The 56,489-nt window shown below is 33.4% G+C and carries 63 protein-coding genes and 1 pseudogene (1 of these 64 running past the window's edge); 20 read left to right on the top strand and 44 right to left on the bottom strand.

Features of this window, described 5'->3' with window-relative positions; all coding sequences use genetic code 11:
• The first annotated feature begins 581 nt into the window (after positions 1–581).
• Complete coding sequence (locus GKG01_RS05055; RefSeq protein ID WP_094209116.1) at positions 582–1,745, top strand: DUF819 family protein; 1,164 nt, start codon at positions 582–584, stop codon at positions 1,743–1,745.
• Positions 1,746–1,909: 164 nt separating this feature from the next.
• On the opposite strand, the pseudogene GKG01_RS09020 reads toward GKG01_RS05055, so the two are convergent.
• A pseudogene (locus GKG01_RS09020) lies at positions 1,910–2,053 on the bottom strand (IS481 family transposase); the annotation flags it as partial.
• 535 nt (positions 2,054–2,588) lie between these two features.
• Between GKG01_RS09020 and GKG01_RS05060 the strand changes: the two are divergent.
• Genes GKG01_RS05060 through GKG01_RS05080 form a run of 5 tightly spaced genes read left to right on the top strand, consistent with a single transcriptional unit; the run spans position 2,589 to position 7,927 of the window.
• On the top strand, positions 2,589–4,193 hold the full coding sequence (locus GKG01_RS05060; RefSeq protein WP_094209118.1) for an ABC transporter substrate-binding protein: 1,605 nt from the start codon (positions 2,589–2,591) through the stop codon (positions 4,191–4,193).
• Positions 4,194–4,247: 54 nt separating this feature from the next.
• Positions 4,248–5,198 (top strand): ABC transporter permease, encoded by a 951-nt coding sequence (locus tag GKG01_RS05065; protein ID WP_094209119.1) that lies wholly within the window; start codon positions 4,248–4,250, stop codon positions 5,196–5,198.
• On the top strand, positions 5,198–6,013 hold the full coding sequence (locus tag GKG01_RS05070; RefSeq protein WP_094209120.1) for an ABC transporter permease: 816 nt from the start codon (positions 5,198–5,200) through the stop codon (positions 6,011–6,013). The genes GKG01_RS05065 and GKG01_RS05070 overlap by 1 nt, the downstream gene beginning before the upstream one ends.
• Positions 6,010–6,969, top strand: coding sequence for an ABC transporter ATP-binding protein (locus tag GKG01_RS05075; RefSeq protein WP_154271703.1), 960 nt, complete (start codon positions 6,010–6,012; stop codon positions 6,967–6,969). Before GKG01_RS05070 ends, GKG01_RS05075 begins: the two co-directional genes overlap by 4 nt.
• 1 nt (position 6,970) lies before the next feature.
• Positions 6,971–7,927 (top strand): ABC transporter ATP-binding protein, encoded by a 957-nt coding sequence (locus GKG01_RS05080; RefSeq protein ID WP_154271704.1) that lies wholly within the window; start codon positions 6,971–6,973, stop codon positions 7,925–7,927.
• 241 nt (positions 7,928–8,168) lie between these two features.
• On the opposite strand, the gene GKG01_RS05085 is transcribed toward GKG01_RS05080, so the two are convergent.
• Both GKG01_RS05085 and GKG01_RS05090 read right to left on the bottom strand, forming a co-directional pair.
• The gene (locus GKG01_RS05085) at positions 8,169–10,856 is read right to left on the bottom strand and encodes a calcium-translocating P-type ATPase, SERCA-type (RefSeq protein ID WP_154271783.1); all 2,688 of its coding nucleotides are present in this window, start codon (positions 10,854–10,856) and stop codon (positions 8,169–8,171) included.
• A 169-nt stretch (positions 10,857–11,025) separates the two neighbouring features.
• Positions 11,026–11,784, bottom strand: coding sequence for an MBL fold metallo-hydrolase (locus tag GKG01_RS05090; RefSeq protein ID WP_094204480.1), 759 nt, complete (start codon positions 11,782–11,784; stop codon positions 11,026–11,028).
• Between the two features lie 125 nt (positions 11,785–11,909).
• Between GKG01_RS05090 and ybaK the strand changes: the two genes are divergently transcribed.
• Genes ybaK through GKG01_RS05105 form a run of 3 tightly spaced genes read left to right on the top strand, consistent with a single transcriptional unit; the run spans position 11,910 to position 14,990 of the window.
• Positions 11,910–12,380, top strand: coding sequence for a Cys-tRNA(Pro) deacylase (ybaK, locus tag GKG01_RS05095; protein ID WP_154271705.1), 471 nt, complete (start codon positions 11,910–11,912; stop codon positions 12,378–12,380).
• Between the two features lie 2 nt (positions 12,381–12,382).
• Positions 12,383–13,687: a glutamate-cysteine ligase family protein gene (locus tag GKG01_RS05100; RefSeq protein ID WP_154271706.1), complete on the top strand. Its 1,305-nt coding sequence runs from the start codon at positions 12,383–12,385 to the stop codon at positions 13,685–13,687.
• Entirely contained in the window at positions 13,680–14,990 is a 1,311-nt protein-coding gene (locus GKG01_RS05105; protein ID WP_154254723.1) for a glutathionylspermidine synthase family protein, read from the top strand. Before GKG01_RS05100 ends, GKG01_RS05105 begins: the two co-directional genes overlap by 8 nt.
• A gap of 104 nt (positions 14,991–15,094) precedes the next feature.
• Here the strand turns inward: GKG01_RS05105 and GKG01_RS05110 are convergent, their stop codons facing one another.
• The 3 genes from GKG01_RS05110 to GKG01_RS05120 all read right to left on the bottom strand — a co-directional run bounded on the left by GKG01_RS05110 (position 15,095) and on the right by GKG01_RS05120 (position 15,942).
• Positions 15,095–15,355, bottom strand: coding sequence for a type II toxin-antitoxin system RelE/ParE family toxin (locus GKG01_RS05110; RefSeq protein WP_002838725.1), 261 nt, complete (start codon positions 15,353–15,355; stop codon positions 15,095–15,097).
• Entirely contained in the window at positions 15,352–15,570 is a 219-nt protein-coding gene (locus tag GKG01_RS05115; RefSeq protein ID WP_002838701.1) for a DUF6290 family protein, read from the bottom strand. The genes GKG01_RS05110 and GKG01_RS05115 overlap by 4 nt, the downstream gene beginning before the upstream one ends.
• 114 nt (positions 15,571–15,684) lie before the next feature.
• Positions 15,685–15,942: a type II toxin-antitoxin system Phd/YefM family antitoxin gene (locus GKG01_RS05120; RefSeq protein WP_154254722.1), complete on the bottom strand. Its 258-nt coding sequence runs from the start codon at positions 15,940–15,942 to the stop codon at positions 15,685–15,687.
• Between the two features lie 102 nt (positions 15,943–16,044).
• On the opposite strand from GKG01_RS05120, the gene GKG01_RS05125 reads away from it, so the two are divergent.
• The 3 genes from GKG01_RS05125 (at position 16,045) to GKG01_RS05135 (ending at position 20,415) form a co-directional block, all read left to right on the top strand.
• Positions 16,045–16,422: a type II toxin-antitoxin system HicB family antitoxin gene (locus GKG01_RS05125; RefSeq protein ID WP_154254720.1), complete on the top strand. Its 378-nt coding sequence runs from the start codon at positions 16,045–16,047 to the stop codon at positions 16,420–16,422.
• 142 nt (positions 16,423–16,564) lie between these two features.
• On the top strand, positions 16,565–16,984 hold the full coding sequence (locus GKG01_RS05130) for a cytidine/deoxycytidylate deaminase family protein (RefSeq protein WP_094206434.1): 420 nt from the start codon (positions 16,565–16,567) through the stop codon (positions 16,982–16,984).
• A gap of 11 nt (positions 16,985–16,995) precedes the next feature.
• A complete protein-coding gene (locus tag GKG01_RS05135; protein WP_154271707.1) occupies positions 16,996–20,415 on the top strand; it encodes a pyruvate carboxylase in 3,420 nt (1,139 codons plus the stop codon).
• A gap of 63 nt (positions 20,416–20,478) precedes the next feature.
• Here the strand turns inward: GKG01_RS05135 and dltC are convergent, their stop codons facing one another.
• The 4 genes from dltC to dltD form a co-directional block, all read right to left on the bottom strand.
• Positions 20,479–20,709, bottom strand: coding sequence for a D-alanine--poly(phosphoribitol) ligase subunit DltC (gene dltC / locus GKG01_RS05140; protein WP_002840398.1), 231 nt, complete (start codon positions 20,707–20,709; stop codon positions 20,479–20,481).
• Positions 20,710–20,732: 23 nt separating this feature from the next.
• Positions 20,733–21,875 carry a D-alanyl-lipoteichoic acid biosynthesis protein DltB gene (gene dltB, locus GKG01_RS05145; RefSeq protein WP_154271708.1) on the bottom strand — a complete coding sequence of 381 codons (1,143 nt, stop codon included), beginning with the start codon at positions 21,873–21,875 and terminating at the stop codon, positions 20,733–20,735.
• Positions 21,875–23,365 carry a D-alanine--poly(phosphoribitol) ligase subunit DltA gene (dltA, locus tag GKG01_RS05150; RefSeq protein WP_154271709.1) on the bottom strand — a complete coding sequence of 497 codons (1,491 nt, stop codon included), beginning with the start codon at positions 23,363–23,365 and terminating at the stop codon, positions 21,875–21,877. The genes dltB and dltA overlap by 1 nt, the downstream gene beginning before the upstream one ends.
• 135 nt (positions 23,366–23,500) lie before the next feature.
• The gene (dltD, locus tag GKG01_RS05155) at positions 23,501–24,688 is read right to left on the bottom strand and encodes a D-alanyl-lipoteichoic acid biosynthesis protein DltD (protein ID WP_172975096.1); all 1,188 of its coding nucleotides are present in this window, start codon (positions 24,686–24,688) and stop codon (positions 23,501–23,503) included.
• Positions 24,689–24,894: 206 nt separating this feature from the next.
• Between dltD and GKG01_RS05160 the strand changes: the two genes are divergently transcribed.
• Complete coding sequence (locus tag GKG01_RS05160; RefSeq protein ID WP_154271711.1) at positions 24,895–25,137, top strand: cell division protein FtsW; 243 nt, start codon at positions 24,895–24,897, stop codon at positions 25,135–25,137.
• A gap of 50 nt (positions 25,138–25,187) precedes the next feature.
• Here the strand turns inward: GKG01_RS05160 and GKG01_RS05165 are convergent, their stop codons facing one another.
• From GKG01_RS05165 to GKG01_RS05190, 6 genes are all read right to left on the bottom strand, one after another.
• Positions 25,188–25,694: a DUF6568 family protein gene (locus GKG01_RS05165; protein WP_154271712.1), complete on the bottom strand. Its 507-nt coding sequence runs from the start codon at positions 25,692–25,694 to the stop codon at positions 25,188–25,190.
• Positions 25,695–25,769: 75 nt separating this feature from the next.
• Positions 25,770–26,243 carry a thioredoxin family protein gene (locus GKG01_RS05170; RefSeq protein ID WP_154271713.1) on the bottom strand — a complete coding sequence of 158 codons (474 nt, stop codon included), beginning with the start codon at positions 26,241–26,243 and terminating at the stop codon, positions 25,770–25,772.
• The gene (locus tag GKG01_RS05175) at positions 26,227–26,544 is read right to left on the bottom strand and encodes a hypothetical protein (protein ID WP_154271714.1); all 318 of its coding nucleotides are present in this window, start codon (positions 26,542–26,544) and stop codon (positions 26,227–26,229) included. Before GKG01_RS05175 ends, GKG01_RS05170 begins: the two co-directional genes overlap by 17 nt.
• Before the next feature lie 11 nt (positions 26,545–26,555).
• Positions 26,556–27,119 carry a DUF2599 domain-containing protein gene (locus GKG01_RS05180; protein ID WP_154271715.1) on the bottom strand — a complete coding sequence of 188 codons (564 nt, stop codon included), beginning with the start codon at positions 27,117–27,119 and terminating at the stop codon, positions 26,556–26,558.
• A gap of 157 nt (positions 27,120–27,276) precedes the next feature.
• The gene (locus GKG01_RS05185; protein ID WP_154271716.1) at positions 27,277–28,230 is read right to left on the bottom strand and encodes a 2-dehydropantoate 2-reductase; all 954 of its coding nucleotides are present in this window, start codon (positions 28,228–28,230) and stop codon (positions 27,277–27,279) included.
• A gap of 19 nt (positions 28,231–28,249) precedes the next feature.
• Entirely contained in the window at positions 28,250–29,899 is a 1,650-nt protein-coding gene (locus GKG01_RS05190) for a putative manganese-dependent inorganic diphosphatase (RefSeq protein WP_094207789.1), read from the bottom strand.
• A gap of 164 nt (positions 29,900–30,063) precedes the next feature.
• Here GKG01_RS05190 and GKG01_RS05195 point away from each other — a divergent pair, with 164 nt between their 5' ends.
• Positions 30,064–30,585, top strand: a complete 522-nt coding sequence (locus GKG01_RS05195; protein WP_154271717.1) for an isochorismatase family cysteine hydrolase — start codon at positions 30,064–30,066, stop codon at positions 30,583–30,585.
• Positions 30,586–30,615: 30 nt separating this feature from the next.
• On the opposite strand, the gene GKG01_RS05200 is transcribed toward GKG01_RS05195, so the two are convergent.
• From GKG01_RS05200 to GKG01_RS05245, 10 genes are all read right to left on the bottom strand, one after another.
• Positions 30,616–30,972 (bottom strand): hypothetical protein, encoded by a 357-nt coding sequence (locus GKG01_RS05200; protein ID WP_154271718.1) that lies wholly within the window; start codon positions 30,970–30,972, stop codon positions 30,616–30,618.
• A 167-nt stretch (positions 30,973–31,139) separates the two neighbouring features.
• Positions 31,140–31,562: a hypothetical protein gene (locus tag GKG01_RS05205; RefSeq protein ID WP_154271719.1), complete on the bottom strand. Its 423-nt coding sequence runs from the start codon at positions 31,560–31,562 to the stop codon at positions 31,140–31,142.
• An 81-nt stretch (positions 31,563–31,643) separates the two neighbouring features.
• The gene (locus GKG01_RS05210; RefSeq protein ID WP_154271720.1) at positions 31,644–31,907 is read right to left on the bottom strand and encodes a Txe/YoeB family addiction module toxin; all 264 of its coding nucleotides are present in this window, start codon (positions 31,905–31,907) and stop codon (positions 31,644–31,646) included.
• Positions 31,900–32,163, bottom strand: a complete 264-nt coding sequence (locus GKG01_RS05215; protein ID WP_002835989.1) for a type II toxin-antitoxin system RelB/DinJ family antitoxin — start codon at positions 32,161–32,163, stop codon at positions 31,900–31,902. The genes GKG01_RS05210 and GKG01_RS05215 overlap by 8 nt, the downstream gene beginning before the upstream one ends.
• Positions 32,164–32,273: 110 nt before the next feature.
• Positions 32,274–33,374, bottom strand: coding sequence for a tRNA 2-thiouridine(34) synthase MnmA (gene mnmA / locus GKG01_RS05220; RefSeq protein ID WP_154271721.1), 1,101 nt, complete (start codon positions 33,372–33,374; stop codon positions 32,274–32,276).
• Positions 33,367–34,455, bottom strand: a complete 1,089-nt coding sequence (locus tag GKG01_RS05225; RefSeq protein ID WP_154271722.1) for a cysteine desulfurase family protein — start codon at positions 34,453–34,455, stop codon at positions 33,367–33,369. Before GKG01_RS05225 ends, mnmA begins: the two co-directional genes overlap by 8 nt.
• 122 nt (positions 34,456–34,577) lie before the next feature.
• Complete coding sequence (locus GKG01_RS05230; RefSeq protein WP_154271723.1) at positions 34,578–35,456, bottom strand: CPBP family intramembrane glutamic endopeptidase; 879 nt, start codon at positions 35,454–35,456, stop codon at positions 34,578–34,580.
• A gap of 73 nt (positions 35,457–35,529) precedes the next feature.
• On the bottom strand, positions 35,530–36,216 hold the full coding sequence (locus tag GKG01_RS05235) for an ATP-binding cassette domain-containing protein (protein WP_154254701.1): 687 nt from the start codon (positions 36,214–36,216) through the stop codon (positions 35,530–35,532).
• 2 nt (positions 36,217–36,218) lie between these two features.
• Positions 36,219–37,259 carry a hypothetical protein gene (locus GKG01_RS05240; protein WP_154254699.1) on the bottom strand — a complete coding sequence of 347 codons (1,041 nt, stop codon included), beginning with the start codon at positions 37,257–37,259 and terminating at the stop codon, positions 36,219–36,221.
• Positions 37,246–38,274 carry an FtsX-like permease family protein gene (locus GKG01_RS05245; RefSeq protein WP_154254697.1) on the bottom strand — a complete coding sequence of 343 codons (1,029 nt, stop codon included), beginning with the start codon at positions 38,272–38,274 and terminating at the stop codon, positions 37,246–37,248. Before GKG01_RS05245 ends, GKG01_RS05240 begins: the two co-directional genes overlap by 14 nt.
• Positions 38,275–38,414: 140 nt before the next feature.
• Between GKG01_RS05245 and GKG01_RS05250 the strand changes: the two genes are divergently transcribed.
• Entirely contained in the window at positions 38,415–38,606 is a 192-nt protein-coding gene (locus GKG01_RS05250) for a DUF4177 domain-containing protein (RefSeq protein ID WP_094204511.1), read from the top strand.
• Positions 38,607–38,633: 27 nt separating this feature from the next.
• Here the strand turns inward: GKG01_RS05250 and GKG01_RS05255 are convergent, their stop codons facing one another.
• Positions 38,634–39,287, bottom strand: a complete 654-nt coding sequence (locus GKG01_RS05255; protein WP_154271725.1) for a YitT family protein — start codon at positions 39,285–39,287, stop codon at positions 38,634–38,636.
• Between the two features lie 408 nt (positions 39,288–39,695).
• On the opposite strand from GKG01_RS05255, the gene GKG01_RS05260 reads away from it, so the two are divergent.
• Positions 39,696–40,283, top strand: coding sequence for a type IV toxin-antitoxin system AbiEi family antitoxin domain-containing protein (locus GKG01_RS05260; RefSeq protein ID WP_110058659.1), 588 nt, complete (start codon positions 39,696–39,698; stop codon positions 40,281–40,283).
• Positions 40,280–41,122, top strand: coding sequence for a nucleotidyl transferase AbiEii/AbiGii toxin family protein (locus GKG01_RS05265; protein ID WP_172975097.1), 843 nt, complete (start codon positions 40,280–40,282; stop codon positions 41,120–41,122). Before GKG01_RS05260 ends, GKG01_RS05265 begins: the two co-directional genes overlap by 4 nt.
• A 106-nt stretch (positions 41,123–41,228) precedes the next feature.
• On the opposite strand, the gene rbr is transcribed toward GKG01_RS05265, so the two are convergent.
• Together rbr and GKG01_RS05275 are read right to left on the bottom strand one after the other, a co-directional pair.
• Positions 41,229–41,813, bottom strand: a complete 585-nt coding sequence (gene rbr / locus GKG01_RS05270) for a rubrerythrin (RefSeq protein ID WP_094225241.1) — start codon at positions 41,811–41,813, stop codon at positions 41,229–41,231.
• Positions 41,814–41,895: 82 nt separating this feature from the next.
• On the bottom strand, positions 41,896–42,156 hold the full coding sequence (locus GKG01_RS05275) for a G5 domain-containing protein (protein ID WP_172975098.1): 261 nt from the start codon (positions 42,154–42,156) through the stop codon (positions 41,896–41,898).
• Positions 42,157–42,334: 178 nt separating this feature from the next.
• Between GKG01_RS05275 and GKG01_RS05280 the strand changes: the two genes are divergently transcribed.
• Positions 42,335–43,063, top strand: a complete 729-nt coding sequence (locus GKG01_RS05280; protein ID WP_241684744.1) for a YdjY domain-containing protein — start codon at positions 42,335–42,337, stop codon at positions 43,061–43,063.
• A gap of 110 nt (positions 43,064–43,173) precedes the next feature.
• Here GKG01_RS05280 and GKG01_RS05285 read toward each other — a convergent pair whose 3' ends face one another.
• From GKG01_RS05285 to GKG01_RS05340, 12 genes are all read right to left on the bottom strand, one after another.
• Entirely contained in the window at positions 43,174–43,791 is a 618-nt protein-coding gene (locus GKG01_RS05285) for a hypothetical protein (protein WP_154271727.1), read from the bottom strand.
• A gap of 77 nt (positions 43,792–43,868) precedes the next feature.
• Complete coding sequence (locus tag GKG01_RS05290; RefSeq protein ID WP_154271728.1) at positions 43,869–44,849, bottom strand: hypothetical protein; 981 nt, start codon at positions 44,847–44,849, stop codon at positions 43,869–43,871.
• Positions 44,846–45,379 carry a prepilin-type N-terminal cleavage/methylation domain-containing protein gene (locus GKG01_RS05295; protein WP_256369389.1) on the bottom strand — a complete coding sequence of 178 codons (534 nt, stop codon included), beginning with the start codon at positions 45,377–45,379 and terminating at the stop codon, positions 44,846–44,848. The genes GKG01_RS05290 and GKG01_RS05295 overlap by 4 nt, the downstream gene beginning before the upstream one ends.
• A complete protein-coding gene (locus GKG01_RS05300; RefSeq protein ID WP_094225270.1) occupies positions 45,336–45,659 on the bottom strand; it encodes a prepilin-type N-terminal cleavage/methylation domain-containing protein in 324 nt (107 codons plus the stop codon). Before GKG01_RS05300 ends, GKG01_RS05295 begins: the two co-directional genes overlap by 44 nt.
• On the bottom strand, positions 45,643–46,113 hold the full coding sequence (locus GKG01_RS05305; RefSeq protein ID WP_154271730.1) for a prepilin-type N-terminal cleavage/methylation domain-containing protein: 471 nt from the start codon (positions 46,111–46,113) through the stop codon (positions 45,643–45,645). Before GKG01_RS05305 ends, GKG01_RS05300 begins: the two co-directional genes overlap by 17 nt.
• Entirely contained in the window at positions 46,103–46,654 is a 552-nt protein-coding gene (locus GKG01_RS05310) for a hypothetical protein (RefSeq protein ID WP_154271731.1), read from the bottom strand. The genes GKG01_RS05305 and GKG01_RS05310 overlap by 11 nt, the downstream gene beginning before the upstream one ends.
• An 86-nt stretch (positions 46,655–46,740) precedes the next feature.
• Complete coding sequence (locus GKG01_RS05315) at positions 46,741–47,391, bottom strand: Crp/Fnr family transcriptional regulator (RefSeq protein ID WP_154271732.1); 651 nt, start codon at positions 47,389–47,391, stop codon at positions 46,741–46,743.
• Positions 47,392–47,534: 143 nt separating this feature from the next.
• Positions 47,535–48,878, bottom strand: a complete 1,344-nt coding sequence (locus GKG01_RS05320; RefSeq protein ID WP_154271733.1) for a sodium-dependent transporter — start codon at positions 48,876–48,878, stop codon at positions 47,535–47,537.
• A 13-nt stretch (positions 48,879–48,891) separates the two neighbouring features.
• The gene (locus GKG01_RS05325) at positions 48,892–50,181 is read right to left on the bottom strand and encodes a glycine/betaine/sarcosine/D-proline family reductase selenoprotein B (protein WP_154271734.1); all 1,290 of its coding nucleotides are present in this window, start codon (positions 50,179–50,181) and stop codon (positions 48,892–48,894) included.
• Between the two features lie 9 nt (positions 50,182–50,190).
• Positions 50,191–51,477, bottom strand: a complete 1,287-nt coding sequence (locus tag GKG01_RS05330) for a glycine/sarcosine/betaine reductase component B subunit (RefSeq protein ID WP_094206557.1) — start codon at positions 51,475–51,477, stop codon at positions 50,191–50,193.
• 16 nt (positions 51,478–51,493) lie between these two features.
• Positions 51,494–51,844 (bottom strand): GrdX family protein, encoded by a 351-nt coding sequence (locus GKG01_RS05335; protein ID WP_094206558.1) that lies wholly within the window; start codon positions 51,842–51,844, stop codon positions 51,494–51,496.
• Between the two features lie 194 nt (positions 51,845–52,038).
• Entirely contained in the window at positions 52,039–52,797 is a 759-nt protein-coding gene (locus tag GKG01_RS05340; protein ID WP_154271735.1) for a YoaP domain-containing protein, read from the bottom strand.
• Positions 52,798–52,970: 173 nt separating this feature from the next.
• Here GKG01_RS05340 and GKG01_RS05345 point away from each other — a divergent pair, with 173 nt between their 5' ends.
• Together GKG01_RS05345 and mnmH are read left to right on the top strand one after the other, a co-directional pair.
• Positions 52,971–53,702: a TraX family protein gene (locus GKG01_RS05345; RefSeq protein ID WP_154271736.1), complete on the top strand. Its 732-nt coding sequence runs from the start codon at positions 52,971–52,973 to the stop codon at positions 53,700–53,702.
• Positions 53,703–53,794: 92 nt separating this feature from the next.
• Complete coding sequence (gene mnmH, locus GKG01_RS05350) at positions 53,795–54,814, top strand: tRNA 2-selenouridine(34) synthase MnmH (RefSeq protein ID WP_154271737.1); 1,020 nt, start codon at positions 53,795–53,797, stop codon at positions 54,812–54,814.
• 64 nt (positions 54,815–54,878) lie between these two features.
• Here the strand turns inward: mnmH and GKG01_RS05355 are convergent, their stop codons facing one another.
• The 3 genes in view from GKG01_RS05355 to pta are tightly spaced (at most 33 nt apart) and all read right to left on the bottom strand, a layout consistent with a single transcriptional unit that may run on beyond the window.
• Positions 54,879–55,787, bottom strand: coding sequence for a hypothetical protein (locus GKG01_RS05355; RefSeq protein WP_154271738.1), 909 nt, complete (start codon positions 55,785–55,787; stop codon positions 54,879–54,881).
• 33 nt (positions 55,788–55,820) lie between these two features.
• Positions 55,821–56,177 carry a hypothetical protein gene (locus GKG01_RS05360; RefSeq protein ID WP_316522077.1) on the bottom strand — a complete coding sequence of 119 codons (357 nt, stop codon included), beginning with the start codon at positions 56,175–56,177 and terminating at the stop codon, positions 55,821–55,823.
• 1 nt (position 56,178) lies between these two features.
• Positions 56,179–56,489: the 3' end of a phosphate acetyltransferase gene (gene pta / locus GKG01_RS05365; RefSeq protein WP_154271739.1), read on the bottom strand. 661 nt of this gene lie beyond the right edge of the window; 311 of the gene's 972 nt are visible here — the last part of the coding sequence; its start codon lies beyond the right edge, outside the window; its stop codon occupies positions 56,179–56,181.

Here is a 56,489-nt window from a genome sequence, read left to right on the forward strand (position 1 = left end):
ACTAATTTAATTACTCAAATAATCAAATAACCTGAAATTAATTTCAGGTTATGCTTGACTTTTGTTAGCAGGTTTTTGTGCCCATTTTGTGTGAGATGTGTAGTTAAACCCGTGTCTTGCAACTGTAATTCTCACGAAACCTTCAAGCAAACAATCGAGCTGTATATTATGAAATAATGTAAACAGTCAAGCCTTTTTGCTAAGAATATCATACGGAAGAAATTTAATTGATTTCAAATCGAAAAAATCCGTCAGAAATCGCACCGCTTGAGCGTTAGCGAGCTTGCGATTTCAGGATTTTGAGGTTCGGGTCATTATTCTAGTTTTTTTGTTCACCTTAAGTTAAGCATTTTTTCCTCTTTTAAAACCTAAAAGATATTTATATGGCACTGAAACTTTACTTTCTACAAAACTTTTTCTTTTTCCCCAAGTTATATTTTCTGAAATAGATCTTGATTCTTCTTGAGCATGTACATTTGTAAATGATGTAACGCAAAAAATTATAAAAAAATATATTGACATTTTAAATGCATTTATTGTACTATTGATATGCAACATTATTTTTAAAGGAGGAAAATTCGTTGAATGCTTTGATTACAAGAAACGAAGGTTTACTTTTCATCATATTATTGATGGTTTCATTATCATTATGGGTTCAAAAATATAAAGTTTTTAAATCTTTAGGACCTGTTCTTACAGTTGTAGTAATGGGGATTATTTTATCAAATACCCATGTTGTTCCTATTTCTCATGATTTATATGGACAAATTTCTACTTATTTAGTACCAGTTGCAATTTCAGTTTGTATGCTTAGTATGAATTTTAAAGAGCTAAAAAAGCTTACTAAAGAGCCTCTATTGGCTTTGATTTCTGCTATCTTTTCTGTCTGTATAGTTGCTATAGTATTGGGGATTTGTTTTGCACCGAAAATAACTGAAGGTTGGAAATGTGCAGGTATGTTTGTAGGAACTTATACAGGAGGAACTCCTAACTTAACAGCTATAGCTACAGGGCTTGATTGTTCAAGAGAAACTCTTGCTGCGGCAAATGCAGCAGATTATGTTGTTTCAACACCACTTATGGTATTTTTATTTGCATCTCCTATGATTCTTAAAGCATCAAAAAGATGGAATAAATTTTGGCCATATCAACTTAGTGATGAAGAATTAGAAGATGGTGAACAAGAAACACTTATGTCCGATAAAAAATGGTCAATAAAAGATATAACTTGGTTACTTACTATAGGTTTTGCTGTAACATTTATAACTACAATTATTGCTCAAAAAATATTTCCTGCAGATTTTTGGAAATCAGGAAGATTATTGATGCTTACAACTGTTTCTATAATCATTTCTCAATTGAAACCTGTAAAAAAATTAAGAGGAAATTTAGATTTAGGATTGTTTTTATCTTTAATTTTCCTTTCAACAATCGGATTTGCAGTTGATTTAAAACAATTTATCGGTTCAGCATTTATTATGACTTTGTATGTATTACTAATGTTGATATTCTGTATATTAGTACATTTGATAATATGTAGATTATTAAAAATTAAATATGAATATGTAATTTTATCAATGGTAGGATGCATTGTAGATGGACCAACATCTGCTCTTACAGCGGGAGGAGCTAATTGGAAATCTCTTATAAATGTAGGATTGATAATGGGTATAATAGCAGGTGCTTTAGGAAATTATGTCGGAATATTTGTAGCCTATACAGTTAAATTTATATGTGGTCTATAGGTTATTGATTATGTAATATTAAAAAATTTAGGAAGTGATAAAGTAAAATTCACTTCCTTTTTTAATACAAATATTTATTTAAACAAATAAATACTTTAATGTACATTTGTAAATGATGTGAGACCAAAAATTATAAAAAATATAACCTGTATGATAGAATTAGAAACATATTTAACATCAAGTCGCATTTTAACACCAATTTTAGTAGGAGTATGATAAGGTTTGGGAACATAGGGTTTGGAAGGTTGTTTAATATCTTTAAAAAAGCCAAGTTTTCTAAGAAATCTAAAGAGAGAGCAGGGGTGTCTAATTCTTTTAATTTCATCTGGAAATCTCATTATGCATCTCATTGCGTAAATGTTTCAATAATATAGCGTTACTATACCATGTAATCATAATTTTTTCTATCTCCCAAGGCTACATAGTAGTGCGGACTGCAACCATCCCTGTGTCTGTTAAAGCAAACAATCGAGCTGTATATTGTGAAATTATGTAAACAGATCAAGCCTTTTTGCTAAGAATATCATACGGAAAAAATTTCGTTGATTTCAAATCGAAAAAATCCGTCAGAAATCACACCGCTTGAGCGTTAGCGAGCTTGCGAATTCAGGATTTTGAGATTTAGAAATCACAAATTTTTGTAGTCTAGATATTCGCGCAAAATGCTTGATCTGTGTTGTTTTGCGAATAAGATTATTAAATTTTCACCTAGATTATAGACTTGATAAAAATTTTTTAGAAAGCATTAAGTTCTTATTAAATAATATAATTCAGAAATTGTATTGCCCTATGGCAACAAGTATGTTAAATTATATAATGTAAAAATACTTTCAGGAGGCAAAAATGAAAAAATTAAAATTACTTGCATTTTTAATGGCTTTTGCATTCATATTAACTGCATGTGGAAAGCCTGCAGACAACAAAGGAACCGATGCTCCTAACGCACCGGCTGTTGAAGGAACTGAAAAAGGTTCTTCTAAAAAAGGTGGACTTATGATCCTAGGTGTTGGATCTGATCCTACATCTGTTAACCCTCTATTTGCAAACGACAGAGTTTCATTAACTATTACAAATGTATTGTATGACAAGTTATACAATGTTAAGTCAGGGAAAGTTGTTTATGACGGCTTAGCAGAATCAATGACTCCATCTGAAGACCACTTAACTTATACTTTAAAGTTAAAAAATGGTATAAAGTGGCATGATGGTAAGGACATAACAGCAGATGATATTATCTTTACCTATGACAGCATATTAGATGATAAGCAAAATGCTAAGGGACAAAATGTTCTAAAGTCAGAAGCTGGTGTTGTTGAGTACAAAAAAGTTGATGACAAGACAATTGAATACAAATTACCTAAAGTAGATATGACTTTCTTAAATGGTATAGCTGGTATCTCCCCTATTCCGAAACATGTATTCGAAGGAGAAGCAGAAATTGCTAAGAGTCCAAAGAATGCAGAACCAATAGGAAGTGGTCCATTTAAATTCAAAGAACATAAGACTGGTGAACTATACCAAGTTGAAAGATTTGAAGACTACCATGGTGATGTTGCTAAACTTGATGGTATAGCTTACAAAGTTATTCCTGATGCAAACGCATCAATGGTTGCACTTGAAAATGGAGAAATTTCTGTTTCATATATTAAACCTAAAGACGTAGCTAAGTATAAAAAGAATGACAACTTTGAAATTGTTACATTCTCTGAAGGAATGGTTGACAACCTATTTTTCAGAGTAAACTCTGAAAAATTAAATGACGTAAAAGTTCGTCAAGCTATTTCATATGCAATTGACAAAACTAAACTAATTCAAGGAACTTATTTAAGTGAAGACTATGCAGACCCTGCATATTCAGCATTCTCAACAAACACAGGTTTCTTTAGTGATGACGTTGAAAAGTATGATCACAATGTAGAAAAGGCAAAAAAACTTTTAAAAGAAGCTGGTAAGGAAAACTTAGAACTTAAGTTAATGTACACTTCAGGAAGTCCTGCTCAAGAAAAAGAGAGTCTATTAATTCAAGAAATGCTTAAGGAAGTTGGAATAAATGTAGAACTTCTTCCAATGGAAAGAGCAACTTTCATTGAAAAATTATTAGACCCATCAAACCACGACTTTGACATGGCTATAAACGGATATGTAATGGGAGACAACCCTGACTCATATTCGTCAATCTTTAAGAGTAATTCATCAGAAAACTTCAGTAACTACAAAAACCCAAAAATAGATGAGCTATTCGAACAAGCTAAGACAGAAACTGACGAAGCTAAGCGTGGAGAAATATATAAAGAAATCCAACAAATACTTGCTGATGACGCAGTAGAATATCCTGTTGCAAATGTAAAATCAATTCTTGCAGTTCGTAAAGAGTTTAAAAACTTAGATGCAGCAAACCCTGCACCTATTCACATGTTTGATTACTTCAACAAGATTGAATCAAAATAATTAACTAATGAACAGTCCCTTTTTAGGGATTGTTCATTTATTTTAGGAGATATTATGACAAGACTTATACTTAGACGACTTTTACAAACGATACCTATGATAATAACTATTTCCATCGTTTCCTTTTTGCTTGTAAGAATCGCACCATCTGACCCAGTTAGGGCAATGATAACACCTGAGTCTACAGTGGAAGACATAGAAAGAGTCAGAGAGAACATGGGCCTTAATGACAGTTACTTTGTTCAGTATAAAAGATGGGCAGGAGATATTTTAAAAGGCGACTTTGGCTACTCATTTTCAAATCACAGACCTGTGCTGGATCAGGTTACCGAAAGACTACCGGCAACTTTAGGACTTATGGGAAGTGCGTTTTTAATTTCAATTATAGTCGGTACAATTATTGGTATTATTTCAGGAATGAACAAAGGAGGTATAGTAGATAAGATTTTTACACTGCTTTCCTACATAGGAATATCCATACCTTCATTCTGGTTTGCAATGATGCTTGTGCATCTTTTTTCATTAAAATTAGGGCTTCTTCCATCAATTGGAATGAGAACTCTTGGTGTTGAAACAACAGCAGACCTAATAAAGCACTCTATCCTACCAGTACTTACTTTAAGCATTGGTGATACAGCTGTAATTAGTAGATATGTAAGAGCAAGGGTGATGGATCAACTAAAAGAGGATTATGTAATGACAGAAATTGCCCAAGGTAGTTCAAAGAAAGAGCTTTTCTTTAAAAGTATTCTTAAAAACTCTCTCCTTCCACTTATCACGCTAGTTGGAATGAGCTTACCGAGACTTGTTTCAGGTGCCTTTATAACTGAAAGCATCTTTGGATGGCCAGGCCTTGGACAACTCGGTATGAATGCCATCTTTACAGCAGACTACCCTCTAATAATGGCAACTACTATGTTTGCATCTGTATTATTAATCCTTGGAAACTTAATCTCAGATATCCTTTACGGAATTGTAGACCCTAGAATAAAGGAGATGAACTAATGAAAAATCTTTTTAAAAAATTAAAACAGAGTCCCCTTAGGGTCAAACTTTCCGTAGTAGTGTTACTAATCTTTATTTTGTCGGCAATCCTTGCTGACTTGTATCCTAAAAATGGCATTGATACGGAAATAACCAATGCACTGGTTCCACCAAATAGCGAAAATCTTTTTGGAACTGACGACTTAGGTAGAGATTACTTTGCTAGGGCATTACATGGCGCAAGGGCCTCCCTTACAGTTGGTGTGCTATCGGTTGTTATTTCAACCATATTAGGATCATTCGTTGGAATCATTTCAGGATATTTCGGCGGTAAAGTAGATATGATAATTATGAGAATTGTTGACATACTAATGAGTATTCCATCATTCTTTTTAATACTAATCTTAAACGCTGCACTTAAACCAGGAATTCAAAATATTATTATTATCATAGGACTATTTAGCTGGATGGGCATTGCAAGACTAGTTCGTGCAGAAACTTTAACAGTTAAAGAAAGAGACTATGTAACATATTCAAAATTAATTGGAGTTAGCCACCAAAAGATAATGACAAAACACATTCTTAGAAACATAGTTCCTACTCTTACAGTTGCGGCTACAGTTAATGTAGCTTCTGCAATACTAACAGAGTCTTCCCTATCCTTCCTTGGACTTGGGGTAAGACAACCAAACTCCTCATGGGGTTCAATGTTAAAAGATGCCCAACAATATCTAGGAACTTCACCATACTTGGCGCTGTTCCCAGGGCTTTTAATCCTTTTAACAGTACTTTGCTTTAACGTAATCGGAGACTATTATAGACAGGAGATACAATGAAATTAGTAGAAATAAAGAACTTAAATGTAGAATTTCCAGGAAAGGAATACACAACATATGCTGTTAACAATGTAAGTTTTGATATATATGAAAATGAAACCCTTGGAATTGTTGGAGAGTCGGGTTCAGGTAAATCTGTAACTGCAAAGTCCATATTAAATTTATTGAAGGACAAATCAAAATATAGCGGCGAAATAATTTATGATGGTGTAAACATGCTCGAGGCTGACGAAAAAACTCTAAGGCGCATAAGAGGCGACGAAATATCCATGGTGTTTCAAGATCCAATGACCTCTGTAAATCCACTTTTCACAATTGAAAAGCAAATGCATAGACTTATAAAGAGACATAGAAAAAACTTAAGCGCAAAGGAAATAAGAGATATTTCCATAAAATATTTAGACCTAGTTGGCATTCCCGACGCTAAAAATAGAATAAAATCATATCCCCATGAGTTTTCAGGCGGAATAAAACAAAGAGTTATGATAGCTATGAGCCTTTGCCTAGAACCAAAACTTATTATTGCAGACGAACCTACTACCGCCTTAGACGTTACAATTCAAGCACAAGTACTAACACTTTTAAACAATATAAACGAAAACTCTAAACAGTCAACTTTACTTATAACCCATGATCTAGGCGTTGTAGCAAATACATGTGATAGAGTTGTGGTGTTATATGGCGGAAAAATTATGGAAGAGGCAACAACAAAAGAACTATTTACAAAAGGACTTCACCCATATACGAAGGGACTTTTAGCATCGCTTCCAAGAATTGGCGAAAAAGAAAGACTGGTTCCAATACCAGGAAACCCACCTGTAATAACAGAAAAACCAAAGGGCTGTCCATTTTATGATAGATGTAGTTTAAGACAAGATATATGTAAAAATAAAGAGTTACCAAAAAAAGAGATATCCCCTACCCATAGGGTTTACTGTCATATGATTGAGGTGTAATATGGAAAAGATTTTTGAAATTAAAAACTTAAAAAAGTACTTTCCTGTAAAAAAAGAAAAGGTGTTTGAAGAACAAAAACATTTAAAGGCATTAGACGGAATAGACCTAGAAATATACAAAGGAGAGACCTTTGGCCTAGTTGGAGAATCTGGATCAGGTAAGTCAACATTAGGTAAGTGCATTACAGGTATTCACGATATAACCGAAGGCGATGTAAATTATAAAGGCAAAAACATAAAGGATAAAAGTACAAAAAAGATTATGCAAAATGAAATCCAGGCAATTTTTCAAGACCCATACTCTTCACTTAATCCAACCCTAACAGTTTATGAGATAATTGCAGAGCCAATAATGACAAGACTTCAACTAAGTAACGAAGAAACAAAAAATAAAGTTATAAAACTCTTAGAAAAAGTAGGACTATCAAAAGAGATTATGTATAAAAAGCCGGGACAATTTAGTGGTGGACAAAGACAGAGAATCGGAATAGCAAGAGCAATATCCACCGACCCGGAGTTTATACTATGCGATGAGCCAATATCGGCGCTGGACGTTTCAATTCAAGCGCAAATTGTAAACTTGCTAGAAGATTTACAAAAAGAACTAGGGCTAACATACCTTTTTATTGCCCACGACCTTGCAATGGTACAGCATATCTCCCATAGAATTGGAGTTTTGTATCTTGGTAATATGGTAGAAGTAGGAAGCGGAAAAGATATATATGAAAATCCTCTTCACCCATATACAAAAGAACTTTTAAATTCAGTTTTAATACCAGAAGTTACTGGAGAAAAAATATTAAGCCATGGCAATAGAGAAATTCCTAGTCCAATAAACCTTCCAGAAGGATGTGTATTCCAAGGACGATGCCCATATAAAACAGAAATCTGTTCAAAACAATGTCCTAAACTGGTTGAAATAAGCCCCGGCCATAAAGTGGCATGCCATAATATATAGTGAGAAGTTAAAAGTGAGATGCTAGAATTAGAATATGTAAAATAATTTACATGATGACCTTAACCCGTAAACACGGAATAATTTAATAATATCTTAAGCGGAATGTAATCTGTACATAACAGGGGACATTCCGTTTAATTTTGTTTTAAATTCTTTTGTGTGTTTTGGCATACAAAAACCCCTCCATCCGTATTCCGGATTTTGGGGTTCAGATCCCACGATACGCCTTTATTGTTGTCTATTATTTTTTGCTTTTTACTGCTTTTAATATTTCTCCTGCTGCGAATGGCAATAATGCGCATGGCAAGATTACTTTGTAGTGTTCAAGGTGAAGTGGTATTGTTTCGAATACATCATTTACTCCAGGAATGTAGATTACTGCTAGCATCAATAATAATGAAAGTGATGTTCCCATTACTAATGCTTTGTTTGAGAAAAATCCTATTTGGAATACTGATTTGTGTTCACTTCTTACTGAATAACTTCTTAGTAATTCTGATAGAATCAATGTTGCAAATGCAACTGTTCTTGCAGATTCAATATGACCATCGAAGTGGTTCAATCCATAGTTATATGCAAATAATGTTGCAACTGTGATTGCCAATGATTGAACGATGATACTTAGTCTCATGTTCTTGTCGATGATTGGTTCTTTTGGTGAACGAGGAGCTCTGTTCATAATGTCAGCTTCTCCTTTTTCAACTCCAAGCGCCATTGCTGGGAATGAGTCTGTCACTAAGTTTAACCATAATAATTGAATTGGGATAAATGGTGTGTCCCATTTGAACATTATCGCCAAGAATACGATAAGAATTTCTGCGATGTTACAGCTTAGTAGGAATGATACGAATTTTTTGATGTTGGAGTAAATTATTCTTCCTTCTTCTACTGCGTTGACAATTGTTGCAAAGTTGTCGTCTGTAAGGATAACTTCTGATGTGTTCTTGGCAACGTCTGTTCCAGTGATTCCCATCGCAATTCCGATGTCTGCTTTTTTGATTGCAGGTGCATCGTTGACTCCGTCACCTGTCATGGCTGCGATGTGTCCGTTTTCTTTTAATGCTTTAACGATTTGTACTTTGTTTTGTGGAGAAACTCTCGCATAAACTCTCTTTTCTTTGACGATTTCACGGATTTGTTCGTCTGACATATTGTTAAGTTCAGCTCCCATGATTGCTTGTGAATCGTCCGTACAAATTCCCAAATCTTTTGCGATTGCAACTGCTGTTTCCAAGTAGTCTCCAGTAATCATAACTGGTGTGATTCCCGCTGTTTTACATTCTTTGATTGCATCTTTTACTTCTAGTCTTGGTGGATCTATCATTCCAGATAATCCTACAAATACCATGTCTTTTTCGATGTTTTCAGATGTAATTTCATTTGGTAATTCTTCGTGTTCACGAAGTGCATAAGCTAGTACACGAAGTGCTTGCTTAGCGTATTCGCTGTTTTTCGCCAATAATTTTTGTTTTAATTCTTCTGTTAGTGGTTTGATTTCGTTGTCGATTAAAATTTTGCTACATTTTTCGATAACTATATCTGGTGCACCTTTTGTGAAGGATACAACTTTGTCAGATAAGAATTTGTCGTGGAATGTAGTCATCATTTTTCTTTCTGAATCGAATGGAATTTCTTCTATTCTAGGATAGTTTTGATTGGATTCATCTTTTGTGATGTCTTGTTTTCCTGCTGCTGTGTGAAGTGCTCCTTCAGTAGGATCCCCAACGATTTTGTAAGTTCCGTCTTCTTCGATTAATTTCGAATCATTAGTAAGACTCATTATGTGAAGTAAAGTGTTAAGAGATTTGATGTCATCTTCTTGCATTTTACGGTCTTCAATCAAATAATCTCCAACAGGTTTGTAGCCTGTTCCTGTGACATCGACATCAGTTCCATCGACGTAAATTTTCTTCACAGTCATTTCGTTTTGAGTCAATGTACCAGTTTTGTCGGAGCAAATTACAGTAGTTGTTCCCAATGTTTCAACTGCCAAAAGTTTCTTGACGATGGCGTTTTTTTCTGCCATTCTTCCCATTCCCAAACTAAGCACGATTGTAACTATAGCTGGAAGTCCTTCTGGAATCGCTGCAACGGCAAGTGATACCGCAGTCATAAGCATATTCAATGCATCAAAATCATACACGAAATATCCAACTGCAAACACAATCGCGCATACAACAACAGTTACGATACCCAATTGCTTAGACAATTGTGCAAGCTTTCTTTGAAGAGGAGTTTCTTCGTCTTCAACCTGTGATAAACTCGTTGCGATTTTACCGATTTCTGTGTTTTGTGCAGTTTCTACAACGACACCCTTCGCTCTACCGTAACTTACGATAGAAGAACTGTACGCCATGTTTGTTCTGTCGCCAATTCCTGCATCTGTCGTAATCTCATCCTTAGCGTTCTTTTCAACAGCAACAGATTCACCAGTCAACGATGATTCGTCGATTTTCAAGTTAGTAGATTCCAATAATTTCAAATCGGCAGGGATAATATCTCCCGTTTCCAATTCAACGATATCTCCTGGAACCAAATTTTGTGAATCCACTTCCATAATCTTGCCGTTTCTTATAACCTTGGCTTTAGGACTTGCCATTTTTTGCAAAGCTTCTATTGCTTGTTCAGCCTTACCTTCTTGATAAATCGAAAGCACCGCATTCACAATAACGATAGCGATGATAATAATACTATCTGTAATTTCTCCAATAGCCATCGATAAAATAGATGCCAATAGCAAAATAATTATCATCGGATCCAAAAATTGATCCTTTAATTTGGCTGCCATGGACTTTTTCTTCTTTTCTTTTAATACGTTCTTGCCGTATTTTTCTAACAAACTCGTTACCTTACTGTCGGATAGACCATTGTTTTCGTCCGTGTCCAAACTTTTGATAACACTCTCATTAGATTCCTTGTACCAATCCAATCTCTTACCTCCTGTTAATTTCATAATAAAAAAAACTTTCACCATTTCTGGCAAAAGTCTTGCTAACCAAAGTGGCTTTGTGCCGGGTTTTAACCGTAATGACGACACAATATTTTTAAGCTACTCCCTCTTGTATATTAATTTTACCAAAAATATTATATTAAATCAATTATTTTATTATAACTTGAAAAGTATCGTGTTCCTTTTTCATATTCACAACTTTGCAACCCTCGTAATCGTGCGTGTCGATGAATGTGTCCACGATTGTTGGATCTTTTGTAAAATGCATTGGGAACAAAACTTTTGGATTGCATTTGTCGACAAATTCATTCACACCCAAATCATATCTTTCCTTTAATCTAGGATCAACTGGGAAAAACCCAATGTCAACATGCCCAATCTTGTCGATTTCCTTGGAGAAATCTTGTTGCATCTTTTGTTTTTCTTCTTCGGTGTCCTCTTCCCACACCCAATTGTTCAAATCACCAGCGAAGAAAAATTTCAAATGATTCGCTTCAAAATACACGCTAATTCCCATATCAGTAGAACCAAGCGCTGTAAAATCTGCACCGTACACAGAAGTCGATTCACCAACTTCAAGTTTTATAACCTTCTTGTCGAAATGCTTCTTCAAATCCTCAATATTATCTTGTCCCAAAAACACAACATTGTCCTTCGTATCATAATCAAAAACCTCTTCGTACACATCCTCTGAGACAATGTATGTAATATCACTGGCATTTTCATAATCAAAAATACTCTCGTTGTAGTGATCCGCGTGTGAATGAGTCACCACGAAAATCACCTTCTTGTCGTTCACATTTTTTGGCAAAGTTCCTTGAAAATAATCGAAAATAATTATCTTGTCTTCAAACTCCAAAGAAAATGAACTGTGGTATATATATCTAATGTTTAAACTTTGTTCCATTAAAATTCCTCCTCGTATATATTTACCCATAAATAGACAATTTACGCAAGTAAACGCATCAAATATTTTATAAATCCACAAAATTTTTACTTGTAGTATAATATTAATAATGAAAGGATGTTTTTATGAAAAAAACTAACGCAATGAGAATGCTCGACAAAGAAAAAATTGGGTATAAATATATAGAATACTCTGTAGGAGACGATGTGAGCGGCGAAAACGTCGCACAGAAATTGAACCAAGACGAAGCTTACGTGTTCAAAACACTTGTCACAGTTTCCAACACGAACGAAAATTTCGTGTTCGTTGTAGCTGTAAAAGACGAGCTTGACCTAAAAAAGTGTGCGAAAATAGCCGGAGTGAAAAAGCTTGAAATGATTCACGTAAAGGATTTGTTGAAAACTACGGGCTACATAAGAGGCGGTTGCTCTCCTATCGGTATGAAAACAAAATTTAAGACTTTTATCGACGAAAGTTGTGAAAATAAAGAATATATTTACGTGTCTGGAGGCAAAATTGGTGCGCAAATCAAAATTGCTCCCGAAGATTTGATAAAAATTTGTGATATTACTGTAGCAGACATTAAAAAGGAGTAAAAATGGATTACGAAAAACAGCTTGAAGCTGTAATTAACTACATTAAAAACGGAGAAAAATTAAAGGAAGATTTCACTGTCGGAATGGAGATGGAACATTTCATAATCGACAAAGATACTTTGAAGACTGTGTCGTATTTTGGTGAAAACGGAGTCGGAGAAACTCTAAGAGAACTTCACGAAGGAGGATGTGTCGCTTACAAGGAAGGAGAATACATTCTTGGACTTGAAAATGATGATTTGGCAGTGTCGACAGAACCTGGAAGCCAATTCGAAGTTGCTTTGTCATCAAAGTGGAACATCGACGAATTGAAGGATATTTACATCAAAAATATGAGAAAACTTGTTGAAGTTTTCGATAAGAAAAACCAAGCTATGGTGACTTTGGGCTATCATCCTGTGACTAAAATCGACGAGATTAAAATCTTGCCTAAAAAAAGATACGATTTTATGTACAAATATTTCAACGAAAGAGGAGATATGGCTCACAATATGATGAAGGGGACTTGCTCTTTGCAATGCAGCATCGACTACTCATCCGAAGAAGATTTCGTTAAGAAATACAAAATTGCAAACTGTTTGTCTCCAGTATTCTACACATTATTCGACAACGCATACATTTTCGAAGGAAATCCTGCAAAAAGTCGTAACATGAGAGAAATTATCTGGGAAAACACAGACACTGACAGATCCGGCATGTATAAGTTTAGTTTCGATGATGATTTGAGCTACAAAAAATACGCCGAAAATATTTTGAACACACCGTTGATTTTCTCAATTGATGAAAACCACGAATCTTATTATGTCGGAGGGACAACTTTTAAGGAAGTATTCAAAGACGTTAGGGATACTGATATGATTTTCCACGCATTATCAATAGTATTTCCAGATGTAAGGGCGAAACGATACATTGAAATCAGAATGATGGATGAAATCAAATATCCACTTAATTTCTCAGCAGTCGCTCTAATCAAAGGATTGTTCTACGACGATACTAATTTGGACAAATTATCAGAGCTTTTCAAAAATATGACATACGATAATTGCATGAAAGCAAAACTAGACGCGCGTGAAAAAGGACTGGATGCTACATTTATGAATGTTAACATGTTAGAGTTTTGCAAAATGCTTGTGGATATGGCAAAAAACGGCCTTCCAGCAAATGAAATCGGATATCTCATTCCACTAGAAGAAATGTTAGAAAACGGAATAAATCCAAGAGACATGTTCGAGAAAACTTACAAGGAAAAAGGACTTCGTGAAGCTGTGATTGAAAGCGAAATAAAATTGGAGGATTTAGATGTTTAATGACGAATATTCATTAGAATTATATAAAATAGTACGAGAAGACGAAGATATGTATTACAGGGATTTCGTGGATTTTATCGCCAAAACAAAAGTTTCTAAGGCCATTTATCACGGAGAACCAATCCCTATGACCTACCAAGGACTTTTCTACAACAAAAAGAACCGCTCAGATTTTGTATATATTTCAAATGTTTTGATGAGCATGACTGACAAAATCACCAAAGAATTTGTGGAAAATCCCGAATATCGTAAAATATTCCAATTGGATCCAGCAATCGAAGAACTAGTGCTTCACGATCCAGGCTACGATGTTCCCGTTCCAATCTGTCGCTACGACGTGTTCTACGACGGAGTAAACTACATGCTTTGTGAACTTAACACAGACGGATCATCTGCGATGAACGAAGACAACACACTAGGACAACTTCTCCTTCAAACAAAAGCTATGCAAAAATTCATGGAGAAACACAACGTTGAAAATGTCGATATGTTCACTCCATGGGTTTGGGAAACAGCTGATATGTACAAAAAATACGTATCCGATAAGAAACCAAATGTCGCTATCGTGGATAATTTAGAAGTGGGAACTCCAAACGAATTTGACGAATTCAAAAGAGTCTACGAAGAAAATGGATTCAACTGCGAAATCATCGACATCAGAGATTTGGAATACAAAGACGGCAAATTGTGCCACGGAGATTACGTGATAGATTTGGTTTACAGAAGAATAGTAACATTAGAATTGTTGAAAATAAAAGATCAAATCAAGCCATTCTTGGATGCGTACATGGACAACGCATTCTTCATGGTAGGATCATTCAGGTCACAATTGATGCACTCCAAGCTTATATTTGAAATCTTCAGAGACGAACAAACACAAGCTTTGTTGAATAATGAAGAAAAGAAATTCATCGACGAACACGTTCCATTCACGAAAAAAATCGAAGAACGTGATGCTTACGAAATCATAATGAACAAAGATAAATACATCTTCAAACCAATTGACGGTTACGCATCACTTGGAATATACGTAGGAAGTGAAATGAGAGAAGAAGAATTGCAAGAAAAACTTCCAGAATTTATCCGCACAGGCTACGTCTTCCAAGAATATTACGATATGAATAAGTGTGAATTCTTGGAATTCGAAGAAAAATCTCCTGTACTCAACAAATTCTCACAAGTTGTGGGACTGTTCATCTACAACAAACACTTCGTAGCCCCTTACACACGAATCGGAAAAGATAACGTCGTAAGTGGTGCCAGAAAATATTATACAGCACCAAACTTGTTCATAAATGAGTAATAAAAGCCACATTGTGTGGCTTTTTTTGTGTGGAAATGATTCTTTAATTTTGCAAATAAAAAAGTTATTTGTAGAATTAAAGCTCGTACTACAAATAACTTTTTTCAACATTTATATATATTTTTCCTATGATCGACTTCTACAACGCAGATTATTAATTTATCGTCATCAATCTCGCAAATAATTCTGTAGTTTGACACTCTGTATCGCCAAAATCCTCTCAAATTGGCTGACAACGCCTTACCTCTTGCACGTGGCTCTTCTAATTGACCTACTTTCTCCATATAATGAATAATCATTTTTTGAATAGGCTTATCGAGTTTTTTCAAGGATTTTAGTGATTTTTCTGAATAAATAACCCTCATATACCCAACTCTTTTTTTACCTCATCATTACTGTAAAATTTCATTTGGTCTTTGTTTAACAGATACTCATTAATTATTTTTTCATCATACTCTTGTTCGATTTTTTCCAATAATGATTCTCTTGCCCAGTCGGATAAAGTTTTGTTTTTTTCTTTTGAAACATTTGTGAAAAGTTCCTTATCCGATTCGCTCAATCTAATCGTTATAGTAGCCATAAAATCACTCCTTTTATTGTGTTACATCGTAACATAATTGTATTATAAATTCTTTACTTAGTCAAGCCTAAAACTTACGACCCCATCATTTTGTTGTGGCTTTTTGGTGAAAGATTATAAATTATTCCGATTAATTTCATCCTCAAGTACACAATCATCTATTGTTGTATGTAATCCTTCTATTATTTTTTCTTTTTCTTGTGAATTTGAATATATTCTTAAAGTTTCCATTATCCCTTTGTAATCTGACTCACTAAGCACGACAACATTTCCAGTTTCTGTTGTAACTTTTAGCTGCTCATTTGATTTTATTAATTCATCAATCATTTCAGATAAATTATCACTGAAATTTTCTGCAGTTGTACTTTTCATTACCTCAACTCCTTCTATTTTTATTATATCCTATATTATTCTAATACAATGCTGGACTTTTATGCGTATTATGCGTATTATTAATCATAAGGAGGTTAGACGATGTTAAAATCATATCCTGCTATTTTTCATAAAGAAGAAGACTTTTATTGGGTGGAATTTCCAGAGTTTGGCGGTGGAACTGAAGGAGATAATATTGAAGAAGCAATGGTAAACGCTCATCAAATGTTAGAAAGTGTGTTGGCTACTTTCATTGATGAAGATATTCCACTTCCTAAACCAAGTGATATTACAAAAATAAAAGTCGAAGATGGATTTACGTCTATGATTCAAGTTGATCCCACACCATTTATCAAAAACAACAAAACCATCAGAAAAAATGTTACAGTCCCTGAATGGTTGGTTAGACTTTGTGATCGTCAAAATATCAATTATTCTGAAGTTTTGACCACAGCCCTTGAAAAGAAAATCAACGCATAATTTTGTAAATATTTTTATTTCCCTAAGCCACATTGTGTGGCTTTTTTTGGTGTGTAGTTTTGTCGCTTTTCAGTTTTTCTTTTTTTGCTTTTATGATAATATTAAAGGTAAAGAAATTTTTTAATGATGATGAGAGGTCAATATGAGAAAATCTTGGAATGAATATTTTATGGATTTGGCATTGAATGTTGCGACACGTAGCACTTGTGACAGGGCGTTTGTTGGATGTGTGTTGGTGAATTCTGACAACAGGATTGTATCGACTGGATACAATGGTGCTATTAGTGGCAATCCTCACTGCGACGAGGTTGGTCACACTTTGCGTGACGGACATTGTATTGCTACGATTCACGCGGAGATGAATGCTTTGTTGTATTGTGCGAAAGAAGGAATTGCTGTGAAGGGTTGTATTTGTTATGTGACTCATTTTCCTTGTTTGAATTGCACGAAATCTTTAATTCAAGCTGGAATTAGCAAGATTTATTATCACGAGGCTTATCGTGTGGATGAGTATGCGATTGAATTGTTAGACCGAAATAATATTGAATATATCCAAATTTAAAGAGGTGTAATATGGATAAAATAAAAAAACTTCTAGTGGCAAACCGTGGCGAGATTGCTATAAGAATTTTTAGAGCTTGTAGTGAGCTTGGAATAAGAAGCGTTGCGATTTATAGCGAAGAGGACAAGACTTCCCTTTTCAGAACGAAGGCTGACGAATCGTATTTGATAAAAGATGCGGCATCTCCTTTGTCGAGTTATTTAGATATCGAAAAAATCATTGCGATTGCAAAATCCAAACACTGCGATGCCATTCATCCTGGTTATGGATTTTTGAGTGAAAATGCAGAATTTGCGAGACGTTGCAAGGAAAACGGAATAATTTTCGTGGGTCCTGACGAATCAGTTCTACATAGTTTGGGTGACAAGGTCCAATCGAAGTTAGTTGCCAAAAAAGCTGGCGTACAAACTATCGAGGGTGTGGAGACTCCTATCAGAAATAAAAATGAAGCATTGGAAATCGCAAACCAAATCGGCTATCCAGTTATGGTAAAAGCTTGTGCTGGTGGTGGCGGCCGTGGAATGAGAATTGTCGAAAAAGAATCCGATTTGATGAGTTCTTTCGTCAGCGCACAAAACGAATCCAAGAAAGCTTTCGGCTCGGACGATATGTTTATCGAAAAATACATCCGCAATCCAAAACACATTGAGGTGCAAATCATAGCCGACAACCACGGAAATATCCTTCACTTATACGAGAGGGATTGTTCCATCCAAAGACGTCACCAAAAAGTTGTGGAATTTGCTCCTGCATTTTCGATTTCAGACAAAACGAAGGACGAACTTCACAACGATGCCATCAAAATCTGCAAGGAAGTTGGCTACACAAATGCCGGTACTGTGGAGTTTTTGGTGGACGAAGATGAAAACCACTATTTCATCGAAGTAAACCCAAGAGTTCAAGTAGAACACACAGTTAGTGAACTTATCACTGGAATTGATATCGTTCAAACTCAAATTCTGATAGCAGACGGCAAAAGTTTTGATTCAGATGAAATTGGAATTTATTCACAAGAAGATGTTCACTGCAACGGTTACGCAATTCAATGCCGTATCACGACAGAAGATCCTGCGAATAATTTCATGCCTGATACTGGTAAGATTGATTTGTATCGTACAAGTTCCGGATTTGGAGTGAGACTTGACGGTGGAAATGGATTCACAGGCTCAGTAATCACGCCATATTACGATTCGCTTTTGGTTAAAATCACTGCCTTCTCCAGAACATTCAACGACACAATCAACAAAGCAATCCGTGCTTTGAGAGAAACGAAAATCAGCGGTGTGAAGACAAATATCGGCTTTATCATCAATGTTCTAAACACTGAAGAATTCCACAAGGGAACTTGTGACACGGGATTTATTTCCAAAAACCCTGAACTTTTCGACATCAAACCATCTACAGATAAAGAATTAAAGGTGTTGAATTTCATCAGTGAACGCTCCATTAATAACGACAAAAAAGATTACAACATTCCACAAATTCCAGAATTTACCAAGACAAATTCTACAGGAACCAAAGATATTTTCGAAGAAAAAGGTGCCAAGGGACTTAGCGATTGGATTTTGAACCAAGATAAACTTCTAATCACAGACACAACCCTAAGAGATGCGCACCAATCATTGATGGCGACACGAATGAGAACAAGAGATATGCTTCCTATCGCAGAAGCTACCAATGAATTGATGAAGGACTTGTTCAGTTTGGAAATGTGGGGCGGCGCAACATTTGACGTAAGCTACAGATTTTTAAAGGAAGATCCTTGGATTAGACTACAGGAACTTCGCAAAAGAATTCCAAACATCTTATTCCAAATGTTACTTCGTGGAAACAACACCGTAGGATACAAAAATTATCCAGATAATGTCGTGGTAAAATTTGTACAAAAAGCCGCAGAAAACGGAATCGACGTGTTCAGAGTGTTCGATTCACTCAACTACATCGACGGAATGAGACTTGCGTGTGACAGTGTACTTGACGAAGGAAAAATCTTGGAAGCAACACTTTGCTACACAGGCGACATTTTGGACGAAACAAGAGACAAATACTCACTAGATTATTACGTGAAAAAAGCCAAGGAACTAGAATCCATCGGCGCAAATATAATCGCAATCAAAGACATGAGCGCATTGTTAAAACCATACGCCGCAACGAAACTAATCTCAGCATTGAAAAACGAAATTTCTGTTCCAATTCATTTGCACACACACGACACGACAGGAAACGGAGTCGCTACGATAATCAACGCTTGTGAATCGGGAATTGACATAGTGGACACTTGCTTCAACTCAATGAGTTCACTCACAAGCCAACCTGCACTCAACTCAGTAGTCGCAGCACTTGAAAACACTCCACGTCAAACGGGAATCAGCCTTTCAAATTGTGACAAAATCAGCAACTACTACAAGGACGTTCGCTCCTACTACTCACAATTCGAGAGCGATTTGAAAAGTGGTACAACAGAAATTTATCGCTACGAAATTCCTGGAGGACAATATTCCAACCTCAAACCACAAGTAGAATCGTTCGGACTTGGAGAAAAATTCGACGAAGTAAAATTAATGTACAAAAAAGTCAACGACATGCTTGGTGACATCATCAAAGTTACACCATCATCCAAAATGGTCGGAGACATGGCAATATTCATGGTGGCAAACGGACTCACTCCAGAAAACATCTACGAAAAAGGCAAAAACCTAGACTACCCAGACTCAGTAATATCATTTTTCAAAGGAATGATGGGACAACCTGAAGGTGGATTCAACGAAAAATTACAAAAAATCGTATTAAAAGATGAAAAGCCAATCACAAAAAGAGCTGGACTTTACATCGACCCATTTGATTTTGAAAAGGACAAAAAAGATTTACAAGACAAATACAAAATGGAATTCGACGAAAAAGACATCGTATCACATGCACTTTATCCAAAAGTATTCGAAGAATACATCGACTACAGAAAAACAAAAGGCAACTTCACTTACATGGACACTCCGACATTCTTCGAAGGAATAAATGAGAAGGAAACAGTCGAAGTCCCAATAGAAGAAGGCAAAATCCTCATCATCAAACTTATCGAAAAAGGAAGATTGGAAAAAGACGGCTACAGAAACTTCACTTATGAAGTCAACGGAAACAGACGTGAAGTCAGAGTGTTCGATGAATCTGCAAAAATCACTGAACGTGAAGAAGACAACCTATCAGTAGCAGATCCTAACAACGACAAAGAAATCGGAGCATCAATTCCAGGAAGAGTCGTAAAAGTTCTAGTCAAAGAAAACGACAAAGTATCAGTAAACGACCCATTAGTAGTAGTGGAAGCCATGAAAATGGAAACCAACATACTATCCAAATCAGAAGGAATTGTAAAATCAATCCTAATCAAAGAAAATGACACCATAGACACAGACCAACTTTTAATAGTTTTGGAATAAAAAAATGGATTGTAGAGTCAAATCTACAATCCGTTTTTATTTTTTGAAATAGTAAAAGTTAATTTACATCTTACTTTTTATTATATTCATAATTTTATTTGGAGTATCAAATTCTTCTCTTGTATATTCTGAAGGTTCTATTTTTACTCCAAATTCATCTTCTATTGCTACAATAAGTTCAATAAAGTCTAATGAGTCAATCAGACCCTCTTCAACCATATTAATATCCAAGTCTTCTCTTACTACTTCATCTCCGCAAATATCTTCTAAAATATCTAAAAATTTTTCTTCCATATTCTCTCCTAAAACTCAAATAATTAAATAATTCTTCCTGAAAAAATTAAAAATCCTAACATTACTAAATTAAATGTTATTCCCCAACTTACAAACTTATACCATACATTTGATTTGTATTTCTTGTGAAATTTGGATTTTTTTTGGTAAACTTCCGTAAACGCTAAAAGCATTCCATGATACAATCCATAGATTATATAATTTAGGCTAAGTCCATGCCACAATCCCATTATAAGCATATTAATAACAAATGCAATAGACGCTCTTGTCAATTTATTTTTTATTCTTTTATTTCTTATCATTCTTCTGATAACTCTTGAAAAAACAAAATCTCTAAACCAATATGACAAAGAAATATGCCACCTATCCCAGAATTCTTTGATATCCTTGCTTATAAAAGGTTTATTAAAGTTGTCTGGTAGTCTAACTCCAAAAATATTACCTGTTCCTATTGCCATTAATGAATATCCTGCAAAATCAAAGAAAAGATAAAACCCATATAAGTACATATAAGCTACAATAGTTTTAATTCCATTTCCTTGACTATAATTTTGCATGTATGGATAAATTAATTGAGAAACTACAAATTTATAAACTGCACCTATCAGGATTTTTTGCAATCCTGATGTCAATAACTCAATATATTCCGATTTGCTTTTTAATTTATTTACATCATCATCAAATCTCCTAGATCTATCAATTGGTCCAGAAATTAATGAGGGAAAAAACAAATTCAAATAAAAGAAGTTACTTGCAGAAACCTCTTTTATAAGACCATCTTTGATTTCCATGACATATTGTATACACTTAAATGTCATGTACGATATACCAATAAATCCAAATATAGAATAACCTACTAATGAAGAAAACTTGTATATTAATAATGGCAATATTGATAGTATCAAGAAAACAAAATAAACAGACTCAGATTGTTCTTTGATTCTCGTAAGTTTTAAGAATAATTTTATAATTATATACTCAAATATTAAAAAACTCACAATATACAAAAGCTGTTTTGGTTTATCATATAATGCTGCAATTACAAAAAATAGAGTTGCTAAAATTCCGTATCCCTTAATTTTTTTGCCCATTAAACCTAAGCAAATAGCAGGGATACTTGAAATAGCAAGCGCTACAAAAAATACCGAATTCTCAAAAAGTTCCATTAAACCATCTCCATTAGTTTTCTTCTATCTATTTTACCATTATTTGTAATCGGCATTTTTTCGATAAATTGAATTTTCTTAGGCACCATATAATCTGGTAAAAGTTCTTTGAGTTGATTACGCAAACTCTTCCTAGTTTCATAGTCATTGTCTAGTTTGTTAGATACCACAAAAGCTATTAGATATTTAACAACATCTTGTTTGCTATAAGGTAAAACACAAACATTATCAACTCCGTCTAGTTTGAGCATGTTTTTTTCTATATCTCCTAGCTCAATCCTATACCCATGCATTTTTATCTGAAAATCTATTCTTCCCTTGTAATACAACATTTCTGAATGAAGATATCCAGCATCTCCTGTTCGATAAAATCTCTTTCCGTCTTTTTGTCCAAAAACTTCATCTGTTTTGGATTTATCTTGGAAATATCCACTACTTACAGTATCTCCTAAAATTACTATTTCACCAATTTCATCATCATTTAATACTTTACCATCTTCATTCCATATTTCGATTTCAGTTCCTTCTTTTGCAATACCTATAGGTAAGTAATCTGAATTTTGAGCAATATCTTTTGTTATTTCAACACCTGTAACGGCTACAGTAGATTCAGTAGGCCCATAAGTATTGATTACAGATGCTTTTGGAAATCTGTTTTTTAAACTCAAAGCTGTTTTCGGACTAAGTTTTTCTCCACAGAACAAGAAAATTTCCATATTAGGGATTAGGTCTTCATTGAATTTACTATCAGCAAGACATAATTCGACAAATGATGGTGTAGATACCCAGATATCAACATTATAATCTTCTAATCTTTTCATAAGTAGTGTTGAATCTTTTTGTACTTCTTTATTTAATATGCAAAGCCTTCCTCCTGAAGCTAAAGAAGTATATAAATCCATAACTGAAAGATCAAAAGAAAAAGGAGCTTGATTCAAGAAACTTTTCTTCTTCTTAAAATTTCCTTCAGAACCTAAATTCATAGACCAATTTACAAAATTAGTTAAATTTTCTGAACTTATTTGAACGCCTTTTGGTTTGCCAGTACTTCCAGATGTAAAAATTATATAAAAAGTGTCATTTGGATTTACCCAATTATTCTCTGTTACTTCTACTGTACTGGTCTCTATATTAAAATCGTCATAAAATAAGTCTTCACCAGAAAAAATATCAGTTTTAACCGTTGATAAGATGAAATCATTATCGACTAAATCTTTTATTTCCTGTACACGGTCATTCGCCATGGATATGTCCAACGGAACATACGCATGGCCGCTTTTAACACAAGCTAAGAAGCATACAATCATATTTACAGATTTATGACCATAAACTATAATAGGCTTTTTGTTTTCCATATTTTCTGAAATAAATCCTGCAAGTCTATCAGATTTATCCCATAATTCTTTATAAGTTATAGAGCTATCACCAGATAACAATGCTACTTGTTCTGGCAATTCATCAACTCTTTCTTTTATTAAATCTAAAATCATATATTCTCCTAAAACTGACTATAAATAAATTCAGGTGCTTGAATTTTAACACTATAAACTCTCATAGCAAATAACGCAAGCATTAAAATATAAAATACAAGCATCCATACTAAAAAGTATAAAAATGGATTACTATTAATTTTCTTTATAAAATTTGTAAACAGCTTCATCCAGATAAACCCATCCTTTCCATCCTAAATGCATTTTATCTTTTAAGAAATATTTTTCATATTCTTTATCTGAAAAATCAGCTACCTTTTGATCATATTTCTTTACTAAATTATTGATACTAGCATAACATTTTTCTCGTTCTTCTTTTGGAAAACCTGCATAATCATACCATGCACCATTAACAGGAACATTTACAACCATTGCATCGATTTTCAAATCTTTACAAAGTTTCAAAAATAATTCTAACTCTTCAAATTCATCGATATTGTCAAGTTTTTTATTATTATCAGCGTTTTTAAATGCCTTAAAATCCTTCTTTATATATTTTTCAAAATATTTATTTTCTATTCCAAACTCATTATTGTTGGATTCTTTTGCCCCAGATGTTTGAGCAACATTTAATAATTCATCAAAATCAATATTTTCTACTTTTACTTTTTCACCATTTGGCGATTTTTTAATCTTATTTGCTTTGTAAAAATCAACTTCGCTTCTTAAGTTTAGTAAATATGATTCAAAGAATCCATTTACCTTGTCAAATAAGCTTTTGTTCATTAAAGATTTATATTCATTCTCAATGTACTTTCTACATCCACTTCCGTCTTTTGTTTTGTTTAATGATTGTTTTATAATTTCATCCTTTAATTCCGGTGAAATATTCTTATTTTCTAAAAAAGCTTTAAAAAGTGGTTGAGAAAACACACTTTCGAATGATGCTTTATCATCTGATGAAGATTGAAACCATTGTGGAGAAACTATGAGAACGACTTTATTATTTTTAATCAAATCGGAATATGCCCCAAGTTTAATTGTTTGGATTAAAGATTGCATATGACCTTTTCCCGATAAAATCATATTAAAATCCGACTTTCCGCTTTTAAAAAGATGTGTAGGATAAGCTATCTTGTCATAAGAAAAAAGCTCAGAAGATCCCAATACTAGAACACTATTTTTTTGAAGTTTTTGGTCCATCGCCAATAGGGAATCATTAACTTCATCTTGATTTATGTACATATACCCCATTGCAATCTCTGGATTTTTTATTTTTTTCTTTAAGTATGCGTTAAATCCAAAAACACTAACTAGTAACAATAAAAATGCTACTACGAAAGCTATTAATTTAATCTTATATTTTTTTGTTTTATTTTCCATTAAAATACCTTCCATTCTGATATGAATCATCAATAAATAAAGTATATCATTTGAAGCTCTCTTGTCAAGAAAAATAGACTTAAATTTATGATTTTATGCTGTTTTTTCGTACCAAAATATTTTAATATTATTATTAAAAATTGTAGTTGAAAAAATCACAAAAATCCGTATACTATATATCAATAATTTAACGTTTGGGGGGAATTATGAAAACCAAATTATATATGTGTGAAGATTCTCATTTGTTGCAAATTCCAAGGTCGATTTTGGATGTTTTAAATTGGAAAGATGATGATATTTTGAATTTAAAAATTAAGGATAACAAACTAATAATCGAAAATTCATCTGATGATGAGATAAATATTGAAGATTTGTTTGAAGATTTTAATGGCAAATATTCAAAAGAAGAAATTGATTGGGGAGAAATGACAGGAAAAGAAGTATGGTAGTAACCGTCCTGATAAATACAACAAGCCATAACTAACGTTATGGCTTTGACTTATTTCTTATCAAAAAACTTTTGTAGTTCTTCTGATGTAGTCCCCACTTTGTCGTCGATGTTCATTCTGTCGGTGATTTTTCCGTCTTTAACTCGAAACACTGCTGGAACTGTTTTGAGGTCGTTGTCGGTTCTGAATTTCTTCAAATCTTCTGGAGATTTCTTGATTCCAGCTACGCTATCTATGTAGTAGATTTCATATTTGGATACGAAAGGTTTGAATGTTTTTGAAAACTTTTGACAATCGGGGCAAGTTTTTCTTCCAAGATACACTGTGATTTCTTTTCCGGCGCTCACTTCATCAAGTTCTTCTACTTTGATTTCCTTGACGCCTTTGATGTTTTGTTCGTACTCTTCGATAGCCTTTTGTTTGTCTTCTTGTGTGGTTACGTTTTTGGATTCAACTCCTGTGGCTTTTTTTGTAGGCTCATCTTGTTTTTGGTTGCAACTTGCAAATAATACCAACATAAAGCTCACGCAAACGATTAATTTGAATTTGTTTTTCATATATTCCCTCCTGTTTTTATTTTATTTTATAAAAAATGAAAGCAGAAGATTATTAATCAACCTTCTGCTTTCATTCTATTTCAAAAATTCTAGTATATCTGAAGGTAATATCGAATCATTTATTTCCATCTTGTTTATTACATGATTGTCCTTAAACTTGAATAAAGATGGTACAGTTTTCAAATCATTCTTTTCCCTAAATTTTTTTAAATCATTAGGTGAATTATTTAAACTTGTAATACTATCAATATAATATATAGTGTAGGACTTTGAAAACAATTTTAGTTTAGATGTAAATAAAACACAATGTGGACATGTTCTTCTTCCCATGTATACTATAATTTCTTCATTTCTACTAATTTCCCACAAATCAGATACTTCTATTTTTTTTAATTCTTTTATATTCTCGTCATATTGTGAATACAATCTTGAATCATCATATTCCCTAGCATAATTTTTAGTATATGTCTTTTTTTTTAAAATTAAGCTAAAAAGAATAAGAATAACAAGAATTCCTATCACAACTAATAAATTACCTCTTTTTTTCATTTCTTATACTTAAGATAATAGAGATTATAGTGATAATTATTAATAAACATGTTCCAAATAATATTATATTACTTAGAACTTCATTTCCATTAAAGTTTCCATCTCGTAGTAAAGTTATTGTAAAATTCATCATTATACTTGCATAAATCAATGAAATGCTAAATGCAATTAAACTTAATATTGGTTTTTTTTTATTATTTTTTCTTGTCAAATAAATCAGATTTATTATGCTGGATAGTAAAAAAACTCCTATTGCACTAGCATAGTTTCTAGTTATTTCATAGATTTCATATTCGCTCATAAAAGTTTACCCTAGTTACATGTGACAGAGTTCATTTTTGTTCTCCATGGTTCTAAGTTCCATTCTTTTTCATATGCTGCATATCCTAATCTAGCATGACAATAAAATTGTTTTTGCATTATACTAGTATTGCGCCAATTAGAACTTCCATGAAACATCGCATATGTTGCATTCCAACCGTTCTTTTTGTCAGCTGCTGACCAATAACTCTTTTTGTTTTTTAGTGTTAGTGTTATTCCGTTACTTCTATTTTCCCAATAACCAGTATAGAAGAACCTATTAAACATAGCCTTATATTTATCCCCTATAGTATCACCAAATGTACCAGCATTATAAATATAAGGAGTTATATTTTCTGGTTGATTACTGTTATATAGTATTTCATCTTCCAGCTGTTGGTCTGCTATCTCTTCTATTCTTTTCATCTCCTTTGTGTCACCTTTTTCGATAGCTTCTTCATAGGCTATCTTTAAACTTTTAAAATCCTCAAACTCACCATAGTTAGATGCTGCAAAGCTAGGCTTTGCAAAAAATACAACCATTAAACAACATACGATTAAAAAACGTTTTTTCATAATGTCCCTCCATGCATCTGATTTGTTATTATTATAATATCATAATTTTATATTAATTTCAATTAATTAATATTTATCGATTATATAACGATTTTATAGTAAGAAAACTAAAAAAATATCAGAGTTTTTCTTTAATAAAACTCTGATATTTATATTTTTACAAACTAAACATATTGTCGTAGTTGTTCATTTGAACCATTGCTAATCTGTAGATTGTTTCGTTGACTGGAGCTTCTAGTCCAAGTTTTTTCGCTTGTCTTACGATTGCTCCATTTAAGAATTCTGCTTCTGTTTTTCTGTGTTTTTGTGTATCTTGTGCTGCAGATGGCAATATGTCTCCGTATTCTTCGAATGCATCTGTGACGTATTTTCTGAAAAGCTTGTCGCCGTCGAAGTCGTAGCCCAATTTGTCAGTAACTGCTATGAATTCATCTGAGATTTTCTTCAAAATGGCTACGGAATTTTCGTCAGTTCTAGTGTATTTTGTGGACAAATGCATTACTGCGCAAGGTAGGTTGTAGATTGCGTTGATGTATAATTTTCTCCACATAATTCTGTCTACATCTGGATTTAATTCTGTTTTGATGTCGTTCATGCTGAATGTTTTTTCGATTTCGTGGAACAATTTATCGTCGTGGTTTTCATTGATAGCGCCAAATATTACGTTGGTTTTGTCGCTGTCGTATCCTGCACTGATAACTCCTGGTTCTTCGATAGATGCAGAGATGAACATAATTCCTTGTGCGATGTTTTCTTCTTTGATGTACTTTTTCAATATGTCTACGTTGCCGATACCATTTTGAAGTGTCATTACGACTGTTTTGTCGCCTACGATGTTCATATTTTCAGTCAAAATCTTTTCTGTATCGTATCCTTTTACAAGAATTACAACGACATCTTGAACTTCCAAATTTTCTGAAGATGTACTTGCAGATGTTACTTTTACTGTGCTTTCGCCGCCAGTTCTGTCGATAATTCTGATTCCATCTTTTCTAATTTTTTCCATGTGAGCTTCGTATGGATCTACTAAATTGACTTCGTTACCAGGAGATTCGATTGCTTTTGCAAGCATACAACCCATTGCTCCTGCCCCTAAAATTGTAATTTTCAATTTATCTCTCCCTTTCAAATTAATTCTCTTGGATATATTTTAACACAGCTTGGTTAAGTTTTGGGATCATTTGTTTTTTTCTTGAAAGAAGTCCCTTTGCCAAGAATGAATTGTTGTCGATTTTAGTATCGAAGGCCCCTGCTAATTGTTCTTGGAACATTCCAGAAACCAAAACTTCGCTTTCTTCTCTAAAGATATCTGTAAGAATTAGTACAAATGTAGCTTCTTTCTTGTCGTTTCTAATTTTGTTCATTTCTTCAAGTAAACTGTCTTTGATTTTGCCAAGATTATCCAAATCCATTGAGAAGATTTGTGCGACTCTACAAGTGTATGATTCGATGTTGAATGTCTTCACATCAGTGTTTAACAAATCTGCTGGTGATTTTCCTTCTAAAGATGTTCCAGCTTTGAACATTTCCATCGCAAATTCTTCTGGGTTGATGTTGGCAATTTTTGCCATTCTATCCAAAATCATTCTATCTGTTTCAGTTGCAGTTGGTGATCTGAACAATAATGTGTCGGAAATTATCGCTGAACACAACAATCCCGCAGTTTGTCTTGTAGGAACAATTCCTTTTTCCAAGAACATTTTGGAAAGAATTGTACAAGTTGATCCAACAGGTTCGTTTCTGAAATAAACTGGGTTTTGTGTAGCTACATTTGCAACTCTGTGGTGGTCGATGATTTCTGTGATGTCGCAGCATTCCATATCATCAACTGATTGGTTTCTTTCGTTGTGATCCACCAAGATTAGCTTCTTCTTTTCTTCATTGATAACGTGATATCTGGAAATATTTCCCACAACTTTGTTTTGATTGTCAACTACTGGATATGATCTGTATCTTGTCTTGGACATTGTGTTTTTCACATCTTCAACAGTGTCTGTCAATGTGAAATTAACCACATCATCTCTTGTCATGACGTAATTTACAGGCACAGATTGTGGAAGAAGACGTGCTGCCATGTATGTTTGGAATTCCGTAGAAATTACTATTATGTCCTTTTGTTTTGCTTTTTCTATCAATTCATCTGATAATTTATTGCCACCAGTAAGTATAATCATGGACACATTCTTATCTATCGCATCTATTTGTGAGTCTTCTCTGTTACCTAAAATCACGATGTCGTTTTCTTCCAAATACTTCGCCATTTGTTTCGGATCCATCGCTCCTACGACCATTTTCCCGGATAACGCTCTGTCTTCTGCTGGAATATTCAAAATATTTGCGCTCAAAACATCGATGATATTTTCCACAGGAGTTTCTGAGTGGTGAAGGATTTGATCGTCCCACACTTCCATGTAACATTTTGTGATGTCAGAAATTGACACAACCCCAAGAAGTCTTTCTTCGATGTCGATTACTGGCAAACTTGCGACATTTTTTTCTTGCATAATATTAGTCGCTTTGTAAAGGCTCGCGTTTTGGGACACGCATGTTGCCACATCAATGCTCAAATCTTTGACTTGTGGCTTCATTGAGTCCTTGAAAGTAGGTGCATCCACTCCAAAATAATCCAACACGAATTGAGTTTCTCTGTTGACATCGCCAAGTCTTATCGCTTCGACGTTCTCTTCTCCAGTTCTTTTCTTCAATTCTTGATAAGATAACGCCGCACAGATAGAATCTGTATCAGGGTTTTTGTGACCAGTTATATATATTTTATCCATATTTTCTCCTTCATAAAAATCAACCAAACATTATTTTTCTGCCGATTGATTGTTTAATTTTATTTTCCTAACCTTTATGATTATATACCAATCTTTTGATAATTTAAACACTTATTGTAAAAAATTTTGTATTTGAGATATAATAACTTAAAGGAGTGACATAAATGGATAAACTTTTAATCGTAGTAGACTTTCAAAATGATTTCGTAGACGGAGCATTGGGCTTTGACGATGCAAGCAAACTCGAAAACAAAATCTGTGACAGAATCAAAAAAGCAAGAAAAGACAATGAACAAATCATCTTCACATTCGATACTCACGAAGAAAATTATTTGAACACACAAGAAGGCAAATTTCTTCCAGTAGAACACTGTATCAAAGGAAGTAACGGACACAAATTGTACGGAAAAGTTGCAGAATTAGTAGAAAAAGACGACATATTAATCGAAAAACCAACATTTGGTAGCATTGAACTTTGTGATTACTTAAGAGAACACGAATTTTCTGAAATAGAATTGTGCGGACTCGTATCCAACATCTGCATACTTTCCAACGCAATACTAGCCAAAACATTCAACCCAGAAGCAACAGTAATAGTCTACAAAAACTTGACTGATAGCTTCGATAAAAAACTAAACAAAGAAACATTCGACATACTCAAAGGAGTACAAGTCGTAGTAAAATAAAATAGCAGCCGTGGCTGCTATTTTTGTTTGTTATTTTATATTATCATCTGAATAACCGATCGATATGTTTTCTTTGAGGACATATTCTTTGGCTGCTTTGTAGTCTTTGTTTTTGTTGAATTCCAACAGCTTATCTTCGTGTTGTTTGGTTACGTCTTTGCCATCTTGAGTCAATACCAAATGTTCTTCGTCCTTGGCAAACTTTTCTAATGTAGCTTTAATTAAAGTATCGTCTTCTTTTTCGGGATTTTCCTTAACGTATCTTTCAATTATTCTATGAGTGTCAGCATCGTCAGCCTTTGTCATGTTAGTTAAAAAATACGCATTGCACACAAGTGATATTGCAAAAAGTATTGCCACAATTGTAAATTTTTTATCATTTTTCATGATACTCCTCCTTTTTTGAAAACCTTTTTATAAACTGTTACGATAGCTTTATCGTTAAGTTGATTATATCATTTTTTTTTTTGAAAAATCAACAATAAAACCATTCTTTGACATTTTGTAACCATCAATCATAATCATATAAATATCGTTATCATACATTTCTTCTTTTACAATTTATTGTATTCTTTTGTTAAGCTATCTCTCAACATTTCAATATTTTCCAAATATTCATACGTTGAATCATACACTTGGTTGATTTCTTTTCTAATTCTCCAATCTGTAAATGGGTTGTCGAACACAATGTCTAGCATAAAATCTCTCATTGAATACAAATCACCGAAGTCTTCCAACTCCATGTGAATATCCGACAATTCTTTTTGCAATCTAAGTGAAAGATTTTCGATTAAGTGAAGTTTGCTTTGCGCTTTTTCCATTTTGCTTCTTTTGAAAAAGCCAATCATACCATCGCCAAATATAAAATCTGCCATCGCCCAGTTTTTCGCCGATTTCAAATCGTTAAGTACATCTTCAAGTTTTATCACCAAATCATCGCACACATCAATAGCTTCTTTTATTTCTTCTTTTTGCATAGTCTACTCTCCTTCTTATACAATATTTACCACAAAAATCGTCAATTTATTCACTATTTGACGTTTTGTAATAATTGGAGACTACTTGTCACGATAATGCGACCCACATTGAACTATTTTTATTACATCATTCTCAATTCTATACACAATTCTATTACAATCATCGATTCTCCTACTCCAATATTTAGATAAATCCCCCGTTAATGGTTCAGGCTTTCCTATTCCATCATATCCATTACGGTCAATATCTTTTAGAAGTTTTAGTATTCTTTTTAAAGTTTTTTTGTCTTGTTTCATCCAATATTCGAAGTCTTCCCATGCTGCGTCACTCCATGCCTTAATCATCCAAATTTACCTCATGAATAGTACCGCCAGTTTTTTCCATTTGTTCTATGGATTTTTTTAATCTTTCAATGTTTTCAGCGCTGTAAAATGGATCTTTTTCTGTAGATATTTCAAAAGGAATTTTTCTTTGTCTTACAACCGTTCTTGCGAATATATTAAAAGCTGTTGACATGCTCATTCCAACCTCTGAACAAAATGAATCAAATTGCTTTTTTAGATTTTCATCCATTCTTATATTAATATTTGTTTGTGCCATAATACCAGCTCCTTTCAACATTATTTTATCACAAACAACATACAAATAACATACATTTTAAATATTTTCGCTAAAAAAATCCACCAGATTTTAAAACCTAGTGGACTTGCTTATACCATTAATTTTTCATCTCCATTGTACACTTCATCTATTATCGCAGAGCCGATGCACACTTCACCGTCGTAGAACACTGCTGCTTGTCCTGGTGTTACGGCTTTTGTGTCGTCATATGTGACTTCCACATGAGTGTCGTCGATGAATTTGACGTGCGCACGGATGTCTTTTTGTCTGTATCTGAATTTCGCTGTACAATCGAACTCGTTTCTGTCCAAATGACTAAGCGATGTTTCAAATTGACTGGCGTATAATTTGTTGGAGTACAATAATGGATTGTCTTCTCCTTGGCATACGATTAATTCATTTGTCGCCAAATTTTTCCCGCATACAAACCACGCTGCTCCATCTCCGCCAATTCCAAGCCCTCTTCGTTGACCGATTGTGTGATACATAAGCCCGTTGTGTTTGCCCATTATATTTCCATCGACATCTACGATGTTTCCTTGTTTTGCTGGCAAATAATGTGACAAAAATTCATTGAAGTTTCTCTCTCCTATGAAGCAAATTCCCGTAGAATCTTTCTTGTCAGCCGTAGCCAAGTTATATTTCTTCGCTATCTCACGCACTTCTTTTTTTTGAAGTTCTCCAACTGGAAACATTACGTTTTTGATTTGGTCTTGTGTAAGTTGGCTTAGAAAATACGTCTGATCTTTGTTATTATCAAGCCCACGAAGTAGCTTCACTCCGTCATCTCCTCGTTCAATTCTCGCATAGTGACCCGTCGCCACATAATCTGCGCCTAATTTCATCGCAAAATCCAAGAACGCTTTGAATTTGATTTCCTTGTTGCACATTATGTCGGGATTGGGTGTTCTTCCTTTTTTGTATTCGTCCAAGAAATAAGTGAACACCCTGTCGTAGTATTCCTTCTCAAAATTAATCGAATAATAATCTATGCCGATTTTATTCGCAACAGCCACCGCGTCCTTGTAATCTTCTTCTGCCGTGCAGACGCCATCATCATCTGTCTCGTCCCAATTTTTCATGAAAATTCCCACGACATCATATCCTTGTTGTTTCAACAAAAGTGCCGCAACTGACGAATCCACGCCCCCACTTATTCCTACTACTACTTTTATTTTCGAATTATCCATTGTATTTTCCTTTTTCGTACAAATCATTTAACACATTTACTGCTTTCAATATTTCTTCTTCTGTATTTTTAAATCCAAAGCTAAACCTCACCGAATGTTCTGCCCTTTGTCCGTCGTACATATTTTCAATCACATGTGAATTCGTGATGCTACCTGCAGAACAAGCAGAGCCTACCGACACGCACACCCCGTGCATATCCAAATAAGTCAACAAGAAATCATTCTTCTCAAACGGAATGTACAAGTTCAAAATATGAGATGCAGAATTATCCACGTTACCATTAATTTTGTAATCAAAATGGATATTTTCAATGAAAATCTTCTTCAAATTTGCAATATACTCACGTTCTTCGACAGATTTTAAAAGAGATTTCTCCAAAGTAAACGCCCCCATCACAAAAGAAGTGCCACCTCGTCTGTAATTTTCTTGCTCACCTGCATAAATCAGATTATCCAAATCCTTCCTTATATACAACACTCCAAATCCGTTGAGTCCTCCTAGTTTGTGTCCCGAAAACGACAACGAATCGCAGTGCAAATCCTCAACATCGACATCCACATGACCCACCGATTGAGTCGCATCGATATGATACCAAATCTCCGTATCCTTCAAATATTCTCCAAGTTTTTTCACAGGTTGAATAACTCCCGTTTCATTGTTTACATGTTGAAGAATAATTAGCTTTGTATTAGGTGTGATATTTCGAATAATTTCATCGCAATCAACCACACCGTTTTGTTGTGCATCTATCAAAATTACATTAGATTTGTTGTGATCTAGTGGATTCAAAATAGATGGATGCTCTATTTGTGATGTGATAATATCGTAATTCTCATCAGAAAAATTATTGATAATATAATTGTTGGATTCACTCGCACCGCTTGTGAACACAATCCTATCATCAGAAGTATTCAAAAACTTCGCAATCTCATGACGAGAATTCTCCAAAGTCTTCTTCGCTAACCTTCCCATTTTGTGAATACTATCAGCATTCGCATCAAAATCCATCATATTATTCATAATATATTCAATAAGCTCCACCCTTTTCAAAGATGTCGCCGCATAATCCAAATAAATCATAATCTAACCTCACTTACATGCTATTATACTATAGTTTTTCAACAAAAAAATCAACACCAATTTCTCACACTAAAAAACCTCAATGCGTTAATTTGCATCGAGGTTTGTCAATAATTTCAAATTTATTCTAATTTTTCCGAAAATTTTAAATGTCTTAGTTCTCGTTTCTTTTTAAAATCTTTCAAGAAAACAAACATCAAAACCATACACACAAGCATTACTATCCCAAAAATCGAAGAAAAACTTTGCACCACAGCCTCATTCGAAGAAATAACCACACTGAAAGTGTTGTTAATCATGTGAAGAAGAATGGATGCGTAAATGCTTTCTGTGTAATAATACACCGCACAAATCACAATTCCACCGATTAATGCATAAGCTCCTTGGAACAAATTAAAATGGAACATTCCGAACACAATCCCATTCAGAATAATTGCCCATTTATAAGGAAGAAGTCGTTCGTTTTCTGTGAATAAAGTCCCACGCAACATCAACTCCTCTGAAATCGGAGCGAAAATCGTAATAGGTAGAACGGACAACATCATATTGCCCTTCATCAATTCTTCAGACGCCTTGTTGTACACTTCAAGGCTGGACACGATTTGTGGGAAGAATTTGCCCAAATACATCATCAAAGCAACAGTAATATTGATAAGACCCATAAGACCAATTCCCACCACGAAAAGCTTCACGATTTCAGAAAAAGAAATCTTTCTTTTCTTTAAATAATCCCTATTGTATTTCGTTTGAAAAATCTTCGTTCTAAATTTAATGATTAAAAGGAAAATAATAATCCTCAGAATTTGTCCACATAGAAGAAAAGCCGCCCCGTTTTTCGCATAAAAATCTTGGAAATTACCATCAAATCCTACAAATTGGGCAACAATTCCTCCAATCACTCCAACAATAAGTTCTGGAATTACGAACAAAAGCAAAAGGATAACCCCTTGTAAAATCGCAATCAAAAGATTAGAAAATTTTAGTTTTTTTGTATTCTCCATAAAAACCTCCAGTTGATTATATATACCCAAGTTTTCTTGCAATTAAAAATCAAGCACTAGGCTTGATTTAAAATTATTCTTCATTTTTGTGAAACTTTCCATCTTCCAATTCATATTCCACAAAATCTTGTTTTTTCAAATTATCTGTCAAATACTTGTCGTGACTCACAACTACGATAGTTTTTGATTTTCTTCTCAAAACTTCGATATATTCTATCAGCTTGTCCTTCATTCTAAGATTAAGTGTGTTCGAGGGCTCATCCATTAGAATAACAGACGGCTCATTCACCAAAGCTCTTGCAATGGTCACTTTTTGTCTTTCCCCACCTGATAGAAATTTTACTTTTTTGTTCAAAATATCCGTTATTTCAAATTCTTCGCTAATCTCTTGAATTCTTTGTTTTCTGTCAGCTCTCTTGTATTTCGATGAGTAAATTAATGGTATGAGAATATTATCGTAGGTAGTCTCTGATTCTATCAAATTGTATTCCTGAAAAATAAACCCAAACACTTCATTCCTGTATTTAGACATATCTTTTTCGGTAAAATCTCCAACTGATTTGGAATCCAGAATATAATCTCCTGAATATTTCCTATCCAACAAACCCACAATCTTCAAAAAAGTAGTCTTCCCTGCTCCGTTTTCTCCTGAAATAATGATATTGTCCCCATCGTTTATATTCATTTCAGCATTATCCAATACAAGAAGTTCTTCCTCGTTTGTGCTGAATTTTTTGGTCAAATTTTTTATTTCTATCATAATCAATCACCTATCAAATCAATCAGATCGCTTCTTTTCAAAATCAAATACATAACTATTTCTAATATCAATATACATAAAATCATGTAAATAAACGCCACTACCGAAAAAATATTAATTGCAAATCCATTTAATACGAAAATTAAACAGAATGTTGCAACATTTACTAAAACTACGAAAACGGAGTTTCGTGCCATAATATCCTTGGTTCTAGCTCCTGATAAAATGTGTATTTTGTATTCTTTTTGTAAGCTTTTTAGCATATATTTGAAGAAAATCACAAAACTCAATATAGTTATACCCATCGTAATCAGACAATACGGAACAATGTATTTGAGGATGAATGTATTTTCATCGTCGTCGTGTTTTTTATTTGTATTATTAATGACCATTAGCTTGTTGTCGTCGAAAATCTTCTCAAATTGTCTGTCAATGCCTTTATTTATCTCATCTTCTGAAAACTTTGCATTCTCAATTAAACCAAGTACTTCTCCATCTTGAAACTTGTAGCCACTAACATTTTTATATTTATCAGATTTTATTTCCAATAATACTCTTTTATCATAATCAATATAGCTTTTGATTTCTTGATTCATCATATCATAGTCCATCGCATCATGAGTAACCACTTCAAATTCCGCCTCATTCTTCAAGTCAGTCACATTTTTATTATCAACTAACCAAAAAACTCTGCTACTAGTGTTTTTGTTGAGTTTTCCATACAACACAAATATCCCTGTATCACAATTTCTACAAAGTGATGAATTCGTAGTATAAGTGTGCCCGTTTTTCAAAAATATATCGTCCAGTTTTTTTCCATAAGTATTCGAATAATCGTATCCCTTGTCATCAGTTGTCTCTAATACAACAGCGCTATAAGCCTGTTCACTTAATTGAAACTCTGCGAAGGTATTTCTCAAATAAGCATCTGTTGCAGATTCCACGATTGTTCCCAATGAGAAAATTAAAAGCACCATCAAACAAAACACAACTTTATTTCTGAAAACATCCATTAGCCCTAGTTTAATATTATCTTTTATCATACAAGACCTCTTTTTCAAACTCATCGTAGCTGATTTTAGCTCTTAAAGCACTCAAAATCACAGTCAATATTATTAGAATAATCTGCAATTGCAATATAAGATAAATCGTGATTTTGTTTTCATTAATAATTGCAAGATATCCATACGTCAATGCTGTTGATATTGCACATGTTATAAAACTATACTCCAAGGCTTTTTCAAGGAACATCTTCATGATGTCTTTTCGTTTTGCACCAAAATTTGCACTTACAATTACGAATTTCTTGTATTTGTTCAAAAACATCCACAATGCAATTGCATACATTGCCAATGCCATGACCGTACTATTAGTAATAAACTGAGCATACACCTTGTATTCTGGATATGATTTTATTAAATCCCTTAGAGTAAGCTTGTCGTACATTTTAATTTCTTTTCTCTTGTATCCGATTTTTTTAAGAGATTCTGCAATCGCTTTCAATGACTTATCATCACTAGAATCTATGTAAAGTGTTGAAATGTTTTCTGGTTTAATTGTGAATAGATTTCTCACTACATCGACTTTTCCATCATTAGCAATGTCAGATTGAACATCAAACATATTAATTATCTCAGTATGATAATTATTTTCTACTTCTTTTTTATCGTAATCCGATATTTTCCCTTCTACAAAATCAATCACTGGATATATCAAAATAGACACATTATTTTTGTTTTTGTAATCTTCTTTTGAAAAATACCTAGATGTAGCTGGATCAATTATTTTTGAAGAACCCATATAGTATTTCATCACTGGATCATATATTGCAACATCTTTGGAGTTTTTTATTTCAGCTACAACTGATATGTTTTCATTCATATTAAGAAAGTCAAGGCTATGATTATTATTGTTTGATTCAAAAGCTATAAGTTTGTCACTCATAAAATAAGGAGAAGGTTTTCTGTTGTTCCCATATAAATAATTAAATCCAAATATCAGTGTCGAACTAGTCAGAAATATCAATAGGATTATTATTTTATTGTCTTTTAGTCTCATATCCCCCTCCTTTTGATTTTGCATATCGTTTTCTTAACCCAATTATATATCTTATTATTGTATTTGTAAATCATTTGATATATTATTTTAAAATTTTGGGTAATAATCTATTAACAGAAAAATAAATTTAGGAGATTATTATGAAACAAAAATACGAATACAAATACGTTGAAGTGAGAACTTGTGGATTAGCATCAGATGATTATAAAAAAATCATAGATGATCATGCCAAGGAAGGTTTTAGGTTTGTGACTACTATCAATAAAACTAAAATAGCTATTGGATACAATCCTAAAATTGATTTGGTGTTTGAAAGAGAATGTGAGCAATAAAAAAATCAAGCACAAGGCTTGATTGATTTAAGCTTTTGATACGGCTTGATTTGCCATTTTGATTTCTGAATTTGGAAGTTCTACTTCGAATTGTCCTATCAAAAATGATGATATTACAGTTGTCAAAAGTGAGAACATAATTCTGTCGACTGGAATGTATAAAAGTGACAGTGCCAACACTGTTATATCCGAGAACAAATACGCTAATGATATTTTGAGTCCCGATTTAGTGGATATCGTCATTGCTAAGGCGTCGTCTCCACCTGCTGCTCCACCTTCACTTACTACAAGTCCGCATCCTAATCCTATGCAGATTCCTCCGACAATACTTGCTAACAATGGCACATCGTACATACTTGGTAACACTGGCCCTATAATATTGAAAAATTTCGCAAATGCGGCAAATGATATTGTGGCTACGAAAGCTTTCTTCACAAAATCAAATCCCATTATTGAAAATCCAAGAACGTAGCAGCTCACATCCAATACTACTGATGTTATTGATTGATCCAATCCGAAGATTTTGTTCAAGAACAACATCATTCCAAGTACTCCGCCCTCAGTTACGCCTGATTGTTTATGTACGTTCACTACTGCGAACGCCATTATTGCACATCCTAAGATTATTTTTAATAATCCTTTTTTACTTAATCCGAAAAATTTTAGCATTCTACTAAGCATATTATCTTCCCCCGTTTAGAAATTAGGAAGTTAAATTTGACCACGAAAAAAAGACTGCGGTTCAAGTTTAACTTGCCTTTGCAATCTCTGGTTTTGATGCTTTTTTGTTTGCTGATTTTTTCTTGTAAAAACTCTGAACCTTATTGTTCTTTTTAGCCTATAAGAGTATCACATCAGATCCTTTCCAGGCTCTTTATCGAGCAATAGTCATCAGATAAAAACTACCAAATATTTATTTGGTACCCATAGATAAATAATTACAATGAAATTATATACTAATTTTAGCAAATTGTCAATGGTTTTGGTAAAATGTTGGAAAATTGTATGTAAAATTTTGGTATGATATGTGTGCTGTTTACACTTTCGCTTTAATATTGTATAATTAAAGCGAAAGTGACGGTGAGATATATGAATGCATTGAAAAATCATCTAGAAAATAATTCAATAATTACAAATGAAGATGCGATGAAACTTGGCTATCACAGACAATTTTTGTCAGATTTATCAAATGTTGGCAAATTGGAAAGGCTACGACCTGGAGTTTACCAAGTTAATGGAGAATTGACTGATGATTTCGTTCTGATTTCTTCTAAAAGCAAGAGGATCGTTTTTTCACATCAAACAGCGTTATATCTTCATGATTTATCAGACAGGACGCCAAATATTTTTCATATATCCGTTCCACAGGGTTATAATGCCAGTCATATTAAAAAAAGATATAAGAATTTGAAGTTGCATTATATTCAAAAAGAATTTTTTGATGTGGGAATTTCAGAAATTGAAACTCCATTGGGAAATAACGTTGCTGTCTACGATATAGATAGGACGATTTGCGATATTGTAATGAACAGGAAAAAAATTGATACTCAAATTTTCACGGATGGAATTACAAGATATTTTAAATCAAATAACAAAAATCTAAGAAGACTTATTAAATACAGTAGGATATTGAATATAGAAGAAGATATAAGAAAATATATAGAGGTATTATCGTGATTAATATAGAAAGCATCAAGGCAAAGATAAGAAATTTAGCAAAAAATAACAACTTAAGTTCTCAAGAAGTGTTACAAATGTTTCTTTTTGAAAGATTTTTAGAAAGATTATCAAAATCTAAATACAAGTCTAATTTTGTAATTAAAGGTGGTTTTCTTGTATCGTCTATGATTGGTGTTAAAAATAGAACTACAATGGATATGGATAGCACTATTAAAGGAATTCCTCTTAATGAGGACAATTTAATGAAAGTTGTGGATAGTATAATAAATATTGATATTGATGATGGAATCGAATTTGAAATAAAGGACATTTCATATATTAGAGAAGATGATGAATACGAAAATTTTAGAGTATCATTAATTGCTAATATTGGTAAAACAAAAAATCCTATGAAATTGGACTTAACTACTGGTGATGTTATAACACCAAGTGAAATAGAATATTCTTATCCTTGTATTTTCAACGAAAATGACATTAGAGTTTTCGCTTATCCAATTGAAACTATTATTGCCGAGAAATACGAAAGCATAATAAAAAGAAACATAACAACTACTAGAATGAGAGATTTTTATGACTTATACGCTCTCTACAACCTTAAGAAAAACGAAATAGATATGGATATTCTAAAAACTGCAATTATAAGGACTTCTTCAAGACGAGAAAGCTTAGAAACCATTAAAATTGCTTATGAAATTATAGAAGATATAAAAAATGATCCTTATTTAAAAGAATTGTGGGATGTTTATATAAATGAAAATAAATATATAGGTGAATTGAGTTTTGATAATGTTGTCGATATAGTAAAAATTATTTCTGAGAAAATTGAAGATATGTAAATAAGAAAAGCCCTCAAAAGTTAGAGAATTACCTTCTGAGGGCTGTAATTTTTTGTACTAAAAAACCCCAAAAGCTATAAAACTTTTGAGGCTTGATTGTCTTAGTTTAATAAGTTTCTTTGAAGATTTCGAAGAATCCTTGTGGATGATCACATGCTGGGCATTTCTTTGGTGCTGTTTTCCCTTCGTGAATGTAGCCACAGTTGTTGCATTTCCATAAGTATACTTCTTCTCTTTCGAATACTTTTTCTTTTTCGATATTTTCTAATAATTTTCTGTATCTTTTTTCGTGAGCTTCTTCAACTTCTCCGATTTCAGTGAATACACGTGCGATTTCCTTGAATCCTTCTTCTTCAGCGATTTTGGAGAATTCTGGATACATTTCAGAATTTTCGAAGTGTTCTCCTTCTGCTGCTGATTTAAGGTTACTCTTAGTGTCTCCTAAATGAACTGGGAATCCTGCTTCGATTTCTATTTCAGCATCTTGTAAATCTTCACTCAAAAATTTCATGAATCTTTTTGCGTGTGCCATTTCGTTTCTTGCTGTTTCTTCAAATATCATAGAAATTTGAACGTATCCTTCTTTTTTTGCAGTCTTTGCAAAGTATGTATAACGCATATTTGCTTGACTTTCCCCTGCAAATGCTGCCATTAAATTAGTAGCTGTTTTAGTACCTTTTAAGCTTGCCATAAATTTTCCCCCTTGTAAATTTGAATGAATTTAACAATTCATTTCTAATATAACTATACCACAAACCAAGAATTTTATCACATTACATGTCAGATTTGTTCAAGTTCAAATCGTTAATAATTCCCTTTGTTCCAACTTTTATAACCGTTGGAGAGCCTTCTTCGATTATTTCTTCCTTTTTAATTGTCGGTTGTCCGTTGATATCTTCGTAGTATAATTTCTTAATAGTATGTGTTCCCTTTTTTATCACGATTTCTTCACCTTGACGCATATTATTATCGTAAATTTTTTCAATCTTAGGATTTTCTTCTACAATTGCCACGTCTTCTCCGTATTTTTTCACACTAATCACCTCTTTTATTATTATACCTTAGATTTCATTTATTTATTCAGCTTATAAGTAGTGTGTTATTTATTAGATTTTACAATAAATGAAGTGTTAAAACTATGATAAAATATAGCTATAGTATTAATAAAGAAACGAATAACAATAAACAAATTTAAGAAAAGGGATGATTTTTATGAGAAAATTCAAAATTTTAGCATTATTATTAATGGCGAGTTTAATGTTCGCAGGATGTTCTAAGGAAGATAATAAACAAACTTCTTCTACAGAAGAAAAAACAGAAGAAAAAACTGAAGAAAAGAAAGAAGAAAAGACTGAGGAAAAAACTGAAGAAAAGAAAGAAGAAGCACAAGAACCTACAGCTGATAATCCTATGATTGTTGACGAAGCTAACAAACAAATCAAAGTTTATGCTGAAGTTAACGATAAGTTCAAAAACGAAAGCACAATGCATGCTATCGTAGCAAAATCAGGTAAAAATAACGAACAATCAATGTTTGTTTCTTATGCTAACCAAAATGATTTGTACGATGCATTAGAAAAATTGGGCGGAAAACCAGGTAACAATGTTACTATGGACAACATGGGAAAAGAAGCCGTTAAAGGTGATAAGATTGATCTTACATTCAAATTCCAAGGATCAGACAATGAACAAGGAATCAACGATGTTATAAAAGATTCTTCAGGAAAAGAATTCGACATAAGATTTGGTGGTAACCAAAAACCAGCAAAAGATATGAATACAGGTTGTATGACATGTTTGCAAAGTTGTCCTTTGGGAATAACTTCAAACGCAAATCAATTAATCGGCGCTGACGAAAAAGACGGAGTAAAATATACTTTGGCTGATTCAGTTCCAGCTGATAAAACACCTGTTGTTATCACTTATAAATTAGCTAACTAACCATTTCATTTAAAATTCTCTATTTAAAAAGGTAGGCTTTTATTAGCTTACCTTTTTAATTTTTGTATGTATTTGCATTCAAAAAACGCCCACAGTTGTGAGCGCTTGTGTTATAAGAAAACAATGTTTGTAGTTTCTATCCAATTTATCACTATGTTGTAAATGAAAAGTCTAACAAATCTCAATCCAATGTACAAAGACATGAATGTGATGATGACGTAAGGTATTTTCTCAAATTTGAAGTTTTTGATGTTAAGTCCCAAGAAAAACAACAATATAACGAAGGCTTCTGCAATAACAATGTAAACTCCCAGTGGATAAAGTGCCATTGACATTGCTGCTTGAAACATAACTAATAGCAATATGCTGTAGTTTTCGTCTTCTCGCCAATCATCTTTTACGAAAAACTTGTTAGCTACTCTGTAAATTATTTTGAATTTAAGAATAGCAAACGCAAATATAAACACGCATCTTATCGCAAAATAAATGTATCCTACGAGAAAGTTTCTTCTGATAAATGCAATTGTGTCAAAGCTTGAATAATAGTCCAAAATAGCTGTGACGATAAAAGCTAATAATCCCATTTTAAACAAGCCGTTTTTTTTATTTTTGAATCGATTTTTCGGAAGTTCCAGTGTTTCTCCCATAAACTCGAAAATCTCGTATACATTATCGTAAAGCTCAGATTGTTTGCTATTCATTTGATCAATTTTATTTAATTTATTCATAAGCAAACCCTCCCTTTTTCGCTTATCATATATATATTATACATCATTTCAAAGTAGAGTTTCAATCATTCCATCGATTATTTGTAATAACTACCAGCATACTCGTATTTTTTACTCGTGTATATTGTTTTGTCTTCTGTAAATTTTATGTCGACCTCTTTCGTTGATAAATATTCTCCATTTACTTTGTAGTTATCTGCGTTGGAATTTTTGAGTATCAATATTCCATTAACCGTAATTTGTGGAGTTTTTGGGACTTTTTCATTTTCTACATAATACACGTTGCCCTTGTCGATGAACACTCCGTCTATCGTAACATCGTTAAGTATTGTGATATCTTCTGAATCAATTAGGATGTTTTTCTCTTTTCTGGAAAATTGTACTAATTTAGTCAGAAATTCATCATCTATTTCTGTTTCTTTATCTCCGTCATTTTCTTCATAGGAATTTTCCTTTTCATCTTCCGAAACTTCTTCGTTGTTTTGATTTATTTTTTCGGCTACGAATTCGTTGTATTTTTCATCAGCAACCTTTTTGTCCACGAAATACGTTTCATCATTCAATGAAAATATTAAACAATCTTTTATTCCGATGCTTTTCTTTCCTTCAATGATTTCCGGCAACAATTCGTCGATTTTTTCTTCTGATATAATTCTTTTTTCAAAAGGATTTTTCCTATTATACACCATTCTAGTCGTTACTCTGGATCCATTATTGTCTGGATAACTGCTTGTAAATGAGAAGATTTTTGCTGCTCCATCTTTCTCTTCGTAATAATCAATCTTCGTCGGATGATTGAATTCTGGGATATCTGCAATCTGCAAGGTAAATGTTCCACTTTTAGAATTTTTCTTCAATTCTTCATCAAAAAGTTTCCTTTGACTTATGATTCGAACCTTTGAATAAGCATTTGCCTTGGCTTGAATGTAGTCGTATTTGTAGGTGTTGACAGTTCTGATATTTTTCACTTGAACTATCAAAAACGCAATGACAATCATCAACACGAATATCATGTAAAGAGCATAAATTGTGATATAAGCTTTGGATTTTCGTTTCATTTTACCTTATCTCCGATGTAGACTACCAGTTTTTTTCCATTTTCTTTTAAATAAATGTAGTTGTCGTCATGACTAAATGTGAAATCATCGGCGTTCTCCTTGAGTTTGTTCTGAGTTATCCTACCGTTGGGCCCGTGTTCTTTTAAATCATCAAAACTACTAGGATCTGTAAAAGCGTATCGTATGATTTTGCCGTTTTCTTTTGTAAAATACACATAATTTTTCTTATTATCAATATATTTTACTAGGACAAATCCCATTGATTGGTCGAAATGAGTCCAATTAGGCTTTTCTGTAATTACAGACCTCGACCTTTCGATTTCGTTTTTTATGTAATATGAGCAGTGGTCGACATCGTCTACGTTGTTTTTCAGAGTAAAACTCGACTGCATAATTTTAAAATTAGTCTTAAACGATAGGAAAATCACACCCAACACTACGGAGAATATGAACAAACTCACCATAACTTCAAGCAACGTAAATCCCCTACTTTTCTTTGTAAAATGACACATCTTTCGCAATATCTCCATTAGTTACACTGACATTTACCTTAACCAAATCTCCCACATCATCTTTTGTTACAACGACTTTTGAATTCTCATCAACAATTGAATCATCCACATCATCGTGCGCTTTCAAATATTCCACAGAATTGTCCAAATCACGTAGCACAACATTTTCAGTGTAGGATTTATCCTGCATCGTAATCACATTTTTAAGCTGTGGATAGTACACTACGACACAAAGACTCACCAAAAACAATGCAAATAAAACCTCAAGCAGTGTAAATCCCTTATTTTTTCGTCTCATCCACATCCACTCTCCCTGTCGCTATGTAACAATTTATCCTGTATGTTTTGTTTTTCGTTTCGTAATAAATAGTCGGAAAACGTGTTGCTGCAGATGACTTGGATATATTTGCCCCGATATTTCCAAGGTCAAATGTACTTGCCCCATCTTTATTTAAATAAAGTTTGCCGTTTTTCAATTCTCTTTCGAAAAGATTCTTCATTTTATTAGAATCGTAAAAATAATAGTAATTTGTGTCGAATCGAAATTGAATACTTCTTCCCGAATTCATCGCAACACTTCTGGCACTTTTCAAATCGCTAACAAGCGTATTAATCTCTTTTCTACTTGCAACATCAGTTTTGAAGTCGTATTTAAAAACGCAAGTCATAATCACAACAGAAATAATGAATAGACTCACCATCACCTCTATTAAACTGAATGCCTTAGCTTTCATTTTTAATTTAGAAAACATTTCCCATCACCACATACAATAAAAAAGAAGACCAAATCACAGGAATGAATGCAATCTCCTCATTCTCTTCTTTTCTTATAATATAAATCAAAGCCCTGATTCCACTAATAATTCCCAGATAAAACACAAAACTCACCAAATCTGTGAGGCTTTTGCTCATGCCAAGTCCTAGAATAATCAAACAATCCACATTACCCATAAACTTTTCCTTAGTGAAAAAATTAATCATCAAAATAACCAATAATAGCAGAAAACTCGTCAGAAAAAATTTAGAAAACACAGAAACAATAATGCTACAAATTATGAAAAACAAAACATTAATCCAGTACACCTCATTAGTTTTGAAATCATCAACCATCATGTCGCTACAGCCAAGTAATAAAGCAAAGTCGTAGATTGATGTTGTATTCGTAATGCGGAAAATCGCATACAAAAATACCGAAATCAACGCAAACACTCCAACGTTTTTGATGGACAATCTCTTCAAATATAAATCCATCAAACATTTAGCTATCAACATCAAAACTATTATGGTTTCCATATTTTCCTCCATAACAATATTATATTATATTTTTAGCTAAAATAAACATTTTATTGTAAAGTATTGGTTGATTTCGGTCGGTAAAGCTAGTCAATCATTTTACGTAAATAATCGCTGTCTATTATGCGAATTTCCGTTCCTTCTATGTAAATCGCCTTGTCTTCAGCGAACTTCTTCAATTCCTGATTCAAGCTTGGTCTGTTGACGCGAAGAATATCTGCAAGCATAGTTTGTGAGGTTGGAAGTTTCAAATAATCCACTTCTTGCAAATGGAGTATCCAATAAGCTAGCCTCTGTGATACTTTTGAATACTGAGTCGCTCTGATTACAAGCTTGTTAAAACAAGTGTATTCAGCTACAAATTTCAGGATATTTTTCGTTAGGACGATGTCTGTATCCATTATTTTCTCAAACTCTTTTAGTGGCAAGAAATACACTTTTGTTTTCTTGGTAGCATATACATCGTATGGAAACTTTCTCGTGTGTCCAAAATACAAGTAAAATGGAAATGCGTCCCCTGCAAAATAATACGAGGACACTATTTCCTTTCCATTTATGGTGTATTCACACGCTTTTAAGCAACCTTTGTCAATAAACATTGCATTCTTCAAATCTTCTTCCTTGCTAAGAACCTTTTCACCAGATTCATAGTTTTTCGAAAAAACATCTAATTTAAGTAGCTCTCTCTTTGATCTGTCCGATATATTATCGAATAGTTTAAAGTCTAATATTTTCATTTAAAACCCTCTTCTCTTACTTAAATTCTAACAAAAAAAGTTTTTAGTGTAAATCATTTAACTGATATTTGATACAATAAAATACCAGAATTAGATTGGTTTCTAACTCTGGTATAATATATAAGAGATATGAAATTGTTTTACTAGAATATTCCTAGTCCTTTAAGGAATATTATTATCAATACAAATGGTAAAACATATGATACGTATTTCATAAACTTAGGCACTTTTATAGAATTTGCTCCGTTATTGACATCTTCTCTAAATACATCGAATTTCCATTTGAATAATGTGTAAAGTATCAACGCTATAGCGCCAAGTGGCATCAATATATTTCCTGATAAGAAGTCTGCAAAGTCGAACAAGTTTTTGTCCATTATTGTGACTGACTTTAGTATGTTTTGTCCAAATATAGTTAACAATCCCACAACAAATATTGATGTTAGTGCGTAGATTACGCCTTTTTTTCTGTCAATATTAAGTAATTCAGTAAATGATGAACTTACAGGTTCCAAATATCCTAATGCGGATGATAACGCTGCAAAGAACATCAATAAGAAGAACAATACTCCGAAAAATCTTCCGAATGGCAAATTCATAAACACGTTACTCATAGTTACGAATAATAGGTTTGATCCTGAATCTGGTTGTAATCCTAGTGCAAATACTGCCGGGAATATTGCAAATCCAGCGATAAGAGCTGCCAGTGTGTCAAATCCTATAACCATTAATCCATCTGTTGGTATGTCTGAGTCTTTGTTAAGATAAGATCCATATACAAATGCACCACCACTTGCGATTCCTACTGAGAAGAAACATTGTCCTAGTGCTGCTAGTATGGATTCTGCATTGATTTTTGAGAAATCAACGTTCATATACCATTTAACACCTTCAATTGCATTTGGAAGAGTTATTGATCTAATTACAACTGCTATTAGCATTATAAATAATGCTGGCATCATAAATTTACAAGCTTTTTCCAATCCGTCGTTTAAGTTTTTAGCTGAAATGACACCAATTATGATTGTACAAATCAATGTAAATATTAAAAGCGTCATTGGAGAATCCAACATTTTACCAAAGTTTTCAGTGTACTGTGTTGCTGTAAATCCTGTCATTTCCCCTGTAAGCATTTTCACAAAATAGTTTAATATCCAACCCATTATTTGAATGTAGTAAGTTAGAATGAAAAACGCACTCAATACTCCAAGCCAACCGAAACTTACCCAAGGGCTGCCTTTTTTAGTTAGATTTCTCATTCCTGCAATTGGACTCGCTTGCGCTTTTCTACCAAGTGTAACTTCCATATAGAATAGAGGTATCCCAATGAACACACATATTAGAAGATAAACTAATACGAACGCTCCCCCTCCATTTGTACCAACTAGATATGGAAATCTCCACACATTTCCCAATCCAATGGAAAATCCAGCTGCCGCCATGATATAACCAAATCTACTATTCCAATTACCTCTATTGTCGCTCATAATTACACCCCCATTAAGACTTAAATATAGTCGGTTTGTCGACTTTTGTTTCTAATGCCTTGATTGCACGTTCAACCAATTCTTCTCTTAAACCATCTTCACGAGCTTTCAATTCTGGATTACCGACTGGGTATGGAATTGCTACTGTAGGTACAATTCTGTTTGCTCCTACTGATTGTGAAATTGTAGTTATAGTAGCCATATGAACTATAGGGATACCATATCTTTCTATTTCTTTTACCATCGTTGCACCGCAACGCGTACAAGTACCTCAGGTACTAGTCATTATAACGCCGTCAACTTTGGCATCTTTCAATTCTTGACCAATTTCCTTACCGAATCTCTTAGCATTAGCTACAGATGTTCCTGTTCCTGTTGTTGTATAGAAATATTTGAATACATTTCCTATTACGCCTTCTTTTTTGAGTCTTGTAAGTTGATCCAGAGGTGCAACTCTGTCTGCTTTTGCATTACAATAAACAGGGTCAAATCCACCGTGGATTGTGACGAATTTTCCTTTTAATTCATCCAAATCACTTACATCGTATTTTGCCCATTTTTGAGCTGATGCTGATTGAACTTTGTCAGGGTTTCCTTCAGGAACAACACCACCAGTTGTGATAAGAGCGATTGTCGCTTTACTCATGTTAGCTATTGGAGCTGCCGGTTCAACTTCGTCAAATTCTGGCATTGGAAGTTCTGTTTCAAATTCTTCGTCGTTAAATCTCTTAAGAAGCATTTCAACTGCACGACGTGCACCGATTTTGTCAGAAAATTCTGTCAAACGTCTACCTTGTGAAAGGTAATTATCTTCTTTTGGAGAAAGTTTCTTTCCTTCAATAATTTTATTTGTCAAAGTAACCATTTCTTTTATGGCTTGTCTCATTTTTGCTGCAGAATCCGCAGTTTCAATGATGTAGCTGTGAAGTCTACACATATCTACAGCTGGGTTTTCAATGTACATTCCAGTTACAAGTGGGATGTCTTTGTCTTTTAATAAATTGATAACTCCAGAACACGCCATACCATATCTACCAGCGTTAAATGCAGGTCCTGCTACGACAATATCAGGTTTTATTTTTTCAAATACATCCAATATAAATTTGTCTGATTCTTCTTTATGTTCGTTGTAATAGTTGTCACCACAAACGATAGTTCCAACAACTTGACCATCTACCAAAGCCTTATCAAAAGCTTGCGCACAACCGATCGGTTTGTCTTCAAAATGAGGCTTATAATCAGCTTTGTCTTCTCCTCCTATTTGTCCAAAAAACTGATTTACATAATATAATATTTTTTTCATAAAAACCTCCTAGTAAAGCTTAACTGTAAGATTGTGGAATCCTATTTCAGATGTAGAACCAGTAACGGCGTTAAGTTCGCATACGATAGTTCCTTTTTCCTCATCCAAGCATCCATCCCATCCACCAGCCAAGTTCTTAATGGCTTCTACATTACCAATAATTTTATCCGGCTTATCCAAATGAACAAGATGAGATACATTTCCCGTAGATACTACAGCACACGCTTCCTTCTTAGCATCTGCCAAAGGTTGAGAATCTCCTGCCCATCCAGCACATTCATCAGTAATAAGTACCGATTTTATTCCGGCTTTTTCTAATCCTGAAGATATCATAACCAAGTCAGAGTCTGGATTACCATAACCTTCTTCAGAAATTACTACACCATCTGCTGCTAACATCTTGCAAAGCTTAACAGTGTAATCGCAAGTTCTAAATTTACCATCCAATGTAGTAAGTTCTGGAACCATAATTTCTCCTACAAAATTAATATTTTTGCCATGTTCCTTGTACAATTCCTTAATTACTGAGTTGTTTTGGTGTTGATAAGTTGTGATTTTATCGCAAGCAGCTACACAGTTACCGCTTACAACTGCACCGTCTAGCTCTTCATTAGGATGAAGAAGTGTAGGTAAAATCTTCTTAACATCTACTCCGTAAATGTACACATCGTGAAGTAAACCTTGTGCAATCATCATTTGTGCATACACGACTCTTGGAAGATCTTTAAGTCTTTCTGCTTCTGTTTTAATATCTTGAATTTCGAAGACTTCTGAATTATCACACTCTACATTTTCAAGAGCATATCCCAAGTATTCGGCTGACTTCAAACCTACAAGTCTAGCACAAGTTTCGTGTTCGTGAGGTTCGATATCTTTTTGAACTTTAATATCCACAACCACATTCAAAGTCTTGGAAAATGGAGTGTAGTCTGCTCCTTCTCCCCACATATCTATAATTCCTTCTTGGAAACCAACCACATCTCCTACAGTAACCACAGCGACATTTTTCATGATTTTAGTAATACCGTCCCCAAGTTGTTCGATTTCACCTGTAACACCTGGGAACTTATTAGTTCTACCAACTCTAAATCTAGGTTCAATACAGTCTTTAACTGGAATAATCCTAGTTTTTTCGCCAGGTTTAGCCAAGTCAATGCTAATTTCTGTTACAAAATCGACATCCTTTAAAAAATCGATCATTTCATCTTTGTTGATAAAAAGAGTCTTATTTTCTACCTTGGTAGTATCAGAAAATTTAACATCTTCAATCAGACAGTTTTGATATTCTAATTTCATAACCCCAACTCCTTCATTAATTCTCTATACCTTCTTTTAGAAGAACCGCATCGAGAGTACAATAATCTTCACCATTTCTGTAATCTGGCTTTCGAACTCCCATAGTGTTGATATATTTTTCGATAGAGTTTTCAATAATTTCAATTGACCTTTCCGAAAAACCTTTTCTCATAACTACACTTCTAACCGGCGAATAAAACATCCTAATCGATGCAGCTAGAGGATGAGTAACCAAAGAATACCCCAAATGTGTGAGATCTCTTACCTTATAAAGCACATCCAAATATTCCCCGTCGATATTAATAGTGTTGTCGTATTCGTTAATTACATAACTATTATTAGTAACAATTACTATATCCTTTTCCATAACCATCCTCCTTGTACTATTATTAAACCATATTTCTTGATAAAAAAAAGTTAGCACACTAACACTAATTAAAGTAATTGTTAGTGTGCTAACACAAAACAAAAAAATTTAGTTATAAATTTCATTTTTTAAATTTTAAGTATCAGGTAACGGTTAAAATATTTTATCCTATACTCTCAAATCAATATTTTAAATTAACTATTTTTAACTTTTTCAATTAATTTCAAAAATTTCTTTTCATTCTGTTGATCATTGGTAATCCATTTTCCATCATAAAACAACGCATAAGTTGTGCATGGAGTGGGAGCTATTTGTGCTTGTTCTTTGGAATGGATGTGAATTGTTTTGAAGGAAATGTTGTTTTCTTGTGCAATTTTCTCTATAATAGGCACGTATTTGGCATTAAATGGGCATTGATTGGTATAATACAAGACAAATCCTTTTTCTTCGATGTGTGGATTTTTGGCTTGTGTTTTAAATTTCGGGATTGAATTATTTTCATCAAATGGCAAATACATTAGATTTATTCCACAGTCAGACTCATCAGCTACACGAAATCCTTTTTTTGATAAATATTTTGGATCAGATAGGAATGGCTTTTTCTTTTTAGAAGAAAGTATACACAGGCCAATTTTACCTTGTGATTTTGCGTCTTGGATACATTGATTGAGCAAATCATTTGAATATCCGTGGCCTTTTAAAGCTCCTGAAACCCAAAAACAATCAATATACATATAATCATCTGCTTCAATTGGTATCCACGCATTTTCAGCTGGTATGTATTCAATGGAACATTTACCCCTTTTTTCTGATTTGATGAATACAAGACCATCGTCAAAGCAGCTTTTCATCCATTCTTTTTTCGAACAAACTTGAATATCTTTGTTGTTTGATAATGCACAACATATATGTTCAGTTTCTATATTGTCTTTTGTTACGCGTATATATTCCATGAATTTTCACCCCATTTTTATTTTATTATATACTATTTTAAAGGTTATATACTCTTTGTTGTGTATGTATAATTTATCGATTTAGTTATTCTCTTAATTTCTATAAATGAAAATATTGCAAATTTGTTCAAATTATTGTATCATACAGTATACTCAAAATTTAAGGAGAACAAATGGATATAAATAAAAGATTTGAACACGATAAATTAAAGAAGTTTCAGATATTTAACGCAGCTCAGCTAAAATACATTGCGTTTACATCGATGCTAATAGATCATGTTAACAACTCGATTGTAACGCATTTTTTAAATGGAAAAGGAGCATTATTGTATATATCGAACTTTTTATCGATATTAGGAAGGATTGCTTTTCCTATTTTTATATTCTTCATAGTTGAAGGATTTTTCAAGACGCATAACAGGGCGAAATATCTTAGAAACTTGGTGATTTTCGGGATAATTTCTGAAGTTCCATTTGATATTTTCACATCGAAGGTATTATTCGATCCGTACTGGAACAATATGATGTTCACGTTGGCATTGTGCTTGGTGACTATCTGGATAATAGATTATGTGAAAGATAAGTTTAAAAACAGGATACTTTGGTACGTTGCATCTGTTGTAATCGTAGCTGTTTTCGGATTCTTAGCGATGTATTTGAGCTTGGATTATGATTATCACGCGATAATTCTAGCTTACTTGTTCTACATTTTCTACGACAAACCAGTGATTTCCGCAGGTCTTGGATATTTGTCGATTATCAAAGAAGTGTATTCCTTCTTGGGATTCGCCTTTACTGTGACTTACAACGGAGAACGTGGAAAACAAAACAAATTGGTGAATTATCTGTTCTATCCAGTTCATATACTGATACTTGGACTTATTAGAATGTATTTTAATTTTTAATTGAGAACTTGCGATTTGCAAGTTCTTTTTTTCATGAAAATCTCTTTTACAAATAAGACAAAAGGTGTATAATTAGTATTTTGGAGGCCAAAATGTTCGTAGCAAATACTTATGAAGAACTAATGAATATGGAAAATATAATATTTGTCGATGTTAGAAGCGAATACGAGTTTGAGAAAGAAACCATCCCAGGTGCAATCAATATTCCTATACTAAACAACGAGGAAAGAGTGGAAATCTCAACGATTTATGATGCAGGAGATCACGAATGTGCAAAGAAATTGGCGATAAGATATGCATCTGTAAAACTAGAAGACATTTACGTGAAGTTGTTGGATTTGAGCGAAAATCACAACGTGTGCTTGTTTTGCTACAGAGGTTCCATGAGAAGTACTGTGCTTTTTAACATAATGAAATCAATGGGACTTGACATTTACAGGCTAAAAGGAGGATACAAAGCTTATCGTAAATATATTATTGAAAACTTAGATAAGCTTATTAATTCACACGAATACGTAAATATCAAAGGCTACACTGGTGTTGGAAAGACAGAAATTCTGAATATTTTAGAAAATTCTCACAAAAACGTCCTCAACTTGGAACAACTTGCAAACCATAGAGGCTCCATCCTTGGAAATGCCGGATTGAAAAATCAACCATCGCAAAAAATGTTCGAAAGTTTGTTGTTCGATAAGTTAAAAAGTTTCGATGATGAACCTGTTTTTGTGGAATGTGAAAGTAGCAAAATAGGAAGAATTAATGTTCCCAAATCTTTGAGACAAAAATACAACGGTTCACATCATCAAGTTATGATAAATTCAAGCCTTCAAGATAGAATAGATAGAATAAAAACAGATTATTTGAAAAATGCCGATGCTTTGGAGGATATCAAAAAAGGGATAAATCATTTGTCCAAATACATTGGCAACAATAACTCCTCCATTTTGATTGATAAACTAGAGGACAAAGACTACGATTATGTGATAGAAACTTTAATTACGAAATACTACGATATCAATTACGCAGTCAAAGCAAAAGATTTTGAACTGGAAATAAATAACGTCAACAGCGGAAAATGCGCTGAAGAAATAATGGAATTTTATGCAAAATAATTCTGTATAAATATGTGCTTTGAACACAGCAAAAGCAGATGCTATATAAGACATCTGCTTATTTTTATTTTTTGTAAGTTATATCGTTTCTCTTTGCAACTCTTTGTATGTTTTTTTGGTGAGTTTGTAATCTTTTAAGCCTTTTATCATAGACTTTGTCGATTCTATCGTGGATTAAATCGACCTTTTCAGCGCTTTCAACTCTTTCATCCAACAAGGTTTTGAGCTTTTCTTTGAGGTTGGTTTCTCTTTCAATTCTGTCTTCTAATATTTTGGCGCTGTTTTCTATGAAGGATTTCTTGATTTCCACATGTTCTATCCTGTCTCGAAGAGCAGTCCTTATTTCCGACAAATCAGCTTCAAGTGTTTGTGATCCTTCCAACGCTTTGAGCTTGACATCTTTTCTGATTTCGTTCAAGTATGCTTCCATTTTTTCTTGATATTCAATTATATATCTAAATCCATAAGCTTGTTTTACTGAAATTACAACATCTACTGAAAATATAGCTATAAGAATGTAAATCACGAAGTTGTAGTTGCTGTTTTTGATTTTTTCAGTGAGTTCAAGTATGTATTTATTGGAATAATTCATCATGAATATGGACATAACTCCGAAAAACAGTGATGATCTGAGGCATATCAGCCCTTTTATGTTCATAAATCTTTCTGTGTAATCCCAATATCTTACTTTGAATATTTTTTCAATTAAATATCCTGTTATAAACTCCAATGCCGTTGCAATTATAAGTCCCGATAAAAATATTACGATGTAAGAATCGTTAAATCTCTCTATTGCGTGATCCACAAAAAGCGTGATGAATACTGCTCCAAACCCATATATCGGAAGTAATGGCCCGTACAAGAATCCTCTGTTAGTAAGCTTTTTCTGTCCAGCGCTTACCCAGATTACTTCCCAAATATACCCAAAAACTGCATAAAAGAAGAACATATATATGAAATTAATTAACTCCATTTTATCTCCTTAAAGACAAAGATAGGCTTTCACCTATCTTTGTGTTTTTGATTTATTTTTGTATATTATTGTATAAACTAGGTGTATTATTATTGCAAACGCAAATGGCATATATATTCTACTCAATGAAAATTCTTTCAAATATTTGACTATTGCCATTATGGAAACCACTGCACTTGCAACCAAATACAATCTCAATTCCTTCAAAGATGATATGTCCTCATCTCTTCTGTCGTAAATCATTTTAGTCACGACTAACAACGATGCCACAAAAATTATCAGCATTATTCTTGTGAAATTCTTACCTGATACTGCGATTTCTACTAAAAATCCAGAGAACAACAAGAATATGACATATGTTATTAGCGTGAACAGTCTATTATTTTTCACTTTATAATGCTTGAGCAGCTGTTATTATAGCTAGCTTGTACACGTCTTCTTCGTTGCAACCACGAGACAAATCGTTAACTGGTTTTGCCATTCCTTGAAGGATTGGTCCTATTGCTTCGAATTTTCCTAATCTTTGAGCGATTTTGTATCCAATGTTACCTGCTTGTAAATCTGGAAATACGAACACATTTGCATGACCTGCTACATTTGAACCTGGAGCTTTTTGTTTTCCTACAGATTCAGCGATACTAGCGTCAAATTGTAATTCTCCGTCGATTGGAAGTTCTGGTGCCATTTCTTTGGCAAGTTTAG

It is taken from the genome of Finegoldia sp. BIOML-A4 (assembly GCF_009679635.1).
Classification (GTDB): Bacteria; Bacillota; Clostridia; order Tissierellales; family Peptoniphilaceae; genus Finegoldia; species Finegoldia magna.

What these genes read in the sequence shown, in the direction of transcription:
- GKG01_RS05060 (WP_094209118.1), top strand. Translation starts at nt 2,589, where the DNA reads ATGAAAAAATTAAAATTACTTGCATTTTTAATGGCTTTTGCATTCATA.
- GKG01_RS05065 (WP_094209119.1), top strand. Translation starts at nt 4,248, where the DNA reads ATGACAAGACTTATACTTAGACGACTTTTACAAACGATACCTATGATA.
- GKG01_RS05070 (WP_094209120.1), top strand. Translation starts at nt 5,198, where the DNA reads ATGAAAAATCTTTTTAAAAAATTAAAACAGAGTCCCCTTAGGGTCAAA.
- GKG01_RS05075 (WP_154271703.1), top strand. Translation starts at nt 6,010, where the DNA reads ATGAAATTAGTAGAAATAAAGAACTTAAATGTAGAATTTCCAGGAAAG.
- GKG01_RS05080 (WP_154271704.1), top strand. Translation starts at nt 6,971, where the DNA reads ATGGAAAAGATTTTTGAAATTAAAAACTTAAAAAAGTACTTTCCTGTA.
- GKG01_RS05090 (WP_094204480.1), bottom strand. Translation starts at nt 11,784, where the DNA reads ATGGAACAAAGTTTAAACATTAGATATATATACCACAGTTCATTTTCT.
- ybaK (WP_154271705.1), top strand. Translation starts at nt 11,910, where the DNA reads ATGAAAAAAACTAACGCAATGAGAATGCTCGACAAAGAAAAAATTGGG.
- GKG01_RS05100 (WP_154271706.1), top strand. Translation starts at nt 12,383, where the DNA reads ATGGATTACGAAAAACAGCTTGAAGCTGTAATTAACTACATTAAAAAC.
- GKG01_RS05105 (WP_154254723.1), top strand. Translation starts at nt 13,680, where the DNA reads ATGTTTAATGACGAATATTCATTAGAATTATATAAAATAGTACGAGAA.
- GKG01_RS05110 (WP_002838725.1), bottom strand. Translation starts at nt 15,355, where the DNA reads ATGAGGGTTATTTATTCAGAAAAATCACTAAAATCCTTGAAAAAACTC.
- GKG01_RS05115 (WP_002838701.1), bottom strand. Translation starts at nt 15,570, where the DNA reads ATGGCTACTATAACGATTAGATTGAGCGAATCGGATAAGGAACTTTTC.
- GKG01_RS05120 (WP_154254722.1), bottom strand. Translation starts at nt 15,942, where the DNA reads ATGAAAAGTACAACTGCAGAAAATTTCAGTGATAATTTATCTGAAATG.
- GKG01_RS05125 (WP_154254720.1), top strand. Translation starts at nt 16,045, where the DNA reads ATGTTAAAATCATATCCTGCTATTTTTCATAAAGAAGAAGACTTTTAT.
- GKG01_RS05130 (WP_094206434.1), top strand. Translation starts at nt 16,565, where the DNA reads ATGAGAAAATCTTGGAATGAATATTTTATGGATTTGGCATTGAATGTT.
- GKG01_RS05135 (WP_154271707.1), top strand. Translation starts at nt 16,996, where the DNA reads ATGGATAAAATAAAAAAACTTCTAGTGGCAAACCGTGGCGAGATTGCT.
- dltC (WP_002840398.1), bottom strand. Translation starts at nt 20,709, where the DNA reads ATGGAAGAAAAATTTTTAGATATTTTAGAAGATATTTGCGGAGATGAA.
- dltB (WP_154271708.1), bottom strand. Translation starts at nt 21,875, where the DNA reads ATGGAACTTTTTGAGAATTCGGTATTTTTTGTAGCGCTTGCTATTTCA.
- dltA (WP_154271709.1), bottom strand. Translation starts at nt 23,365, where the DNA reads ATGATTTTAGATTTAATAAAAGAAAGAGTTGATGAATTGCCAGAACAA.
- dltD (WP_172975096.1), bottom strand. Translation starts at nt 24,688, where the DNA reads ATGGAAAATAAAACAAAAAAATATAAGATTAAATTAATAGCTTTCGTA.
- GKG01_RS05160 (WP_154271711.1), top strand. Translation starts at nt 24,895, where the DNA reads ATGAAAACCAAATTATATATGTGTGAAGATTCTCATTTGTTGCAAATT.
- GKG01_RS05165 (WP_154271712.1), bottom strand. Translation starts at nt 25,694, where the DNA reads ATGAAAAACAAATTCAAATTAATCGTTTGCGTGAGCTTTATGTTGGTA.
- GKG01_RS05170 (WP_154271713.1), bottom strand. Translation starts at nt 26,243, where the DNA reads ATGAAAAAAAGAGGTAATTTATTAGTTGTGATAGGAATTCTTGTTATT.
- GKG01_RS05175 (WP_154271714.1), bottom strand. Translation starts at nt 26,544, where the DNA reads ATGAGCGAATATGAAATCTATGAAATAACTAGAAACTATGCTAGTGCA.
- GKG01_RS05180 (WP_154271715.1), bottom strand. Translation starts at nt 27,119, where the DNA reads ATGAAAAAACGTTTTTTAATCGTATGTTGTTTAATGGTTGTATTTTTT.
- GKG01_RS05190 (WP_094207789.1), bottom strand. Translation starts at nt 29,899, where the DNA reads ATGGATAAAATATATATAACTGGTCACAAAAACCCTGATACAGATTCT.
- GKG01_RS05195 (WP_154271717.1), top strand. Translation starts at nt 30,064, where the DNA reads ATGGATAAACTTTTAATCGTAGTAGACTTTCAAAATGATTTCGTAGAC.
- GKG01_RS05200 (WP_154271718.1), bottom strand. Translation starts at nt 30,972, where the DNA reads ATGAAAAATGATAAAAAATTTACAATTGTGGCAATACTTTTTGCAATA.
- GKG01_RS05205 (WP_154271719.1), bottom strand. Translation starts at nt 31,562, where the DNA reads ATGCAAAAAGAAGAAATAAAAGAAGCTATTGATGTGTGCGATGATTTG.
- GKG01_RS05210 (WP_154271720.1), bottom strand. Translation starts at nt 31,907, where the DNA reads ATGATTAAGGCATGGAGTGACGCAGCATGGGAAGACTTCGAATATTGG.
- GKG01_RS05215 (WP_002835989.1), bottom strand. Translation starts at nt 32,163, where the DNA reads ATGGCACAAACAAATATTAATATAAGAATGGATGAAAATCTAAAAAAG.
- mnmA (WP_154271721.1), bottom strand. Translation starts at nt 33,374, where the DNA reads ATGGATAATTCGAAAATAAAAGTAGTAGTAGGAATAAGTGGGGGCGTG.
- GKG01_RS05225 (WP_154271722.1), bottom strand. Translation starts at nt 34,455, where the DNA reads ATGATTTATTTGGATTATGCGGCGACATCTTTGAAAAGGGTGGAGCTT.
- GKG01_RS05230 (WP_154271723.1), bottom strand. Translation starts at nt 35,456, where the DNA reads ATGGAGAATACAAAAAAACTAAAATTTTCTAATCTTTTGATTGCGATT.
- GKG01_RS05235 (WP_154254701.1), bottom strand. Translation starts at nt 36,216, where the DNA reads ATGATAGAAATAAAAAATTTGACCAAAAAATTCAGCACAAACGAGGAA.
- GKG01_RS05240 (WP_154254699.1), bottom strand. Translation starts at nt 37,259, where the DNA reads ATGATAAAAGATAATATTAAACTAGGGCTAATGGATGTTTTCAGAAAT.
- GKG01_RS05245 (WP_154254697.1), bottom strand. Translation starts at nt 38,274, where the DNA reads ATGAGACTAAAAGACAATAAAATAATAATCCTATTGATATTTCTGACT.
- GKG01_RS05250 (WP_094204511.1), top strand. Translation starts at nt 38,415, where the DNA reads ATGAAACAAAAATACGAATACAAATACGTTGAAGTGAGAACTTGTGGA.
- GKG01_RS05255 (WP_154271725.1), bottom strand. Translation starts at nt 39,287, where the DNA reads ATGCTTAGTAGAATGCTAAAATTTTTCGGATTAAGTAAAAAAGGATTA.
- GKG01_RS05260 (WP_110058659.1), top strand. Translation starts at nt 39,696, where the DNA reads ATGAATGCATTGAAAAATCATCTAGAAAATAATTCAATAATTACAAAT.
- rbr (WP_094225241.1), bottom strand. Translation starts at nt 41,813, where the DNA reads ATGGCAAGCTTAAAAGGTACTAAAACAGCTACTAATTTAATGGCAGCA.
- GKG01_RS05280 (WP_241684744.1), top strand. Translation starts at nt 42,335, where the DNA reads ATGAGAAAATTCAAAATTTTAGCATTATTATTAATGGCGAGTTTAATG.
- GKG01_RS05285 (WP_154271727.1), bottom strand. Translation starts at nt 43,791, where the DNA reads ATGAATAAATTAAATAAAATTGATCAAATGAATAGCAAACAATCTGAG.
- GKG01_RS05290 (WP_154271728.1), bottom strand. Translation starts at nt 44,849, where the DNA reads ATGAAACGAAAATCCAAAGCTTATATCACAATTTATGCTCTTTACATG.
- GKG01_RS05295 (WP_256369389.1), bottom strand. Translation starts at nt 45,379, where the DNA reads ATGGAGATATTGCGAAAGATGTGTCATTTTACAAAGAAAAGTAGGGGA.
- GKG01_RS05300 (WP_094225270.1), bottom strand. Translation starts at nt 45,659, where the DNA reads ATGAGACGAAAAAATAAGGGATTTACACTGCTTGAGGTTTTATTTGCA.
- GKG01_RS05305 (WP_154271730.1), bottom strand. Translation starts at nt 46,113, where the DNA reads ATGTTTTCTAAATTAAAAATGAAAGCTAAGGCATTCAGTTTAATAGAG.
- GKG01_RS05310 (WP_154271731.1), bottom strand. Translation starts at nt 46,654, where the DNA reads ATGGAAACCATAATAGTTTTGATGTTGATAGCTAAATGTTTGATGGAT.
- GKG01_RS05315 (WP_154271732.1), bottom strand. Translation starts at nt 47,391, where the DNA reads ATGAAAATATTAGACTTTAAACTATTCGATAATATATCGGACAGATCA.
- GKG01_RS05320 (WP_154271733.1), bottom strand. Translation starts at nt 48,878, where the DNA reads ATGAGCGACAATAGAGGTAATTGGAATAGTAGATTTGGTTATATCATG.
- GKG01_RS05330 (WP_094206557.1), bottom strand. Translation starts at nt 51,477, where the DNA reads ATGAAATTAGAATATCAAAACTGTCTGATTGAAGATGTTAAATTTTCT.
- GKG01_RS05335 (WP_094206558.1), bottom strand. Translation starts at nt 51,844, where the DNA reads ATGGAAAAGGATATAGTAATTGTTACTAATAATAGTTATGTAATTAAC.
- GKG01_RS05340 (WP_154271735.1), bottom strand. Translation starts at nt 52,797, where the DNA reads ATGGAATATATACGCGTAACAAAAGACAATATAGAAACTGAACATATA.
- GKG01_RS05345 (WP_154271736.1), top strand. Translation starts at nt 52,971, where the DNA reads ATGGATATAAATAAAAGATTTGAACACGATAAATTAAAGAAGTTTCAG.
- mnmH (WP_154271737.1), top strand. Translation starts at nt 53,795, where the DNA reads ATGTTCGTAGCAAATACTTATGAAGAACTAATGAATATGGAAAATATA.
- GKG01_RS05355 (WP_154271738.1), bottom strand. Translation starts at nt 55,787, where the DNA reads ATGGAGTTAATTAATTTCATATATATGTTCTTCTTTTATGCAGTTTTT.